Genomic DNA, 57,671 nt, shown 5'->3' with positions numbered 1-57,671 from the left:
ATTTAGAACAAAGTCTTGAGATAGTTCAATAAATTTGCACCATCTAGTAGGCATGTTGGACATTGACTCTAACTCTTCAAGGATTACAGGAGTTTTGCCTTCAAGGGCAGAATGTGGTCTTAGAAAGTTAAAGTATGCCACAAACATAGTTACAAATGCAACCGACCCGTTAGGACTTCCGAAGCCAGTAGTAGCTCTATAATTGCCTTTAAAGGTTCGGTTAAGACGTTCAATAATTTGCTTCAATGGCCTATATTCTTTTGAAACTTCATCTTTATTGGTTAAGCCTATAACTTGAGTAACATCGAATTTTATACTATGGCTTGCAAAGAAGTGCTGTGCAAGAAGATATATAGGGTTACCATCAGTTATAAGATTAAGATCTTCAGGTATTTCTTTTAACTTACTTAGAACATCATCGATGGCTTTTACAGCCGTTTCGGTATCTCTATGTGGTGATACTCTGTAAGATAGAATAATCTTTTTAACAGCATCAAAAAAGAAGAAAATATAGTTCCACTTACCGTTAACTTTTATGTAGGTTTCATCGCCGCAGAAAGAGTCAGAAAGTTTATAATCGTAGTTATCTATAAATGGCTTAACTACAATTGAAACGGCATTAACATAGTTTAAAATTGCTTGATGAGATATTTTAATATCATGAATATCTTTAAGCAATGCAGCTGTCTTTCTGGAAGATAAACCGTAGTTAACGTAGTAAGTTAGAATGAGTCCTAAGGTGTAAGAAGAAATCATAATGTTTGGAAGAGAAACCTTTGATTTTACCGGACTTTCTTTAGAAAGTGGCTTAAAGTCAAAAGTGAAATCTCTAAATATGTATCTAACTTTGAACTTACCAGGATTCTTCTTAAAATCTTGTTTTTCAGATTTTGTCATTGATTTAAGATTATTTTGGTAAAAAGAGCAATTATCATTCTTACACTTATAAACGTAGAAATCCTTACGCGCCTTGATTCTTTCAAGTGTTTTACTGCAGTGAGGACATCTTAACACTATGGATTTCTGATAGTAATTTTTAGGATTGAATGTGGTATCACAGACTTTGCAAAGATATTGTCCTCGGCCTCCGTTATTATCGTAAAGATAGGTATGTGGAGCACCACACTTAGGACAGATAACATCCTTAGGAGCTAACGCTTTGTTTTTGCGAGGTTTCACAGGAGCAAATTCTTTGCCGTGCTTAAACTCATATTCAGCTATTAGAAGCTTATAGTTAAGTTTTTCGGGAACATCAAAGATTGGTTGATCATCTACTTGAAGCTTTCGGTATTCTTTCTTAACAGGTTCGTCCGAAATGCTTTTAAGCAAGTTTTTGCCAACCAGCAAAGTCATGAGATACTTTATAATTTCAATAAGATAAATTACAGTTTCAAGAAGAAACTTATTAATCATGGTAATAGCTTGCCTCCTTTTTTAGTTCAGTGTTTTTGTTTTGCAAGTATAAAATATCTTAACTTTTTGGGGGTGGCAAGTTATTTATATAAAAAATAAGAAAAATTAAAGGGTTGCTGCCTTAGTTAGATAAAAAACTTTGACAGTACCTTTTACTAGGTAGTGTAAAAAATATATGAAAAATCAATCCAACTACCATTTAATGTTAAATTATGTTTGCTAGTTGCCCTTGACACACCTAAAGATAAATGGTCTTAGGCAGTTAAGGACGGGTGAATGATAATTTTGAACATGACTAATAGACCCGCCTATTGAGATATTTTACCATTTATCTTTGTGGGCGTGTCAAGGGTGCGTTTCACCAACTGCTTTAGATCATTAGGCAGTTATTGTACAGTTATTTAGAACAAAGTCTTGAGATAGTTCAATAAATTTGCACCATCTAGTAGGCATGTTGGACATTGACTCTAACTCTTCAAGGATTACAGGAGTTTTGCCTTCAAGGGCAGAATGTGGTCTTAGAAAGTTAAAGTATGCCACAAACATAGTTACAAATGCAACCGACCCGTTAGGACTTCCGAAGCCAGTAGTAGCTCTATAATTGCCTTTAAAGGTTCGGTTAAGACGTTCAATAATTTGCTTCAATGGCCTATATTCTTTTGAAACTTCATCTTTATTGGTTAAGCCTATAACTTGAGTAACATCGAATTTTATACTATGGCTTGCAAAGAAGTGCTGTGCAAGAAGATATATAGGGTTACCATCAGTTATAAGATTAAGATCTTCAGGTATTTCTTTTAACTTACTTAGAACATCATCGATGGCTTTTACAGCCGTTTCGGTATCTCTATGTGGTGATACTCTGTAAGATAGAATAATCTTTTTAACAGCATCAAAAAAGAAGAAAATATAGTTCCACTTACCGTTAACTTTTATGTAGGTTTCATCGCCGCAGAAAGAGTCAGAAAGTTTATAATCGTAGTTATCTATAAATGGCTTAACTACAATTGAAACGGCATTAACATAGTTTAAAATTGCTTGATGAGATATTTTAATATCATGAATATCTTTAAGCAATGCAGCTGTCTTTCTGGAAGATAAACCGTAGTTAACGTAGTAAGTTAGAATGAGTCCTAAGGTGTAAGAAGAAATCATAATGTTTGGAAGAGAAACCTTTGATTTTACCGGACTTTCTTTAGAAAGTGGCTTAAAGTCAAAAGTGAAATCTCTAAATATGTATCTAACTTTGAACTTACCAGGATTCTTCTTAAAATCTTGTTTTTCAGATTTTGTCATTGATTTAAGATTATTTTGGTAAAAAGAGCAATTATCATTCTTACACTTATAAACGTAGAAATCCTTACGCGCCTTGATTCTTTCAAGTGTTTTACTGCAGTGAGGACATCTTAACACTATGGATTTCTGATAGTAATTTTTAGGATTGAATGTGGTATCACAGACTTTGCAAAGATATTGTCCTCGGCCTCCGTTATTATCGTAAAGATAGGTATGTGGAGCACCACACTTAGGACAGATAACATCCTTAGGAGCTAACGCTTTGTTTTTGCGAGGTTTCACAGGAGCAAATTCTTTGCCGTGCTTAAACTCATATTCAGCTATTAGAAGCTTATAGTTAAGTTTTTCGGGAACATCAAAGATTGGTTGATCATCTACTTGAAGCTTTCGGTATTCTTTCTTAACAGGTTCGTCCGAAATGCTTTTAAGCAAGTTTTTGCCAACCAGCAAAGTCATGAGATACTTTATAATTTCAATAAGATAAATTACAGTTTCAAGAAGAAACTTATTAATCATGGTAATAGCTTGCCTCCTTTTTTAGTTCAGTGTTTTTGTTTTGCAAGTATAAAATATCTTAACTTTTTGGGGGTGGCAAGTTATTTATATAAAAAATAAGAAAAATTAAAGGGTTGCTGCCTTAGTTAGATAAAAAACTTTGACAGTACCTTTTACTATATGGGGGTGTTTTTATGAAAGATATAAAGGCTTGCATTTTCAATATTCAAAAATACAGCATACACGATGGTCCTGGAATCAGAACTGTAGTTTTTTTCAAGGGCTGTCCCTTAAGTTGCCTATGGTGTTCAAATCCAGAATCTCAAGATAGTAAGATACAAATCATATGTGATAAAACTAAGTGCACACAATGTCTTCATTGCATAGACGTTTGTCAAAATAATGCTATTTCCTTAAATGATAATCATATAAAAATTGATTCTAACAACTGTATTTCTTGTTTTGCTTGTAAAAATTTCTGTCCTCATAAAGCTCTTTCAGCAGAAGGTGAATTTTTAACCCTTTCTCATGTTATGAATGAAGTTATGAAAGATGAAATATTTTATGAAGAGTCAAATGGGGGCGTTACTTTATCTGGTGGTGAAGTATTAATGCAGCATGAATTTGCATCACAGCTTTTAAAGGTTTTAAAAGAAAAAAATATACACACAGCAATTGAAACTACGGGCTATACTTCAAATGAAATATTCTCAAGTTTTATAGATAATGTAGATTTATTGTTATTTGATATAAAACACTATGATAGAGAAAAGCATTTTAAAGTAACAAATGTTTATAATGATTTAATTATTAAAAATTTAAAATTTGCTATAGATAACGGTAAAGATGTCATTATTCGTATTCCTGTCATTCCAAACATAAACTCTAGTTTAGAAGATGCTAAAGAATTTTGTAAATTACTTGAGTCCGTTAATGCTAAGAAAGTAAACTTACTTCCATTTCATCAATTTGGGCAGAAAAAATACGAACTCCTGAACAAACCATATACTTTCCAAAATACGCAACAACTTCATGAAGAAGATTTATTAGATTATAAAAATATATTTCTTAAAAACGGATTTGATTGTTACTTTTAAGATATAAAATTAAAAATAATATCAATATTTTTAATAAAAACCTACGTCATTTAGATATAATCCACCTTTGCTAATTCTAAAATACTTTTCTATTGCTACTTTTTAATATGTTTTTTATAGTGATGTCTTTCTCTAAATGTCTATAAACTAAAATAACCCAAGATAATATTAATAAATATTGTCTTGGGTTTTATAGTTACAGTGCAGCGTAACCTTTAAATTTTTTATATTAAACATTCACCGTTTGTTTCTATTACTTTTTTATACCAATAAAATGATTTTTTTCTTTTTCTCTCTAAAGTTCCAGTTCCATCATCTTGTTTATCTACATATACAAATCCATATCTTTTACTCATCTCTCCAGTGGATGCTGAAACTAAATCGATACATCCCCATGATGTATATCCTAATAGTTCAACTCCATCTTCCATGGCTTCTTTCATTTCTATGATATGCTGCCTAAGATAATCAATTCTGTAATCATCATTTATTGAGCCATCCTCTTCTATTGTATCTTTAGCACCTAGTCCATTTTCTACTATAAATAAAGGTTTTTCGTACCTATCATATAGCGTATTCATAGTTATTCTAAGACCTAATGGATCAATGGCCCATCCCCATTCACTAACTTCTAAATGAGGATTTTTTATAGATTTAACAACATTAGCTTCGGTTTGATTTTCCATATCCTTAGATGCACATCTAGAAGCATAATAACTAAAAGATATAAAGTCTACTGTATTTTTTAATATATCCAAATCATTTTCTTCCATTACAATACTAACTTCTTTTTCCGCAAATACCCTCTTTGAGTATGATGGATACTTACCTCTAGCTTGTACGTCTATGAAAAATAAATTTTCTCTATCCTTTGTATGAGCCATCCATACATCTCTTGGATCACATGAATACGGATAAAAATCTCCTCCTGCAAGCATACATCCAACTTTATTTTCTGGATTTTGTTCATGGGCTATTTTAGTTACTAAAGCACTTGCTACTAACATATGATGAGCTGCCTGATACTTAACCTGCTCTTTGTTTTCACCTTCTTTGAAATATATACCTGCTCCCGAAAAAGGACTATGTATCAGTATATTTATTTCATTAAATGTCAGCCAGTATTTAACCAAGCCATCAAATTCTTTAAAGCAGCATCTTGCATACCTTTCAAAAAATGATATCATTTTTCTGCTCTTCCATGATCCATATTTATTAACCAGTTCCATTGGAACATCAAAGTGACATAATGTCACTAATGGTTCCATATTATATTTTTTACATTCTAAAAATAAATCTTTATAAAATTTAATTCCTGCTTCATTAGGTTTACTATCATCTCCATTAGGGAAGATTCTTGTCCATGCGATTGAAGTTCTAAAAACTTTGAATCCCATTTCTGCCATCAAAGCAATATCTTCTTTATAATTATGATAGAAATCAATTGCCTCATGACTTGGATAAAATTCATTATCCTTCAAAGTCAAATCTTCTTCTAACCCTAATTTCACTTTCATTCTGTTTATTCCATGTGGTATAACATCTACAGTACTTAAACCTTTTCCATCTTCTCTATAAGCACCTTCAGCCTGATTTGCTGCAATAGCTCCACCCCATAGAAATTCCTCTGGGAAACTGTATTTACTCATTGTCTGCCCCCATTATTTCAATATTATCTTCTGCTGGAATATCTTCAAATCCAAATATTAGAGTTAATACGAAAGATAATACGACTGCCAGTATCATTATTCCAACTATCCAAATAAGGCTTGATGGATTTTGTGGATCAAAAAACTGAACACTTGTGAATAAACCTGGTGCAGCCATAGATCTACTTGCAAGTCCTGCTATCCCTGCTACGGCACCACATACACCACCTGAAATTAATGATGCTATCAAAGGCCTTTTAAATCTTAATGCTACTCCATACAGTGATGGTTCTGTGATTCCTGCAATGATTGCAGAAGAAGCAGCTGCAATTGCAGTTTGTCTTAACTCTTTATTTTTAGTTTTAAAAGCAACAGCTAAAGCTGCTCCTCCTAATGAAAGATTCGCACCTATTTCTGAAGGCATTACCATTCCTTCCATTCCTGTTTCTGCTATAGTTGTTAATATAGTTGGAGTAAACACTCTATGCATACCAGTCATAACAAGTAGTGGCCATAAAGCTCCCATTATTGCTACTGATACCCATCCTAATTTGCTGTGAACAAAATAAACTAAACCTGATATTGCTGTACCAATCCATATACCTAAAGGTCCTATAAGTCCAATTGCTATTGGAGCTGCAATCAATACTATAATCGCTGGTTTTAAGAAATTTTTAGTTACTTCTGGTGTTATCTTATCTACAAATCTTTCAATATATGATAATATCCAAGTCATACAAAGTGCTGGTATTACCGTATACGTATACTTAACGGATGCAATAGGAATAAACGCTAAAGTTACTTCCTTACCTTCTGATGCGCTTACCATTAGTTTCATAAAATCTGGATGTACCATAAGTCCTGCTATTGCAACAGCTAAATAAGTATTAGTTTTAAATTTCTTAGATGCTGATACTGCTACCATAATTGGAAGGAAATAAAATGCTGCATCTCCCATAGCATTCAGTAAGGTATATGTAGTACTGTCTGCTGGTAGTACTTTTAACATAGATAAAATCATTACTACTAACTTTACCATTGAACCACCAATAATTGCTGGTATTAATGGTGACATTGTACTTACTAATGCATCCAATATATTAGTTCCAACTTTTTTGATAGTTAGCTTTTCTTTTTTTATCCCTTTTGCAACGTCACTTTGTTCTCCAAAGTTTCCTAATTTTAAAACTTCCTTATAAACATAAGATACATTATTTCCAATAATAACTTGATGTTGTCCACCTTGGTTCACATATCCCATTACTCCATTAATTTTTTTAATCTCATCTACATTTACTTTTGAGTCGTCCTTTAAACAAACTCTTAAACGAGTCATACAATGAGTTACACTTTCAATATTTGAGATACCGCCTAAATTTTTCGCAATCGTTTTCGCAATTAATGCATAATCCTTTGCCATTTTATTACCTCACTTATATTTATTATTTTCGAATAGCTATTGAATGTATCTTAATGTTAATTGAAAAAGCGGATTCTGTCACTATGTAAACCATTATAAAAAACAGGTCTGTTTTTTAATAATTTGTTATTGCAAAAAAACAAAATGTTTTTTTGCAATTAAAATCAAAATGTGTTCTTGACATTTCATATATAAAAAAACTGTGATTAACAAACAAAAAGAGTAATTAAAATAAGCTTTATCAACTTGAGTTAAAAACTTCAAATCAATAAAGCCCTATGTAAAATAATACTTTTATTTTTCGCGCATAGCTATTTACTCATCTTGTATAGATTCTTCTCGACGATTTTGTAGTTTCCTTCCAATTCTTTCTATTATACTGATTATTGGAATTTGAGTTGTAATATCATATATTCCTACTTTAACATATGGTACATAATATGGGATATTATAATCAGACATTTTTGCTATAGTGCAATTTTCAGTGTTAGTAATACTAACAATACAGCAATCATCTTTTTTAAATCTATTTATATGACCTATAATATCTTTTGATTCACCAGACACAGAACATACTATCACAACTGAATTTTCATAAAACTTACCTGTAGTAGGGTAATACGGATCATCAATGCATAAACTAAATTGTCCAACACTTGATAGATATCGTGCTCCATATCTTGCTACAATTCCAGACATACTACTTCCTATAAAAATTGTTCTCTTTGCTTTTAATATAGCTTTTACAATTTCCTCTATCTTCTCATCATATTCTTCAGTATTTGTTTTCTTAAAAAAATCAATTATCTCTGTATTATCTTCACTTACTTTTTTAATTTCTTTTTCCTCTATAAATAATTTAAATTTTAGTTTAAACTCTGAATAACCACTACACCCTACTTTTTTGCAGAAATTTAATATGGTTGTAGTTGAAACATGAGATTCAACTGCTAATTCCCTTATTTTCATATATCGGACCTTATCTTTATTATCCATAATATAATTATAAACAGAAATTTCTAAATCATTAAGACTTTTGATTTGACTATAACTGAACATATAATACTTCCTTCCATTGGACTATTGCATACATTATATCAACTGATAACGTTTTTTTCAATCAAGATAGATATAAGTTTAAGTCAATTAAAAGTTGGAAATAATTTTTATCTTAAGTTTTCCTCCAGTAAATTTTTCAGCTTCATTAAAAATTTCTAATGTATTTTCAGCATAATCACCTAATAAGTCTTTACTTTTTTGAAAGTCAACCCATTCAATTGTAACTGGCAATTGAACATCAGCAGTTAGACAATCCCAGAGTGCATCTAAGTTTTCACCGTAATGAGCAGGAAGCTTTAATTCCTGTTTTAAAATTTGGTGTAACATATTTTTATCCGTAAGCTTACTGCCTTGTATTACTACTTTATTCAAGCTATTCACATCCTTAAAAAAACTACTTTCCTTTATATAATAATTTGAATGTTTTATAATGATCTGAGGTAGAGTAAATTAATCCATCATTTGAATAAAGAATCCTATCATCCCCACGATGTCCTCCATTATAGTTAATATCGCATTCATGCCAAATTCTATTAGGCGCATCTGGTAGAGATTTTTCAGCATTCTTAAAAATATCTCCCCCTATGCTTTTACCAGGCGCTACTTTGCTAAGATCGTCTCCTGGCTTCCATCCAAGTTTATTAGCCTGCGCTTTTGTTATAAAATTTTCAGGCAAAGTTCCATTTTTATGTATATAATCTGCAACGCCTTGAAAATCATTAATAATTTTTTTATTCTTTGAATCTCCATCTTGGCTAGAATCTATCTTTTTATCTTCTGATTTTGTAGCTTCCACATGGTTATCCTGCTGCTTATTCTCAGCAGTTTTATTTGTTGCTGCACACCCAAATAAACCTATAAACATAAGTAAAAGTATAAAAACAGCAGAGATTTTATGCATAAATATTTTTTTCATTTTTATAACCATTCCTTTCACGCTTCGCTCAAGACACAAAACGCAATTAAATTTTATTGATTCTCGGCTTTGATCGAATCATTTTATATTCTTTATTCATAGAGATAACAGTTAACTACAAATCATGTAGAGACAAGTAGGCTACACCTATTTATAGCAATAAGCACTTTATCAAACCAAATTATATCAGCCGTAAAATGGAGTAATTCTGAAAATTCTTTTTCCATATGTATCTCCATCCCATAGATTCTCTTGCATAATTCTACTCTTTTTATTATATCTAATACTTCCTGTTTTTTCTATAATTTTACACATGAATAGTAAATCTACTATTCATCTATGCATTCTGTAAATCATAGCATTTATCTATAAATCCCCTAAAATATAATTTTCTACAAAATAAAAGACCCACGAAAATCCAAATTTTAGATTTTCGTGGGTTTCATGGTGGAGGCGAAGCGTGACCTTTAAAATCCACCAATATTTATTAACACTCTCTTATAGTTTATGCTTGCTCCCATAAATCAACTGCTTTTTGAGTATCCAGTTCGATGTTTAATTTTTCTAATTTTTTCTGTAAAGTGTTCATTTGCTTTTTGCAATTAGAAAGATTGACTACAGCTTGTTTATATTCATCCAAATAGTAACCAATATCACTTGAATTAGCAGCAAATAATTTATCAGAAAAGCTTGTACTTTTACTTCTGTCATATCCATATTTAATTAATAATTCATTAATCATTTTTTCTTGTTCTTTAATAACTAAATCTATTTCATTTTTTATAAAAGTAGAATCTAAATTCTCATCATTATATCTAAATTCTTCATTTGATAACTTAATAATATTATTCTCTATAACATTGGTAATGCTAACCATCTGTTTTTTTATCTCTTTTATTTTTTCTAATCCAAGCTCATTAGTTATATTGAATTGTGTTTTCACTGTTTGTTCGATATCATTCTTACAATTTTGTATTAATGTTCTACTTATTATTTTCATAACCGCTTCTTTTAATTTTGTATATATTTCCAAAAATTCTTTGTAATTACTTTTAGAAATGTTTAAGTTTTTCTCCGCTACTTCCAACTTTTTTCCTAATGGCCAAGTATTCGGTATAAGACTTATACATTCCCATTCAGAATTAATAATTTCATATATTGGTGTTGAGAAAAATTTTTCTGTTAATCTTTTTTCTATTGCAGGAGCATCAGTAAACGAATCTTTATTAACATGGTAACAGTATACTCCATTTTTATTTTCTTTATTTAAAAAAATATCAGTCCCCTTAAATCCATTTAATAAATATTCAATATATCGTTCTTCGATTGATATTATTTTAGCTTTGTTATATGGAATAACTTTCTGAACTAATATTTGTTTAATCTTTGCTTCTAGAGTATCTGTTTTTATATGATAAAAATAACTTGCCATTTATATTTACTCCTTTCTATACTTTAATTAATCTAGATACCAAATAAATTTACATTACATATTAAACTCATTCTAGCTATACACCGTCGCCTAAATAATATATAATAAAATCCTTCATTTTCTTTTAATCTCTTAACTTTTAATTTAATCAAAATAATCATCTCCTTATATTTAAATTTTATCATATTTCTTCTAAAATGGCTTTTCTATTTTTTGTTCATAAAATAGATTTTGATAATAATACTATGCTGTCTTCAAAGAATGTTATTAAAAATCCTTAAAGGTACAACTTTCTGAACTTCTATAAAATAATTATATTTTGTTTTTTCTTTATCTACTGTTGTATTTGAGCAACTTATTCTTATGTGAAAAATTCACCAAAGCAACTTTGGTGAACCTATAATATACATTTGCTAAAGCTACTCTTACATAGTAAAAAACATAATTACATATAATTTAACAAAAAGAGAAAAACTCACGACATTTCTGTCATTAGTTGCATGGTATGCTAAATCAACTAATTCCTCATGCGCAAGCCCTTCCATTATAACACTTTTCATTTGTAATCTAATGTTTTCTGGTGTATTGAACTTTTAACATCATGGTATAATATTGGGAGAATGATATTTATCTTTATTATTTATCATATTAGGCAATTTATCAGAAGGGCTACTTGGAAACTGTTGTAACGAATTACTCTCCGAAAAAGGAGTTGGCAAAATCCAACCAGCAGTATGTATTTCATGCATTTCTAGCATATAGATCAAATGCTGATAGTTTTCATTTAATTTACTATATCTAAAATGAGTAAATTTTTTAATAGGGTCATTCTTATCGTTTCTATGTTGGTCTAATCTAATGCGTAAATCTGCAGCTTTTCCTATATAATAAGTCTTTGAATTATCATCCCAAAGCATATAAAGTACAAATTTGCAGTCTCCTCTTTTTATCTTCTTTAACTCTTCTTTGCTACGCCATCTCGTTTCTTCCAAAAACAGCTGTTTTTCTTCTTCTTTAGCATAATCTTTTAATCCATCTTTTTCTTCAACATCTACCGATTTCATGGCAGCATTCTGCTTATCAATAGCATGAAATCCTTGGGAACGAATCATATCTATTAGGCATTTTTTATAGATTTTTGTTTCTGGATTATTTCCATTATTTATCGCTAATTTGTATAAAACTACAATCTTCTTTTCAACACTAAAAGCAAGTACTGCATTTTCTGATTCGTCAATTTTCCATTCTTTACCGTTTCTATACTTTACATATGTGTCTAAAAAAATGCTCTTAAAACTTTGAAGCAACACTTCACTTAGTCTACATCGATATCCTTTCGCATAAACACCAACTTTTTCATTTTCAACCGTAATGATTCTCATTTCCATAGCATTTATTGGCAAAAGTGAAATATACTTTGCAATATCGTCACCCATAAATTCTTTTTCTAGATTATCATATTTATTTTTCACATCATCATGCACATAAAAAAGATAATTACCTTTTTCGTTTCCCATAAACTGGTACGGTATTTCATTTGAATGTAAATCAGAATCATAAAATGAGGCATTGTTTCCTGGATAAAATTCTCCATATTCAAAAAATGATTTTACATTATCCCAAGTTAATTTGAGATGAATTAAGAACATGCCATTAATTTTCTTCTTACTCATAAGAATCCCCCTAGTAACATATTTAAACCTTCACAATATACTTTACATATTTGTATAAATAATTATTGCTTTAGTTTCAATCAAAACTACGCAAATTAGAAATTACATTAATAAAATTCTAATAATCATTCTTTCTTACCCAATCTAACTTTCAGCAAATAGTCTATTAGTTGCTTTCTCCAATAGTTCTTCCTCTACGTCATCAAATTCTTCGCACAAAACATCATAAGGATTAAACGTGTTTACATTATAAAATATATATCCTCCCTCATATAGTCCCCTTCTACAGGTTCTTGAAAATTCTCTTTAAACAACTTTATCATGCAATAAATTTCAGTTTCATTTGAATCATGTAAAATTGCTGTTTGTGGAATATGAATCATAAATAAATCATTTTTTACCTTCCATCCACCTTTCTGTCTAATGATGCAATTAGATATTAACTTCTTTTGTTCTTCACAATATCTTCGTGCTATTCTTTTTTATGTCTAGCTACTATTAGGGAATATACCTTGTTTTTTATCGAAATATGATATTATGATATAATGTACCATACCTTGGTACAGCCTTTGCTTTAGGTGTTATCTCATAATTCTTATTGAGTAGATCAAATCCAGCTTCACTAATGCAAATAATTAATTTGGGATTAATATTTTCGATTTCTCTTTCAAAGTTAATTCTACAATTTTGAAAAATATCCTTCATAAATTCCCTATCATTGTCTAGCATAGTATCCATAATACATTTTATCGCATTACTACAATATATTCCATTTTCATCTTTTCCCTTTATAGCATCTAAAATATCTTCTAAAATATACCTACGAAGTGGGCTATTTTCTCATTCATCTTCAAAACATATCTTGCTTTTGTTTTACCATCTTCTAACTTTGGTGAGTGGCCTAATATGAAAATTAATGGGTTAGTTGTTTTATAATATATTCTAGGTTGTTCCTTACACTTTACCTTTGGATTACTACAGCAACCAGTATATTCATATATAGAAGACTCAAACTCCATATCATTCCTTCTTTCATTTAATATTAATCCTGATTATATTGCCATAAGCTATATATATTATAATCATATCATATATATGTTTTTTCAACAGTAACATTAATGCTTCGTTAAACGCACCTTTAGTGAACATAAAAATGTATCAAGTCTGTTGAACTTGATACATTTTTTAATACCATTCTTAAATAAAAGATAGTCTTACAAATTATAATTATTTATTTTATGTATTTATACTTACTTTCCCTCTTTTTAAACGCTGTAATTCCTCCCTCCATTATATTACATATACCTTCTTTTATCATTTTTTCCTCAATGCATCCAGTTTTTTTTCCATCCTTAAATATGACCTTGCCTACTTGATTTCTGTTTAGCATAATAATGCCTTCTGCATCACCAAGTACAGGAATGTTTGCATTATGAGTTACAATGATTATTTGTCTATGCTTCTTTAATTTCCTTATATTTTCAACAATCAAATCCATAATTAAACTATTATCTAAATCATCTTCTGGTTGATCTATTATAAGAGGTTGATTACCTTGATTTAATATAAATGCAAGTATCGCAGCACTCTTTTGTCCTGGCGATCCCTCATTTATTCCTATTTGTTGCCCATCATTTATAATCTTTATCTCCACTCTATCTTCAGGAATAAAATTAAATAATGTATATAAAATTCCGTCTTTAAATTTTTCAAGCCATATATTCTCAAACCTTGGATCTATATTAATATCATTCCCCAAATAACACTTTATGTCTCCATTATCACTAGTTAACACAAATTTAAACCATTCATGTAATCTATTTATATTTAATATATCATTATTAAATATTTCGTTATATATTATCATAAAATTATCATCAAAAGTACCTATTTTACCTAGGTCTTTCCTTAGGTTATGAAGCCATCTTTTACCATGAGATAGAAAGTGTAAATTAATTTTAATATTAGTTGCATTACCATTTATCTCATTCACTATTTTATATCGAGTATCAAATAACTCTCTCCAAAGCTTTATATACTCAACAATTTTTTCTTCAATTCTTTCAATTAATTCATCTTCTTCTGGTTTTAGTTTTAACAAATTATTTAATTTATTTATCTGTTCTCTGTTCTTCACCTCAATCTGATTGTAATTATTAACATCTATTCCGTTAACTTGCGATATAATTGAATCATATAGAACTTTTTTTTCATCTAACTTAGCTTTTAATTCAGAGTTATATATTCTTTCAGTAATTACATCAATGATATCATTATTTTTGCGTAATGAATTAATTATTTCATTATTTATATTATTAATAGCGTCTACTGTATAATCGAGTATTTGCATTTCGTCATTTATTACTAAACTATTAATATCCTTAAAAACACTAGTATGTAATCTCTCTATTTGTATATTAGTTTCATCAATAAAATCTTTGTATCTAATTAAACTAGCTCTTATAGTATCATATATATTAGATAGACATGATATCTCATCTCGTTTTTCTAAAATCCCAGAGTTTTTAAACTTTTCAAGCTTACTATTTCCAAGTTCTATCTCTGCCTTAATTTTAGGAATATCCCTTAACTGATTTCTAATTGAAATTAATTGTTGAGATAATTGAGTGAGTTCCTGCTTACACTTACCAATCCTTTCATCAATATTAATTTTTTCTGTGATAATATTTTCATCAATAATTCTTAGCAATGGACTATCGTTAGATTTTTCTGGATTTTCATCATCTTCAACTAAACAATAGATTTCTTTTTGACTAAATATTGAAATTGGAAATTCAGGATATTCATCAGTTATACCTTCTTCATTTTCATAATCCCATTTCTTTTTATTTTTTTTACCACTTACACTAATACCATATTTATTAAAGTCTCCAAAATTATAGAATAAGTTTACACATGAGCTATCCTGATATGTATTATTTATTAATTTATATTCTTTTATATTCCTATCATCATATTTCTTCAATGCAAGTCTGATCATTTCAACTATTGTCGATTTACCAGATCCTCTGCCACCAATTATACAATTTAAATTTGGAGAAAATTTAAAATCTAAATTATCTACGTGCTTAAGATTTTTTATTTGTATGCCAGCTATATAATTCTGAGTAACATCATTTGGATTATGTTGAGATTCTTCTTCGCTCCTTAATACACAATATCTTCTTGTATCAGGGTCTAACAGTACCTGCCTAAGAGCTTCAATAGATGGTTCACTAATCTTTATCCATGTATATGCCTTGCCAAAATTCACTATATCATGTTCGGCAGGATTCTTACCCGGATTATCAGATCCAGTAATAGTAGCAACTTTGGGAATAGCTTTATTTCTAACCTTATTATTAAACTCATTGATATCATCTTCGTCTCTGACTTCTATTGCATCTATTCTTATTAGATCGACAAACTTTGCTGTACCATTTTGCCCCAATTCTTTACAAAGACCCTTGTTTTTATTAAAATGTGCCGGTATAACCAAAACCCTTTTATCATATTCCTTAATTAAGTCTGCAAGTATATCTTCCCTTACAGATTTAGTTGTGTCTGTCCACATATTTTTCGTAAGACCACATCTTATTATAAACTGTTCAATATCTTCTGTTTCCATTTTAGGATCAAAAACAACCAAAATATGAGTCAGACTTGTCCCAACACATAGTTCAACGCCTGGAAATATAAATAGATCTCTTTTATTATTTTCTTTAATAATCTCTTCTCTTGCCTTTCTTAATGTTCCTATCCATCCCACAGAATTATGATCTGTTACGACTACAGCATTTAATCCCGAATCAAGTGCTGCATTAATCCAATCTTTTCCTGTAACGCTTTTGTTATAAAAGCAGCGACTTTCAGGTGTATGTGTATGAAAGTCTATTTTCCACCACTTTGCTATTCCCATTGTTCTACCTCCATAATTACGATTTAATTCCAATAATATATTATACTACCATATTATTGATATAAAAATAAAAATCTACAATTTCATGTAGATTCTTATTTCAATGCTTTATTTCTTTACAAAGTAAGCACATAAAACTATGTCACCTATATTAATTAGCTTATTATGTGCACTACACCAATATCCACTATTAATTAGTTTTTTATTTTTACACCTCGAGCATTCTCCAACTTCCATATTTGCATATTCCCCTTTCTTTTATTTATACATTATTACTATGAGTTTGGCTTTGCATTTTATTACTAGAATAAAACTATCAATAATTATTTTTAGATAAAGAGCACTTTAGTAAATGAAATGTTAATTTCTAAATTATTATCAATGTAATCACATAATAGATTCCAACTTTCATTCTATTAACCTACCTCTATATAAAAACTCTGATTATGTCGGTCATATAAATCATGCTTGTCAGTTTCGCTTATAAACTTAATTCATTGACTATTTTTGAGCAAAGAAAAAAGACACATTGAAGACAACTTCAATGTGTTCCTTATACACTATGACTTCTTCTACAAATTCTCCTCTTGTGAACTTTTTGCTTCCGGAAGATTCCTATGAATTACATAGCCGCTGGAATTGCTTAACGAGTTTCTTACATCTGCTTCCGGAACTATTTAATTATTAAAGCTTGTAATACTTAAAATAATAATTAAAAAGTCGTTCATAATAAATAAAGTATTTAATCTTTTTTATTGAAATAAATGATAGTTTTTTATCCTTTATTTCTACATCAGCTATTATAGATAGTTTTAAAAACTTAATTTTTTATTGTAATTTAGTAGCTTCCTTCATTTCTTTATCTATTTTATTAGTTTGTTGTGCTTTGTTGTTTCTATCCCTTTTTGTTCTTTTGACTTCTCAACACTTCCAGATATTATTCCAAATGTTGCAAGCCCTACTCCGGATGCAGCTATACCTACTGGACCAAAAGGTGCTCCTAAGAACATACCAGTAGCCAAGCCTATACCCGCTTTCTGCACCTGAGGCTTATTTTGTTCATAAAAATCATCAAAAGCTTTAATGCAATCTTCCTTAAAATTCATATAATTATCTCCTTTTTATAAATATATTGCGAATAGTATCTCCTATTGTAAATTTTTATATTCAATGAACACTAACCCAAGTTGGTTGAATATAAACTTCCATTGTTTCTAGTATTGCTGATTTAATTATGAATATATTTGATGTCCATAATTTGAATTGGTTTCTTTAATTATATTTCAAATAGCAGTGTCATATATTATATAGGTTAAAAGAATTATACTTTTGTAGTATTTATTTTAATGGGGGAATGTCTATGGATGAGCTTTCTAGCTTAATTAATGATTATAAGCAAAATAAGATGAACGAAGATATAAAATATTTGAAAAAATTTGAACGTATGAACTTTAAAACCTTTGATAGCTTTCTTAAAGTTGCACTATCCTCATTTCCAATTCATAAATGGTTTGTTAAAGTGAATGAGGAAGCTTTGGACGCTATAAGACAAGTTTACAATTATATTAGAATAAATGAAGAGACATTAAAAAAAATGAATAGGTTCAATGATATAATCTTTTTTGTTAATTCAGCTAATATAAAGAATTTCGGTGAACTTTCTATTTATGATACTTCAGTAGCCCTTGGCATATATCTTGGTCATATGCCAACACATGTTTTTTTACATGCAGGACCTAAAATAGCAGTCGAAAAAATTTTTGGTGCTAATTATAAACATAAGGTGCATTTTTTAAAAGATAACAAACGACTTATGTACATTGAAGCTTCAGACCTTCCAACGGAATTCCATGAGCTTGCCCCATATATTATTGAGGATTGCTTATGCTACATTCACAGTAAACTCTAAATATAATTGCTAAATTTAAAAATTAAGACAATCGCAATGATCTATGTACCTTCTCGGGTATTAATTATATCTTAGAATGGTACATGTTACCTTGAAATCCCCATAATTTTTATTCTATTCTCATAAAATTCATATCAACTATTTATTTATATAAATTAAGATACTTAAATAACAATGTCTTATTCGTTAAAGATTAATTTAGCGCAAATTGTTTAGAACTAACTATTTACTACTTCTACACTAATTTTATTTATAATGACCAATAAAATACAGACCAGGTTTGGAATCATCCTAACACGGTCTGTACTCTAACATAATTTGGTAATGTATTTTTTTAATTTATGCGTTAATATTTTTTGCAGATAAAACACGAAAATGGTTTAGGTTTTATGCATAATAAGCATTTTAAATGATCATCAGGTTGCCTGATTGTATAATTTAGATTTCTTTTCACCTATTTTCCTCCTTGTCCTTTTATATTAACATTTATAATAATTAAGCAAATAAACATAATTTTGCTATATTTATAGTTATATTAAAAACAACGCTCATTTCCATTCACCTCCTATTGTCCATTAGTTTTACACTATAGTATTTTGATGAATAAGCTTATCAAATTCATCTTTGATTACGGAACAGATATTATCCCATGCCTGCTTTACATTTTCAGAATTTAAAATTTGATAAGATCTGTTATTTTACTAATACCTCTCTACCGAAAATCTCACTTTGTAATATTATGAGAGGTTTTTTCTCATTTTGGTTTCTCATTACCAATTATTAACATTTACTTCATGTAATAAACATTTAAAATAAAATTTTTTTAATATTTATATACTAACTTTTATTTAATAGCTATTACTTTATTATTACATCAGTTATACCTACCAATTTAATTTATAACATCTACGCCTCACTTATTTTTAAGTAAACTAAAAACAACATTGAAGATAATTTCTCTTACAAACTTTGTACATTCTCATTAATTTAGCTAGTCAATAAAAGTCACTGAATAATTTTCTAGCTTCTCATACTATGTCAACTTACCTTTATATAAAAACTCTGACTATATCTTTCATATAAATCATATCTACTAATTTCACTTATAACCTTAACTCCTTGACTATTTTTGAGCAAAGAAAAAGACACATTGAAGATAACTTCAATGTGTTCTTTATATACTATAACTTCTTTTACAAAATCCCTTATGAATTTTTTGCATTCTGGAACATTCCTACTTATTACATAACCGCTAAAATTACTTAACAAGCTTCTTACATCTGCTTCTGTCACTATTTGATTAATATCCTTAGACTCAATTTCTGATAACTTAACTTCTAATTCAATCTTTCTATTTTTAAGCTCATCCATTTTAGATTTGAATTCTTCTTGAAAAAATCCATTTGTTATAGCAGTTACTATATTATTAATTTGACCTTCAACTTCTTCCATTTGCTTTAATAATACAGCTTTCTTTTCTGAATCAACATTATTTTGTTTTTGAAGGTTCTTATTAATTCCTTCTGCTATATACGTAATTGCCTTATCATTAAATATTTTTCTTTCAAGTTCAGATAGCACATATTCTTCAATGTATTCTTTTCTTATTTCCTTATTATCACACTCATTCGTTCTTGTTTTCTTCCTAACTGAACACCTATATGACACATATAATGGTTTATTCTTAGGTTTTCTACGGTTGCCTTGATATGGCTTACCACAACATCCACATTTAATTAATCCTGTAAGCAGATAATTTTCTTTAGCTTTATTAGCACCTGGTTTTTGTTTTCTCATTTTTAGAATCTCTTGAACTTTTTCAAAATCTTCTTTAGACACTATAGTAGGCATACCACCTTCAATCCTAATCACTTCCTCAGGATTTTTATATGCATGTCCATTTCTTTTACCAAAAGCATCTTTTTTAGCAGTTTTATTGTAAATATATGCACCTGTATATTTTTCATTAGTTAATATACTATGAATACTATTGGGTCTAAACACAGTTCCTAACTTAGTTTTAAAGCCTCTTGCATTCAATTCATCAATCATTTCACTTCTTGAATGTCCTGCAATGCACATCTCATATATTAACTTAACACTTTCAGCCTCTCTTTCATTTATAATGTATTTCTTATCTTTATTAACATCATATCCTAATGGAGGAGTTCCTCCATTATGTAAAGCCTTATATCCATTCTCTGTAAGACCCTTCATGGTTTCTCTTGCTAAGTTCTTAGAGTAATATTCCGCCATTCCTTCAATAACACTTTCAAGTATTACACTTTCTGGGCTATCATCTAATTGTTCTGTAACACTAATAAGTCTGATTCCACATTGCTTTAGCTTTCTTTTATACATTGCACTATCGTATTTATTCCTCGAAAATCTGTCCAACTTATGAACTATTACACAATCAAAGTTTCCCTTTTCTGCATCTTTAATCATCCTAAGAAATTCTGGTCGTTTGTCACTTGTTCCTGATTTAGCTTTATCAGTATATTCCTCTATTATTTCATAACCGCTTCTTTGTGCAAAATCTTTGGCTGCTCTTAACTGCGCATCTATTGACTCCTCACGTTGATTATTACTTGAAAACCTTCCATAAAAAACTGCTTTAGCCATAACATCACCTCTTGAATTCATCTAAGTTATTATATATTAAGAATTATCATTTGTTTGAATGTCGAAGTTTTTATGCTCCGACATCAATTTCTCCTTTAAACACTGCATTTGTTAATATACTTTGAAGTTAGTATTTCAATTAAAGCCTTGTACTTATCAGAAGATGTAACTACATTACCTTCACCTTTTATTTTTTGAATACTATCTCTAGTGTAATTTCTATCATATAACTTTTTTCTAGATATTGATGTTTTAACATATCCACTCATCTAAAGTTACCTCCTATGAATTTTCATAACATTTATTATATTGTCCTAATACATCATCTGCTGGACATTTTTTCTTTAATCTTTGCCCTGTATATCCTAGATATCTTAACTCTAAATATGATGATATTTTCAATTCCCCATTAATATACAAATTGCTCAACCTATCATAAAGATTTAAAAATTCGTTTTGAAAACTATTTCTCTTATAAATTATTAATTCATAAAATTTTCTACCATCAGCACCAAGTGGAACAATATTAGTAATAATAGCTTTGAGTAGTGTATAATTAATCTTATCTATATTATTTTCTACCCATTCATAAAAAGGATGTGCTGCTATACCTACCCCTCCCCTAGCTTCTATATAATCCACAAGCTCATTAGATTTATTTGCTTTATTAAATTTAGTTAATAAATATTGTTTTAACATCTTAGGCCTCCTTATATAGTAATTTCAACTGTAAAGCCATTAATTTATATATTCTAATAAATAATATATAATTAACCTCTTTGCTTTTACAATTTTAACCAAATAGAATTTCGTCATAATATCTATCCATCATATAAAGGGAATCTTTATTTTGAATTTTGTCATCTATATATTTTAATAGTTCCTCCCAATAAGTATCATTATTTCTGCTACAATCCAATACTTCATTTCCATTCTTAACTTGATCTAATTCATTTAATTGTAAAACCTTTTTCATTTTTTCAGCATCCTTTCTATTGTTTTAAATAAAAGAAGTTATCAATATGATAACTTATAAAATTAATTTTTAAATTTTAACTGTCCTTAATGTCCTTATTTTATGAGCAACAATTAAAAGTTCTATTAACTTATTTAATTAAATACCAAAGGCAAAGAAGTTTACCAACAATAATTTAATACAGAAAACAAATTTGCCTTTAAATAAAATATTAAATACAAGTTACCCTAGAGATATTATAGCTACTAACTTACCATTGTTTTCAGCAAACTCTAGCTTTCTAAATGTAATAGAAGTAGTTTTTCCACTAAAATCCAAGTTAAATCTATTAGTTATTTCTTCAACTAAATCATAGGAGTATATTATTCCCTTTTTTCCTTCTTTCTCTCTACGAACAGCATGTTGTGCAACATCAGCGGTTGCTGAAAATTCCTGTGAAATTAAGATTTTTTCATTCTTATAATAGCTAAATTCTAGCTTGTCCGGAAAATTTAAATGTTCCATTACTTTACCAGCAACCGTAACGCGCTTACCATTTTTTTTAGAGTTTATAACTGTTAAATATCCTGGAGCACCAGATACTCCTCTTGAGCTACTTTTTGTTTTTGAAAATTCAATATCTGAAAAGTCGAATTGTACCAAATTCACTTTAGAACTAATGTCATTATGTTCAATATTTATAGTTTCCTTTCCTAAATCCTCTTCAGCATTGTTATTTTTTAATTTATTATTTTCCGCATAATTGTTCATGTACATTTCCTCCTAAAATTTATATTTTTATTTTTTATTTACACTATACTAAGTTTTTTAATACAGGCATCAAAATATCTGTCCTGATTGCCCTAGCTTTTAAAAGTGGTCAGTATACAATATTCTGAATGATTGGAAACTCATAACCACCAAGTGTAGCTGATTTAACTTTTACAGTTAACCCTTTACCAATGATATCCTTTGGATTAATTTTTTTATTTCTCGGTATATATCCAAGAGTTGCTTTTACTAAGTCATAGTATTTATCGCCAAATTTTAATGTATTGCTACAATCAAAGCTGAGTTCTTTAAATATGCCTTCGCTCACTTTTATTTTTACAACAAAAGATAATTTGATCCAAATTCCTCTTTTTCCAATTTGTTTTGTTGATTCATAGCTTGTTATTGTACAGTCTTCATAAGTCATACCTTCCTTAAATGGTGCCATTGAATCATACGCATCCAATACAACACAATCATCAGAACTTTCAAAAAGCTCACTAAATTCTTCATTATTCTTATAATTATTTATTATTTTATCGCTATGCATATAGCTATTATTTTTTGATTTCTTCATTTTTTCACCTCCCCTTATAAAATAGTAGGCTAAATCTTTATATAATTGCCCATATATATTTGTTGAATAATTTGTTCCAAGTGAAATTTGTACCATTAATCAAATATTTTTATTTATCATTTTCTATCTAATTTCTGTTTGATTTAGAGCTTGCATTACCCACAAGCCCTAAATTATTTTTTATATTTCTAAAAATTCTTTGTGTATGTGTAACAATCTCATTCGCACTTTTTCACCTTTCTTTGTTGATGGTACAGTTACTTTTCGAAGGTTTTGGTTATTTCCAGACTTAGATGATTCAATTTGAATCATCCTTGCATCTGCAAGGTTTTTCCATAGTATCTTTTCTGTAACAGGAAGCATCTTTTTATTCTTAGAAAGTAAACTATTTACACAAGTGTATGCTACTAAAGGATAAAGGTAATAAAACTTATCATCATAAAATCCTATATGATTATTTCCCCCACCAATTATAAGTGAATCATTATCAGGTGAATTTTTATCAAGTAGGTAAACTTTATTTGAGTTGATTAATTCATTCAACGTATCCATGAAAATTTTTTCTGGTTTTTGCTCTACAATTACCTCACTTTGATTTATAATTGCTTTTTTAAATAAGTTGTGAGCTATTTGTTTTAGCTTTTTATATCTTTTCTCCGAAATTGCTTTATTTTTTCTTGCAAAAGTAAGAAAAAGTGAAAAAGCTACTTCTAAATAAGCAGCTGTATCAGTTAACCTTCCATGTACATTTTCACCAAAAAAATCAGATCGTCGCTTGTAAAAATTACTTTTTACAAATTCCGGGAGCTTGGTTGAATTCTTTTGTAACCATCCAATGTAAGAAAGCATCGACTGATTAAGTAGTTCTCTATTATTCTGTAAAAATGTTAAATTTTCCAGGTTAACATCACCATCCAACAATTCAATAGCAAGGAATCGCGCATTGGCAGACTGTCCAGTTGGAAGATCTTCACCTGTAACCAGTGCCATACCACGAGGTACATATGTTTCTTGAAATTCTGTAGTTGAAGTTAAACGACCTCTAGCTACTCGATCTCCATAAATACGAATAGCACGTTCTGCAGTTTTAGCCATTAAATTCACTTCACTATCAGCTCCATTTGGATGAAAATCATCAATTAGAAGTAATGAATCTTTTACCACGTAAGCTTTTTTCTCAATGAAGTTTGCTGTATCCTTAAATGAAGCTGGTGGTGAGTTAAAGTAACCAAAGTGAGATAACATAGCTAATGACAATGCTGTTTTTCTACTTCCTGTACGTCCGTATAACCAAATAATAAAGTTTGGAGATAAATCAGCCTGTTGAAAAAAATAAACAAGTGGTGAAATATAAACAAGTGCTAATAATGGAATACTAATTTTCAAAGGTGTAGTTTTCAATATTTTTAAACTTGAACTTATCGCTTCTTTAATATTCATAGCCCTTGGTGGAAAAGAATAGCACTTTAAAGATGAATCAAGTTTGACATCGACGTTGTCCACACCTACTGCACCATTTCCATGCAAATATGCAAGTGAATCATCTTGTAACTTAGCCCATCCAATGTGCTTGTATAGCATTTGTATTTCAATATTTTTACTAACACGCTGAATAATTTCTCTAACTTTGTCTTTTACCCCATAACCAGAATAAATTACTGGAGCTACCCCCCAAGCCTTAATAAGCCAGTCTAAACGCTCAAATTCATTTATTTTCACTTCCTTTGGTTCCAATACTCTTCCACCTTCAAGTACTCCTTCGACTATAATGGAGCTATCTGTAACCATACCATCTGTCGCAACTACATTTTTAACTATTCTTAATATAAAATTTGCGATTACTTTTTTAGTACCTTCAGATGTTAAAATGCACATTCTTCCATTTTCATCTAGATATACCCCATCAATATCCTGTAATGCTTGAATGTAATCTTTATACACATCTAGTTCGGGTGGAACAATTTTTGTTACAGTATTTAGAAAGATACTTGGACTATAGTGTAAATCTCCATCATCTCCTTTTTTCGCACTGCCAAAACATAGAGAAATTTGCTTCTCAGAACAGCCAAAGCTTGTACATTTAGCTGGACCATATTTTTTATCTGCCGAATTTCTTTCATTTATAAGCTTCTCTATACGTTCTTCGCTTCGCTTATCATGTTTCTTTGATTTCTCCGAAAAAGCAAATGCAAGTTGATCATTTCCACAAGCTATAAAGAAATTTTCAAATTCAAACCATTCATCCTCTGAAAGACCACCACCTTCTTGAAGCTCTAACGCCTTTTTGCAGTGCAGGCATTTTGAAGTAAATTTGCCTAATTGGTAATTAATTATACTCTCACTAAGTAATTTTGAATCTTCAAAATTGTTTAGTTTACTTTGATTAACACCAGAACTTTCAGTCATTATTTTCACCATCCAATCAGGTGCATTTGCAATTTCTAGATCTTTATAGCTTTTTTTCTCCACCCACTCATATGTACCGCCATTTGGATGCAATGAACCTGGAAGAATAGTCTGCTGTCCTATACCTAAAAATGCTAACTCTGAGTGTTCTCCTTCTAATGTAAAAGTACGCTTTTTTGCATTAAGATTTTTAGGAAAACGATACAAATATCTCATCCCATTTCCTGGTGTTATATAAGTCCAGGTATCTGGTAAATCTCCCTGTGATTTTTCATGTAATAACTCAACTGCCGAGGGACCATCAATATCAATTCCAACAATACCGCAATCACCTCCTAGCACTAATCCAATCCCCGGGAACTTGGACTTTATAAACCAGTCTTTAACTTCTTCTGGATCCGTTTTGCTAACCTTGTTCCAACCTTTCTTTTTAGGTATTTTACTGTCACACTCGATTATGGGAAGGTCCATTTTAATATATTGTAATGCAATGTTTTTCAAATTTTCTAACTTCTTAATGTTCATAACTTCTTATCCTTTCATTTTTTAATTCTTTGAATTTCTAATTTTTTAACTCCTGAAGTATAACAGATAATTTTAAAACTTTATTTCACAAAAACACCTCCTTAAAAACTATATACAAAAAAATTATTTTTCGTTTTTTATAAGGTAGTTCAGGCAATAAATAAAATTTTATGCCTTCATAGAACTGTTAGAGTATGTTTTCCATGTGAATTTTGTACCATGTTATGCTACAATAAATAAAATATATATTTGTAAGGCGGTATGAAATGATAAGCTATGAGAAAAAGTATGAAATATTTGATATGTGGTGTAAAAATACCTCAAAAAGAGAAATATCAAGATTACTGGGTGTTCATAGAGATACAATAACTAAGTGCATTAAAGAATTTGAGGATAACTTTCAACAGTTTAAAGAATCGAATCCCAATGAAAATTATAACATTTATGATTCAAAAGACTTTATCATAAACCGCTCGAAATATGATACTCGAAATAGGCAGAAATTTAAATTAACTGAAGATTTGATAGAACTTATTAAAATAAAATATAGTAAAAATAATTATAGAAGTTTAGAGGAAGCCTTTACTAACATAAGAGATGATAACTGGTATGAGATTACACAAGGTAAGGATGGTAAATTTATAGCAGTAAGTGCAACCCCAGTTGGATTTTCAACTTTTTGTGAAGCTGTTAGAATTGCATTAAAAAAATGACAGAGTAGTTATTCTAATTAATTTAAGTACGTTATAAATTTATTTTCAGGACTATAAGGACAATTCCCTTATAGTCATTTTATTGTATTGAATTATTTTTAGGTCACCTTGAAAATCCACTTATTTCTCACTTTTCTATCCCCTGCATCAATTCTATTTTTAATTATTTTTTGGTCTCCCAAAATTAACATTATATTAAATAATTTTTTAGGAGGATGCAAAAATGCAAAATACTACAAATCAAATAACTAAAGTTAAAAGGATTTTTCTAAATAATCTCCAAATATTAAATGAGGAAAAGATTAAGAAACTTATATCAGAATTTAATGACTGTAAGGATCTAATCAAAAATCTAAGAAAAGAAGATACTTCTTCTATGAGTAAATCGGAATTTTATCACTATCAGAAAAAATTAGACTTACAAGTAAAGAAAAGATTAATATTACTTAGTAAACTATCAAGTTTTGGCTACCATGCAGATAAAAGAGGTCGCCCCAAGAAGAATGATAGTGAAAAATATAAGTTCAAACATACTAGAATGAGCTGTTATTTCACCAAAAATAATATTCAAGCTTTAAAGACTTTAAAAGAAGAAGGTATCATTGAAAATATATCAGCCTTCCTTAATGAACTGCTAGATACTTATTTTTCTTTAGTCACTAAGGATGGTGGTTACAATGAAAAAGAAAACTAATGCTGAAATAGGTATGGAAAAAACAAGAAATGCCATTGCTGTTCACAATAGACTTGCTAATGCTATTTTAGAGGAGAAGAAAAAAATGGAACGTGAGGGAATGGAAGTTCCCCTTTTTTCCATTTCTGTTAAAGGGGATACTAGACATCCATGGACACCTGAGAAGTACTTTAATAAGAATTTCAAGTCTTATATTCAACAAATTAAAAAGACATATGGCCTTTCTGTTGCTGAAATGGGTATTATTAGTATTCTATCCTATCATATAACATATGAGAACAACCTTATCACAAATGAAGACGGTACTCCAATGATAAAAAAAGATCTAGAAACAGTTCTTGGAATTAGACAAAATGCAGTAGATAAATATATGGCTTCCTTAGTTAAAAAAGGAGTATTTGCTTCTGTTAAGGTTAAAAGAAGTGTGAATTATTATCTTGACCCAAGAATTGCTTACCAAGGAAATAGAATTGATTCAACTCTTCTTTCTATGTTCCACATCAGAGCCAGCTAGTAAAAATGATTTAATTTTAAATACATCCCAAAAATCTAGATATATCTATATGAAATATACCCCAATTTTTGGGGTATATCTTTTTCTCAGATTCATTGATTTTCAAGGAAAATCAGCATTTTGGCTATCCAGTTCTTTTTATAAATATTAAGAAATCAAATGAATTTTTAATACTAATTAGACTATATTATTACTAATTTCAATTACTTTTTGATGCATTTATCATATCTTTTATTAAATTGAATAAAAAAAATAAGCAGCCATCATTATTTAACAGCTGCTATTTAGAATTCAGTACACTTAATAATTCTTAATTAATATTCTATCAAATATAACTCTTTTTTGTATCTTCCAATAACTCATTTATCTGATGTGATTCATGTATACCTGTTTTACACCAAATTGCAAAATGTTCACAGTTATTAAATATCAAATTATATCCTTTGCTCCCCATTTTACTCCTTGCTCTTTCTACAGTTTTTTCTTGGCTATATAATCTATATGAGATTTCCTTCATAACGTCAGTATGGTTAGATGGCATATGCAAGAAAATTTCAGATCTCTCTATCTTTCGAGGTTTTCCATATACTTTAGGAAAATTTAGTACAAAATAATCTTTATCACCTCTAAGAAAACCTCTTAAATTAGTTTCATGAATTACTTGATCTCCAAAATCACTATTTTTCGATGCAAAATGTATTATACAACTATCATTAACATATACACCATAATGATCATACCCAAGATCTCTATGCACACCTATTATATCTCCATATTCAGCTTCAGTTTTATATTCCTCGTCATGTTCATAATTTTCTTTACTATAAACCATAGGAACTTCTGATTGAAATACTCTTTTCACTCTTTCTTCACTACTTTTATATTTATAATCCCCAGTTCCAAAAGTAGCATCTATTCGTTCACCAAAATCTACAAACTTATCCAAACCCTCATTAATTTTTCTATCTGTCTTTTGAACTTCTCTATCCACAGCATCAATTACACCTGAAATGATATCAGCAAATATACTCAACTCTATCCCTCCTATATATTTATAATTATAGCCAATTATTTTACTTTTTTTCATATAATTCCAACATTCGTTGTTTTTTTGCGTATTAACTTCCGTTTTTTCTTACATCAATTAAAAGAAGCAGCCATCATTATATTAACAGCTGCCATTCTTACAATGTCTATCCTAATATTCTTCATTTTTATGTTCCTTTTTCTATCTTCCTAGTAAAATAACAATCATGTATCGTTTTTCTATTAATATAATATATATTTCAAAAACAGTTATTTTCTTATTATACAGCATTAAGCTATTATGCTTTGTCTTTAACTAAGTACTATATTTCTGCTTTCCTAAAAATACCGACTCTGTTCTAGACTTTATCAGTATAAGTATTAGTAATATTCTTCTGCTAAAATCATTGTAGAATATTCTCCATCATCAATTACATATATTTTTGCATCATTTTCTAATATAATCTCTTGACCATCTATTTCATATATAGCTTTATATTCTGGTATTTCCTGCTCATGGGTAATTTCTATTCTGCTCTTATTAATTTGTGATATATTAAATATCTGTAGATAGTCCACCTCCATTTGTTTCTTTAATTCATCAATTAAAGAAACAAATTATAATCTGTAATCTAATATCTACGTTTTCATTTACTCCTTTTGTAACATAACGATTTTCTTTATTAAACATAAAATTTCATTCCTCTCTTTTATTGTTTTTTACATAATAAAAAGGCTACCTCTCCTTTTAGAAAAGTAACCTTATTAACAATCTATTACTGCATATATATACTCTTGATTATCGTCATCCTCAAACATTGGTTGTGCATCCATATCAAGAAGTTCTTCAACCTCAACGCCTTCTACCAATTCATTAATGGCATCGCTTTTACTTGTTCCATCCCTCCACATTTCAATAAGCATTTCTTTTGTAAATAACTTATCAATATAAAATTCATCTTCTAACATATATTCTAATTTTTCTTTGGCAAAATCTCTTAAGTCAGCACCTTTCTTATATATAATAGTGTTATCATTTACTAAAGCACATCCATATTCATTTACTTCATCAAGTACTTTAATTAGTTTGCTTACCATTATATCTAATCTAGTATGATTTTTTATCCACAATAACATTTTAATTACATTATTATCCACATAATTATCACCTATATCTGTTGCTAAGTTCAATGCCATATCAAAATTCTGCAATAATTCTTGCTTGAATTCTTCATCATCAATTCTAGATATAAGTACCTCAACCTTTTTAATATTCTTTTCTTCTATATTTCCATATTTATTGATTATATTATTTATTTCATTGGTAATAAACATTTGTATTATTTCTGAAAAATTACTATTAGCTATAATCATTTTTATGTCACTCCATTTCTTATTTAAACTCATTATGTTTTTTAAATTATACCTTTTTCCTTTAGACTACAATATGAATCATTTCCTATGATTATATGGTCTATCAATTCAATACCAAGCATCCTTCCACTCTCTCTTATTCTTTCTGTTATACTTATGTCCTCTCTTGATGGCGCTGGATCACCTGATGGATGATTATGAAATAATATTATTGAAGCTGAATTTCCTAGAGTTGCAGGTTTGAACACTTCTCTTGGATGAACTATGGAACTATTTAGGCTACCTACTGAAACTACATTTATTGCAGTTGGCTGATTCTTTGTATCAAGGCAACATACTAAAAGTTGCTCCCTATCTGCATCATCTAGAAACTTTTTCCCTAGTTCTACGCCATCCTTAGGTGAGCCTATTTTTCTTATATCATATAAAACACTTGCTGCTCTCACCATTTTTATTGAAACAATCCTTATTCTTTTCGATGGAGTTTTATCTTTCACATTCATTACCAACCACATCTTCATATTCTTTAAAAGTTATTTTGCCTTTATTAATAATTAATAAGTATTTCAAATATTTCATCATGCTATTCCTCCTAAAAATAATAAAAACTTAATCACCTTCATATGGCAATTAAGCTTTTACTTTTTATTTAATTTCTCTCTAAGCAAATTTACAAATTCCTCTGAAAGCACTTTTCCTTCAATAGCTTTTCCAATCAACTCCAATAATTGCTTCTCCGTTAAATCCAAACTTCTTGGAATAAATTGGCGCTCCATCTTAAAAGTATTCTTATATAAGGCAAAACGAATTTCCTCTCTCTCCTTTTGCTTTACTCTAATTTTCTCAATACTGCTATAATATTCATCATCAATAATAGACACAGCTTTGTATATTTCACAATATTTAGTTTCTTTCACTATTTTCCTTTCTTCAATTATTTCTTTACTCTGCTTTGCCATATTAACTACAACACCTTTCTTAATAATAATTCATGTAACTCTTTGTTTGAATAAACCATTATTGCATAATCTGAGGATAATAGAAAAAGTGATGAATAGTATTTAGTACCATCATCACTCTTGATTTCATCAGTATATTCGGCAAGTAATCCATTCAACTTATCAACTTTTAATTCTTTTACGTCAGTCTCTGATTCTAATAATAAAACAAATCCCCCAAGATCAGCCTCCACCTCTCTACCAGTTCCATATTCCTCATCAATAGTAATAATTGCTTCTTTCATGCTTTCTACCACTTGCTCAGATATTTGTGATTTTATCACTTGTAACTGTTCTAATTTCCATAGTTTTTTCATTTATAATTCCTCCTTAAAATAGAAAAAGGAATGCTCAAAGTATATTGCTTTAGTATTCCTTTTATTTATTACATAGTTATAATATATATTTAATTTTATATTTTGATTCACTTTAGGAATTCTATATGTTTTGCTAATTGATTAGCCTTTTTAAAACAATTCAGAAAATATCATTTCAAGATCTTCATCATCTGTTGGCATAATTTCAACAACATCTTTATCAATAGCATTAAGCATTATTTTTTCTTTTTCTTTAAGTCTCAAGTATATTTCTTCATCCATCGAAAATTCACCATCAATATTTCTAAATGTTGTTTTTAAATAATAATACTGCGTATATTGATTTGGCAATAAACCTAATCGATGAATTCTATCTTTTGACTGTAACAAATGTACAAGATTATAACTATATTCAAAATATACTGCATCATGACAAACTGAATGTAAAGAAACAGATTCGGCAAGAGTATGAGGATTAGTTATCAAAACTTTTGTAAATCCATTCTTGAAATCTTCAAGGATTTGTTGTCTATCTTCAAGATCAACTTCTCCATCTACTATTTTAGTAGATATATTATTTTTATTTAATATTTTTGATATAGAGTGCATAGAATTTTTAAAAATGCACCAGATAATTACAGTTTTATCTTCTGCTATTAATTTCTTTACAAGATTTATACATGCAGATATTTTTTCAGAACATGGCATATTTTCAATTAAATTTCTAACTTCATTGGAATAATCTACAAAATCAATATCTTCAATATCTTCGCAATTGTCATTAAGCAAATATTTAAAATCTTTCAAATCAAGTTTACTCAATAATAATGAACTATCACTTTCAAGTTGCAAAATTCTTATCATTAGTGCAAGCTTATTGGAACGATAATGCATACATAAAATATTAAACAGCTTATTTTCTATTTCTGAAGCCTCAATCAAAATCATTTTATCTTCATTAACTGGCGGTACGGATAATTGCTCCTTCGTAGTGCGACAAAAAAAGGGCGCTATTGTTTTATTTATTTTATCAATATCCTCATTGCGAGGATTACGCAACATCCTTGTATCAAAGTTAAAAAAGTTTTTATATTCATGCGGATAAAGTATATTCAACAAATTATATATATCAAGATACGTATTAGGAATTGGTGTTCCAGTCATGGCAATACAATAACTAGCATTCTTTGCTATCTGAAGTGAACTTTTGGCCCATTTCCCATCATGGCGCTTAACCTTATGTACCTCATCATATACAAGTAAAGTCTCTTCATTAACAATAATTTTTACTTCATTTAAATAGCTTTGAACCGCCTCATAATTAAATAGAAATAAATTATATTTATCACTTTTATAGTTCAAACTTTCTTTACACTGTTTAACATTTTTGAATTTTTTATCATGAATATGAAACACTTTAAGTTTTTCTTTTTCTCCAAAACAAATTTTAAATTCATCAATCCAAGATCCAAAAGCGTTTTTAGGACATATAACTACTATTCTCTTAACATTTTGGCATTCTTTTAAAAATGCATATACACCAAGAACTGATGATGTTTTACCAGAACCAGGAACTGAAAAATTTGCTGATTTTTTCATCATACACATATAAAAAGAATCCCACATTTGTTTTTCTCTTAGTGTTCTCACCATATTATCATTAACAATTTTGCTATATTGTTTAAATTTATCAAAGTATTTAACATTTTGATGTTTTATTTCAATACCTGCACGAGAGCGTTCTTCGATGTGTAATTCAAGATTTTTTATATTTGATAATATCTCATTAGCAATTTCAATTTTTGCCTCTAATTTTCCACAATTTAATTGTAATATACTTATTATCTGTTTTTGTTCTATATAAACTAAATCTTCTTTAAAGTATATGTTATCTTCATCGTAACTCCTTGCATAACGCTTTAATTTCATCTTATACCATGAAGAAAATAATATACTTTCAATTTCTGATTTTGCAGTAAGAATTAAACCCGCCCCTTCTGTATTTAATTTCCAAACCTTCATATTTTCAAATCATCCTTAATTATATTTAAAGCATCCTCAAGCAATTTTATTTGACGTTCAAAACGTTGTAATTCACTATCATTCATTTTTTTCAGAAGATTAGTATCAATGCTTTCTAAATTATCTGTAGCATTTTCAGCAAGTCTAATTAATTCTAATTTTGCATTACTTTTTTTTGTTTTTAAATCAGCTTTTTTCAAAGATCTATCTAATTCTTCAGCTATATCTTTAGATTTCTTTCTTATATCAATTATAGTTGACATAGATGATATTTTTTGATGAGGTAATGCGTCTGCAACCTTTTCTACTAATACAGCTTGTTCTGCAATAAATTCATCACAATATTGTGATGAAACAATTCTACTCATCTGCCTAACTTTATTTCTTTTATCTTCTTCTGTTCCTACTGCAATAGTAGCAAATACAATATATTTTAATTGTTCCCTATCATCATCATTCATGCATTTTTTCAACATTTTTTGAAGTTCCTCAATAGCAGCATATACTTCCAACTGTCTTGCTAAATGAAATTGTTCTTTTGCATTAATAAACTCAAGAAATTCCTCCACTAAATTTGCTATTTCAATTTTACAATTAATACTTTTAGTAGTTTCGTTAACACTATGTGCGTATTCTTCAGCTGATAAAAGCTTATTTTTTATTACATCGTAATATATTCCTGTTATTTTATCAATCGAACTATAATCTTCTTTGCTTTCCTCTCCAAATTGCAATTGAAGCTCAAGCATTTTAATTTCTTTAGCATTATGTCGAATACTTCTATCTAAAATAGTAGCATTAAAATATGAAAAATCCGGATTTTCCTTTGCAAGCCTCCGCAAACAAGTAAAACGCCTATTTCCATCAATAATTCTACCATCTGACAAAACAACCCCAGGGTTTTCCTGACTACGCAATTTAATATTATTTTGAGTTCTTGTAATTGCCTTTTCATTAGTTTCAACAATAAATTCTTCTATAATATCGTTAAACTCTCCTCGTTCCAACTTATCTGTTGGCATAAATCCATTTTCTTCTCTATATTGACTCATCCGTGCTGCTATACGATCATTTTGATCATTATAATATAATAAATCTAATGGAATTCGATATACAGCCATAACTTCTGTTTTTCCACTCAAATGTACCCTTTTAGTCTCTGATATTTTTTCAATTCTACTATTAACCGATTCATCACTTAATAAATTCATTTTTATATTTCCTCCAAATAAATTTCATAATCTATATATACCTTCTCTATTATTTTATTATAATAAAGGCTTGTACTTTTAATTAGTTCTATTAATTTATCACGCTTTATATAACAGCCATACTTATCCATTAATAGATTGATAATATCCTCCAATTCCATACTACTACTTTCTATAACTAAATCTTCTATAAACTTTGAAAATGTTATCTCTTTATTTCCAAGAATAAATACTTTTGTTAATCCAAATTTACCATAACTAAATCTTTTTTTATCTTCAGTAATTAATGAAGCATAAAACCAATTATCAAACCCTAAATCAAAAAGTTTATTATCAAATCCGTCATTCAAAATTGATTTAATCGAAAAATATTCATTAGTAGGTACAAAATTATATACAGCATCTATAAACTCAACTATATCTTTCTTTTCAATATTGGCTGTTTTAAGCCTATTAAATGATATATAACTTCCAGGAGCATACTCTATAATGTCATAGTTTTCTCTTTTTCTATAAAGTTCAGCATTGAAAGTTCCATTATATATAATCGAAGTTTCTAAATTATCAAGTTTAAATATATCAACAGATAGCAACCTTCTAAAATATTCCACTGCACTTTTATATCTAGTACTAATTACATAATCTTTGTATATATTAAATCCAAGTTGCTTTATTGTATAAGCATTTATATCATTATTATTTGAATGTACATTTTTAAAAATTGCTTTAAGTTTATTTATAGTATAATAATCTTCATTTAAAATTAATTTAAGTTTTTTATACGCTTCGTCTTCAAGTGGTTTAACTCTTATTTCATACAATCCATCATGCAAATATTTATCAATAGGTTCTAAATAATTTGCTTTAACAGATGGTACTTTAACTCCATACTCCTCTTCATATTTTTCAGCAAAATCATCTATTGATATTTTTCTATCTGATGCACATTGTAATAATAAATCATATACCTGTTTACTTGTATCAGCCTTACCAAATACTATATGTGGCATCCTTGAAAATGAAACATCGATATTACCTATATCTACAACCTTTTTTAGCAAATTATGCAGTTCATATTCATCTCTTATATCATAGTCTTTCATAACATCTAAATGTTCTTTAAAAAATTTTAAAGTTGAAATTTCTACATCTTTATATTGATAAAAATCTATAGCTTTTAGTAGCTCATTAAAATCATATTTTTCAAATTCATAATATCTAAAAGATGAATGATTATTCCATAAAATATTTTTCCATTTTGCAAATTTATTTTCATAAGTTCCTGCTACAATTTGTAATTTATCTTCCAACTTCAATCCATTGATTTCTAAAAAAATGTTATACAATTCAACAAAATCTGTAAATTTAGTTTTGTCTCTACAATATGTCTTCGCAACAAAATTTGCAATTTCTGTACGTTCTTTTAATATATAATTTCCATCTATATTTAATTCATTTCTATGTACAATTTTTTCTCCTGCACGATGAAATTCAAAAGGATATGATTCATCATTTTCAAGTTTTTCTATTTGCTTATATTTTGATTTTTCTCTTTTATACTTAGTTTCTAAATAAATATAACATAATTCATTTTGATTAAAACCATAACAAAATAGTTCTTTATCAAATTTATAATCAAGAAATACCTGCTTATAACGATCTTCATAAATATGGTCAATTCCTTGAAAAACTTTGTTTTGAATTTGCCGAACTCTTTCGCGACTTATTTCTAATATTTTACCTATTTCTTCAAAGGTATCCCCTTTACTCCTGGATTCTAAAACATACCTATCTCTTCCTTCAGGCATATTTTCAATATATTCTTTAATACTAGGATAAAAAAACTCTATACCATTTTCTGTAGATATTAATTCATTTTCTTCTAAAAGCTTACTGATTATCTTATTGATATTTTTTTCATCAAAAACTTCACCATATATCGAATTTAATATTTTTCGTGAGCAACCATATTCAAAAGATTTTACCTTTTCCATTATTGAACGTATAAGAATGTTGTTAAACAACTTGAAATTATCATCAAAAACCATTTTATTTAACATATCATTCATATTTCCTTTATTATCTAATTCTAATGTTTTAGAAATAATCAACTGAAATTCCTTTGCTAATGAATTTTGTTCATTAAATCTAACATCAAAAATAGCATTAGCTTTTTTCATACATAAATTTAATATTGTTTTGTCTTGATTACTCATCTTTTCATGGATCTTTGAGTATATGTCACCTTTTTCAAATTCATCCTCATCAACTATTTTAAATTCAATATTATTTACTTCAGAAATTATATCTTGTGCAGTTTTTTTTCCCATATTTTTTATTTTGCATAACTCTTCAGTATCCATTCCAATAATTTGAGATATATAATTAAAACCAGCCTTTTTTAAGCAATTGTAACCACGTACAAATGGTTTTAATCTTTCTATTGATATATCAAAACAAAGAATACCTTGGGAATTGTAAAATATTTCATTTTGCAATTTTTCTGTCTTCTTAGACTTTTCTAGTAAATTTGCTTCGTATGAATCTCCAGGAATAATCCTTCCTTCATTCAATTTCTGTTTAACTTTCTCTATTTCATTTATTGTTACTTTGCCTATGTTAGGTAAAGTAACAATAGTTGTTGGATCAAGTTCATAAAGTTCCTTTACTGTATGAATTCCTATTCTTTGTAATGTATTAAAAGTACGATTTGACATTGAAAGTATATTAATTGGTTTATTGTCTATATAACATTCCATATATTAACCCTCATTGTGTGTTTATTATCACCCTCAATTGTATATTATTTATAATTATACCATTTATTTTTATTTAATACATTATATATTTTACTAATCATGACCCCATTAAAAATCAGGTGATATTCAGAAACACAAAAAATAAACTCGCAAAAATCCAAACTTTGGATTCTTGTGAGTTTCATATCTCATAACTTAAATATTGATACAATCTAGTAGATAAGATTAACGCTAAATTGTTTGAATATTGCTAAAAATTAAATGATTTTTGCTAAAAAGTGTCCCTTTATGAGCAACTTTATTTATATATGCTGCACTATCAAATTTTAGTGTAATGTTGAATATGGATACACTTTTTACAACAATCATTTAAAGTTTATATTATATCAATAATATAAATTATCTTTTATTGATGATATGATCGACGTAACGAGTATAACATAGATTTTTTATTGTTTAATTTCAGTAAAGCTTTTTTATCTTGTGGTGCAACAATTTCAAGTAGCTTATTCTAATTACTTAGAGTATCCTTTAACTTTGCATATGCTAAATCTCTTAAAATGTTTGCTTACAATAATGATACTCTCTTATAGGATCATAGATATAAACCCTTTCTCTAAATTCATACAAACTAAAATAAACCCACGAAAATCCAATATTTAGATTTTCGTGGGTTTCATGGTGGAGGCGAACCGTACACAATATCGCTCACAACAAATATATCAAGCCATAGGCATAATATTCATTAATATATAAAAAATGTGGCAAACAGTTATATTAAAAATTGCCACGTCTTTTATTTTTAATTTTCTAAATTATTTATAGCATATTGTGCTTCTTCTTCAGTAAATTTTTCTCCTGCATCTGACACCAATTGGTGATTTATAGAACTCTTAGACATATTCATTTCACTTTGATATATTTTAGCTTTTGCTAATGCATTCTTTTTCCAATCTGCTTTTACATTGTCTATAGCATATTGTGCCTCTTCTTCAGTAAATTTTTCCCCAGCATCTGATGTTAATTGATGATATAAGCCTTTTTTAGAAAAATTCATTGTATTAGCGTAATTATCCGCTTTTTTTAATGCATTCTTTTTCCAATCTGCTTTTACATTGTCTATAGCATATTGTGCAGCTTCTTCAGTAAATTTTTCCCCAGCATCTGATGTTAATTGGTGATACAAGGCTTTTTTAGAAAAATTCATTGTGTTAGCGTAACTATCTGCTTTTTTTAATGCTGCTTGATATTCCTTAGGTATATTCTCATCTGTAGTATCTTTCCCATTTTCTTGTTTAAGTCCATCTTTGTTTGCATTAGTAGTTGATGTGTTAGTAGTTTTTTGAGATTCATCTGTTGTATTCTTATCTTTGTTTCCTCCTGATGCCAAAGCACCTATTATAACTACCAGAACAATTAATATAAACCACCATCTTTTAAAAATAGGCTTTTTATTTTTTGCTCCGCAACTTGGACATATCTTTGCATTTTTTGCTATTTCCTTGCCACATGTTTTACAGTTTATAATTTTCGCCATCATTATTCCCCCCTAAATATTTTTATATATTAATTGTATATAACATGGAGATTTTGTCAAACAAATTTAATATAGTTAAAAATAGTAATTTCTATATACATATTAGTGAACCAATCTCTTATACTCATTTTTAAGGTTTTCTTGAGAAAGTTGAGCATACCTTTGAGTAGTCTCTGGACTTGTATGACCTAATATTTTTTGTACCCCTTGAATTGTCATTCCTGAATTTAAAAGATAAGTTGCTTGAGTTCTTCTAAATTTATGACAATGTACACGCTCTGCTATACCTGTTCTTTTTTTAATCCTTAATAAAATAAGTTGCAATGCTCTAACCTTAATATGTTGATATGGAGCTTTATCTGAAATAAATAAATATCCATTTGATCTGTTTTGAATATAGGCTTGTATATGTAATTTTGCTTTAGTAGAAAAATAAACAATTCTTTCCTTGCTTCCTTTACCAGTAACAATTATACTTTGTTCTTGCCAATTAATGTCTTCTATTTTCACCTCGTCTATTTCTCCTATTCTGCAAGCTGTACTATCCAGCAACTCGAATAAACATTTTTCTTTTTCCGTTACACAAGCTTCTCTTAGTTTTTCTAAGTTATCTGCTTTATACCCTTGTAAAATTATTTTAGGCACTTTTGTTTGCTTTAATTGAAAGGCTGGATTTTTAAGAATATATTCTTCTGCCTGTAGCCATCCAAAGAAACCTTTAAGCATTGTTATATATCCATTTGTGGTACCAGCTGCTTTATCTTTACTATATGCAGCTAAAAACATTCTTAAATCCATAGTTCCTATAGTAGAGCATGGTTTATTAAAAAACATATCTAATTTTTCTAAAAACAATACATAATTATATAATGTCTTATTACTTAATCCTTCTAATTTTTTGCAAGCAATATATAGCTTTGCTTTTCCTTTTATATCACTTGTGGTTAATTCTGTACATTTACTTGTTATTTCATAATCATATAGTATTTCATCCAATTCCTTCTTCAATTCTAGCTGCTTTGATAGATTTATTTCTAACTCTGTGAAAAGCAATGTTATTCTCCCGAGAATTTTTATTGCTAACTCTTCATTTAACACTTAATCACTCCTTGTATTTAAGGAAGCAATAAGCTATACTAATACTTGCAGATATTGGTGGTAACTTTTGTTGCTGCCTTATTTTTTTATAAAAAAGTGTATAGTTAATAAAATACATGGATATAATACTATATGTAAGAAGGGATTATCCCCTTTTACATATAGTAAAACCAGGCATTTATATTATCTCGACAATAATAGATTTCCCTGGTTTTATTTTTTTATGCACTATTCCCCTTTTATTTCATAGAACCAACTTCCAAGAATTTTTTTAAGCTCATTACATTTATCTAATCTTAGATATTCTGTTTCTATCCAAATACCTTTTTCATTGCCTCTTACATAACATTTAATATCATTAAAATAACTCAATACATAATTAATATCTACTCCATCATATCCTGTATAAGCTACAGGCAAATAATTGGTTACGACATAATATTTTCTATTATTTTCACTACTAGAAACTTCCTTAGGTATATTAGAATCTATTGCGTTGCAAAACACATATGCTAATTGCTCCCATGAGTATTTATTATATATATCAATGTCTTCCTGAGAATCGCAAAAACAGATTTCTGAAATAATATTTGGTGCTAATATATGATTCATTTCAAAAAGCTTTTGAAATTTAACACCTCTATTATAAAAACCTAACTCAGTAAAATTATCTACAAGTCTTTGCGCTACTGGATATGCTTTACTAGATTCACTAGAAACTAATACTTCTGTCCCTTTTGCCTGACCATTAAAAGAATTCATATGCAGACTAGCAAAAAAGTCTACATTACTGTTATTAGCTTTATTGGCTCCCTCACTTAACTCTCCATCCTCTGTATTAGCATTTGAATTGCAATCTATAACAGTATGGCCGTACTTTTCAAATACCGACTTAACTACTGCATAATACTTTTTCATTTGCTCATGTTCATCAACAATTCCTATTGCTCCTGTACAATTTTCACTATGTCCTGCTCTTAGTCCAATTTTCATTAAAATCAATTCCCTTCTTCAATAAAATATAATAAGGTGTTCTTGGCGAGCACCTTTAATTAATTACTTTCTGTTTTTGTTGTGCCTACTAAAGTTTGAACTTTATTTAATTGCTCTTTAAGAGATTTATTCTCTGATTGTAATAAGGTATTAGTATGTTGCAATTGCTTTATTGCATCTTCTTTAGTTAATATAGCTTGCTTTCCAACGTTAACTTGTCCTGCTATAGCTTGTCTTAAATCATTGAGATTTTCTTGAGATAGTCCTGGTATTCTTTTAAGTAATAATTTATCGAACTCATTTGATTTAGATCCTAAAACTTGATTTGCATTTTCTGTAATTCTATATTTTTCTTCTATAATACCCCATACTTCTTTTGCTGTTTTTAATTCTTCTTCATGTCCTGTTGCTTTGATTTTTTGCTCAATTTCTTCTTTCTTTTTGGCTAATACTTCTATTGTTGCACCTCCAACAGCTTTAATAAGTGCTACTAAAATTGCTACTACCGCAGTAGCCGCCACTGGTGCAACTTGACTAATCAATACTTCTTTCATTTTACATTTCTCCTTTTTCTATATTATCTAATCTGTGATGAGCTGATTTTGTTGATTCCTCAACCCTAGCAACTCTTTCATTTATTTGACTTAATTTTCCTTCTTGAGCTTCCATTTTAACTTGAATATTATTTACGCCCTGAGATATAAAATCAAGTTTGGCTGCCATTATGGCACCTTCTTTAGTTTCTGCTCGTATTGAGTTACCTTTATTTAATTGAAAAGTCGCATAGCTTATAGTAACTCCTAATAGCGTGCATATTAATGCAATGCTTATTGTTTCCATTATTAACCTTCTTTCTGTAAATTTAAGCAACAAAAAAGAACTCCTAAGAGCCCTTAATATTGCTTTATTTTTATTTAATTTTCTACGCCCCTTTTTCCTATGATGCAGTACTTTCTTTAGCTACGTCTTCCATAACTCCCATATCTACAAGAACTAATTTTACTTGCTCTTGTAAATTCAAAAGATTGGGAACATCTTTATATTCGTAAGTACCTCCTACCATTAATGTTACCCATACTTTTACACATCCACTGTTTTTATTAAATTGCATTTTAAACACTCTCCTTAAAATTAAATTTATTATACTAAGCATTGCTATTTCCCATTGCTACTATACTTGTTAATTCTGCATTTGCTTGTGCTAAATTATTTACCTGTTCTTGTAATTTTTCTATATCTGATTTTGGTATATCTTCCAAAACAGGTTCTTTTGTTTCTGTATTTATAGATTTTATTATTTTACCTTCTGGAATTTCTAATTCTAGGTAATGCAATTCTCCTGTTGGCTTTATATATCCCCCTGTTATTGGAGAACTTAAAATAGTTCCTGTAATATCATAAATTATTAATGTATTCATATTTTCACACCTTCTTTATATATTTAATAACTTTAACAACAAATAAATTTGCCACTACCACCAGTGGAGGTAAAACCAGTATCACTAATAGATATAAAATTATTACTAGATCCAGACCCATTACCTGTATATTTATAAAATCCCATGTTTAACGAAGGATTATATTCAGAATATACTTGCAAAAAATTTCCATCTATCACGACAAATTTAGGTCTAAATCCAAGTTCAACAGCGACATTTTTTGTACAGACACCAGTAGTATACGTACTTCGTATTGCAGTCCCAGATAATCCAAATATACTTTTACCTGCAATTATATTAGCAGGATTAAAATTCCCATCATCTACATATGAAGCAACTGAACCATCATAATACCCTGCTTGTGGTCTTACATATATTCTACCTGTGCTAGTACCTGCTATACTATTTGCAGAGCTGTCTGCTCCGCTATGATTTGGCATATTACCTGCAACTTTATTTCCGTTTATATAAGCTGTTTGTCCATTTAATATTTGTCCTGCTGATGCATTCGCATCTTGTGTATCTACAACGGAAGATTTACCTGCAACGCCATCTATAGTAATACCAGCTCTTATATTTCCACTAACTAATAAAGATAAATCAAGCCCTCCAACTATACCAGTATCATTATCATTACTAAATGTTTTATTTTTACGTACATCAGACGCTAGTGCAGTACCTTCTGCACTAGCTTTGATAAAAAAACAATCGCCAGTTGAGTTATACCATACAGTATACGCCTTTCCTGCTATTAAGTTTGGTGATACTGTCGTTCCTGGTTTATATAATTTTTTACCATTTATAGTGGTTGCTGCTCCGCCATTGTTTGCACTTGCTATGAAAGTTATTGGATATCCAGTTAATAACTTTCCTTTAATTGTAAGTGTTATGGCTGTGGCAGATCCACTCGCTGTCTGATACACCATATCTGACAAGTGCGTATCTATTACATCTAAAGCGCTTTGTAATCCATCTACATTAGCTATAATGTGATTATGACTATCATCTGCTACAGTAGTTGTTATCGATATATTTCCTGATCCATCGAAGTTGGCTGAACCAGTAACATCTCCAGCTAATGCTATATTTCTCGGTGTCTGTAGCTTAGTTGCTGTTCCTGCATTTCCACTTACACTTGTTTTGTTCGCTATCGCTGTAGTTACAAAAGCAGTATTAGCAATTTTGGTACTATTATCTCCTGGAGTTTGAGTTGGTGCTGTTGGTGCTCCTGTTAACCCTGGAGAATCTAGTGGAGCTTTAAGAGGTAATGCTGAGTTAATTTCTTTTAGCTTTGTATCTATAATATCAGCATTACCATTAAAATCATCTATATTTACAACATCGGTTCCTTCTGGCTTTTTCAATCCATAATTTGTTGTTGTTAACATTTAATCAACCCTTTCTATTCATAAACTTTTAACTCATCCCATGTCTTCAATTTTGCATTGTTACATGTTAATTTATTTTCTTTTAATACATTCCAAACAGTATAAGTGTATTTAATCGTGTATCCTAGATGTGCAGGTTTAATATTTTCCAGCATATCTTTAAATAACTGCATGTTTTTTGGTATCCCCTTAACTCCAACAAATTGAACTACAAAAGCATAGTTGGGATTATCTTGTATTATGTTTACTTCTCCCCCAGAAAAAGTTTCAGCTACATTTTTAATCATCTGTTTAGTTGTTGTGCCTTGCCCTCTTTTCTTAGCCTTAAGTACTTCTCGCCTTTGTTCATACCCTAATAATAAATTAGTTTCAATTCCATATTCCTTTTCCCAGTAGCTAAGACCCCATGTTGCAGTATCTATCCAAAGCTGATTCTTTATATCTCTAATTTTATAATTTAATCTTCCAAGCTCCAGCGAATTAGAATTTTCTAATTCCTTCATAACTTTAGATGTAATATAGTAGTCGGGCATATATTTCATGAGATCAGGTGATATTAGTTTTATCTCATCTATGTTATCTTCTTCATTAATTCCATATTGGGTTGTACCATAGTTCATGCTATACCCCCTTTAAATCATTCCATGTACATTTTTTCTTAACATAAGTAGTGTTAATTGATTTTCCATCGGAATCTTGGTTTGCTCTAGTAGAAATAATATCTATTGTTGCTATTGTAGCTTCTATATATCCTGCTGGAAGCGACGTTACAGTTAAAGATTGCCATGTTACAGATGTAGAATTCATGTAATCGCCTTTACCAAAGCCAACTATATCTATAGAATCATACCCTTCTGATTTTTGAATATATAAATCCCATGTGCTAGTTGCAGATTTATATATATATGCATTAATGTTTCCAATTTTATTTATATATGCTAAAGTTGGATCTGATGTGTTTTGGCTATTAAATTTTATGATTATAGTCCCAAATCTTTCTCTTTGATGAATATCAAAAATTATTGGTTGATTCTGATAACTTGAATTTACTTTTATTTGAGCTAAATACATAAAGCCCTCAGTTCCAGCTCCTCCATTTATATTAATAATTGAAATACCTTGGTTAAACAATGTTCTTCCTGTTACAGTTCCACCTGATACTGGCAATTTAGTGTTATCATAAATTGTTATATCACCACTACCGTCAAAATTAACACCATTTATTTTTCTTGCAGTATATAATTTTTCTGTCCTATCTACAACTCCATTATTATTAGTATCATAAACAGATTTAAGCATATCACCATAGCCTGCCCGTGATATCTCACTCTTAGTGGCAAATTTAGTATCAGCTTCGGTTTCAGTATAATATCTATCGTCATGGCTATGTCCGTCAGCACTAAATATTTTCCATCCAGCCCATACGTTTTGATAACAAGATCTATAAGCCCAACCATCTCCACCACTTCTAAATATTAAGATATGAAAACTATCACTATCATTACTTTGAATTAAAAATCCTGATGTAGTGTTATTCCAAGGTGAATTAGCCGTATTATTAGCCTTTATTGGTGTTATTGCCCCCTGCGCAATTACTGACGGGATTAATGTATTATAATCTGATACTAAAACAGCATTACCTAACATGCTCGCTATTCCGCCATCAGCTGGCAAGCTAGTAGGGAAGTCTATTATATTTGCTTTTGTGTGAGTATGAGAGCTATTTGCTTTACCATTCAAAGCACCTTGAACTGCTGTTGAAATAGGTTTACTTAAATCACTTGTATTATCAACATTAGATAATCCAACATCAGCTTTAGTTGTACCATGTGGATTAGTACCACTAGGATGTATATAAACTGTTTTTTCAGCACCATCTACTTTTATATTTCCATTGATTGAGCTTGCTTCAACTTTATTAGCATTGTTACTAATACCATCAATTTTAGATTTATAGCTATTATCAAAATCATTTGTAGATAAACTTTTCCCAGTAATTTTATCAACCTTATTACTTACAGTATTCCATAAGGTTCTTTCATTACTGGTAATGTGTTTGATGGTATCACTAATATGTGCATATGAACTATTCCAACTATCAATTAATGATTGTGTAATTATATCAAGAATACTTTTGTTAGAATGAGTATGCTTTTTACTATTCATATCATCATGATCTATCTTGTCTTGCTTAGACATTTTTCCATCAACGCTTGATGAAGCTAAAGGAATGGAGTTAGCACTAATAGGAATCCATGCAGTTCCACTATACCTATAAGTAATATCTGTATCTTTAACATTAACTGTCCATCCATCATCAGGTGTTGGATAAGTTGTTGCTATATCAGCATAAGTCGCTACAGATTCCTTCCAATCCATATTACTAACAACCTGGCTTATTTTATTATCAACTTCATTCCTTGTATATTTATCATCCCAATTAGGCTTGTTAGTATTAATTGTATTTGTTAGTGTATTTTCTGCGGCTTTAGCACGAGTAATTTCAGAATTAAGATTATTGGTTATGGTGTTCTCTGCGTTAGTAGCTCTTGTTACTTCGGAGTTAAGATTAGCTGTCAAAGTACCTTCAGATGATTTAGCTCTATTTACTTCTGAATTAATGTTGTTATTTAAAGAGTTTTCCGCTGCTGTTGCTCTATTAACTTCATTAGTTAAATTATTAGTTAATATATTTTCTGAACCTTTTGCTCTTGATATTTCTGAACTTAGATTATCAGTTAGAACTTTTTCAGCACCTATAGCTCTATTAATTTCATTATTAAGATTTTTTTGAGTTTCAACAACAGAATCTTGAAGATTATTAATATCTCCTGCTTCAACTTGATCCCCTAATGTTTCATAGCTTATATAGATCGGACTTACATTAGAATAAATTTTAATTATTGTTTTCCATGGAGCTAATGATGGAGTTGATGTAAAATATGCTTCAATCTTATTTCCTGTAAGTCTACTTCCTGTATAAACATTCAATGTCTTTAGATTTACATTATCATGTTGTAGCTCTGATTCATAAACTCCATTTAATACTTCAACAACTTCCTCAATTACATATATGTTATTTTCAATTTTATTGAGTTTCTCATAGAATTTAGTTACATTCAAATCACATCACCCCCAAACTCACATTTCCAATTACCGCAATTTCTTCATCATCTAAATTAATATTTGATGTTGCACCATTAATTTTTAAATCAGAATAATCCATAACTCCTTCAGTACTTAATAATATTTTCCCTATCTTTGCTATACTTATATATGAAGCATTGAATGAAATACTTTGCAAATATTCTATTAACAATGTTTTAAAAGTTGTTTGTATTACTCCAAGATTAAATCCATTAGTTATACTCACATTTGCAGTTATATTTATTGCCCTTTCAATCGCCGAAACAACTGTTACTGTTGCTCCAATTGGTGCTTGTCCTTCGCCCATTCCATCAATTGGATCGATATAATTTTTAACACTATCTACTAATGTTCTATCAGCTCCAGTCTTATTAGAATTTATAATAACAACTTTTACAGTTCCGTTCCCATTCCATAAAGGTAATACTCTTGCATCTCCAACACCTGTTACCTCTAATGCCCAATTTCTATAGTGATATTTATTCCCAGACGTTGCAGGAGTCTGGATTTTAGCATAATACCTTTTTCTTAACTCTTCATCTGTCTCCTCATTATATCCATTAGAAATAGATTCTTTATTAATTACTTTTTGAAGTCCTGAAAGTGTCTTTGGAAAATATTTAATAGCCCCAACTGGTATATTACCGACCTCACCGTATTTCACACATTTTACTGAAACATCTATACTCCCACTTTCAGGTATAACCAATGTTTCTGTAAATTCAAAGTTAACATTATCACTAGCTACGAGTTCACCTTTATTTATAGGAGAACCGACCACTCCAGTAATTGTAACTTTCCCAATAGATTGAGTTGTTAATTTACGTGTTAATCCAACATCTTTTACTACTTTATCAAGATCCTTTCCAGTAGATGTTTCTGCAAATCTCCTATCTAATACGCCTTCAATTTCCGTATATGCGCCCTCAAGTTCAATTGCAACTGGCATCTCCGCATCATACATAAATTCACCCTCAGACTTATTGTACGAATCATTTATATTGGTTAATAGTCTAGCTTGTATAACATCTCTGCTATCGCTCATTTTCTATCTCACCACACTTTCTGTGCTTGTGCCATAAATACTAATAACATCAAAAGTGCAATTAAGTAACCTTTTATACTTTTTAAACACAAAATTATTTACAGCTTTTATATCAGAATTTCTTAATAATGCTTCTGTAATTATAATTTGAATTTGCGCTTCCTTATAAGCTAAAGGATAATCGCTTGTTATTAAATCCAAGAGCGAATCAACACCATATTTTTCAGTATTGTTTGTATTATATATTTTGTATTTGTTTTTATCTGTTCTAATAGTTTTTTGAATCCATTGCTTTAAAGCCTCGTGCTTACTTATTGTTTCTACTCTTCCATCTTTAACATAAAAATCTCCTGTTTCAAAATTGAAACATGGAGATTTACCTTTACTACTTATTGAATTTGTATCATCTAATTTGTCTATTGTGTTAACTACTTCTTGATTCGGAAACAAAACTATATCACCTCTTTTACACTTTCTTTACTGCAACATAAGCATGACCATTTAAAATAGGAATACATAAAACACTATCCCCATTATTTAGTTCTCTTGTTATAATAAAATTTTTAGATTCATTGCCTTCAATTTCTATAGTTCCAGTTATTTTTCTTAGATCCTCACATACATAGAGAGGAGTATGATCATCATTTTCTATAAATATAGCTGCTCCTCCAAATAAGGATACCTTCATAGGATTTAATGAAATTATTTTGCCTATTTTAGCTTCATCTGGATCTTTATTATCTCTTTCCCTAAACAATTTCATAATTCCAACATCATATCTATCCATTTTTCACCTACCAAACAATTGTAATACTTGCCTTATGCAATCCATTTTGTAATTTATGATTTGCATTTTTTATTTTATAGTACCCATTCAATCTACTTCCTGCTTGCAAATAAATCATTCTATTAGGCTTTATTAAATCTCCATCTTTAAGTGCTATCATATCATTTAAAGTAGCTGAATATTCTATTTTATTGCTATTTACTAAAGCATTATTGGCAATATTTTGAGCTTGTGCAATATTTTTATCCTCTACATTGAAATTATCACTTAAAACTCCATAGAATCCTTGTTGACTTGTATCTTCTGCTGTAGCTTCTACTTTTGCATTATCATCATTTCCGCTTGTTACAGTTATCCTATTTTTCATTTTCTCCATTGACATATCTATATCTATTTGCTTAGGTAAAATTATTTTAGGATTAATTTTCATTTCTGAAAGCTTTCTAATATATAAAATATTACCTTCTATTTCTTTAAAATATGTTGCTCCCTGGTCATTTTTAGCTTGTTCTAAAATGTCGTCTATTATTTTATCCATAGTAGTATTCGAATAAGTTTTGCTTATAGGAGTTGGCATGTCTACTATTATACAGATTAAATACGCTTCATTAGCTAAGGATCTTATAGCATCATCTGCCCTCATATTATAAAATTGTTTGACCGAGATTTTATTATTCTTAAGATAATAACTATAGTCCTGACATGTATAACTCCATATCCATCTTTTTTTAATTGGATGAAATGCAATTCCTCTAAAAATTTCTAAGGAGTCATTAAATAGCTGCACAACTGTTCCAGTAGGAATTTCTTTTATACTATCAAAAGTTAATTGACTCCCCAAGTTATCTGTATCTCCACCCCACGAAACAGTATTGCCATCATTAAAAATATCTTGATTATTAACAATAAGCTTATACACATTATCACCTAACTTTCAATTAAAGCTCCATCATCATCAAATGTATATTTAACTCCATCTATTGTCGCAGATCCACTAAAATACATTGCTCCATCAGAACCAAAATAATACCATTTATTTTTATATTGAATCCATTCATTTCTAGCCATAGCGCAACTATCTTTAAAATAATACCAATAAAGACCATCTTGAATCCAACTATTTTGTTGTGCATAGCCATCTGTTCTAAAATTATACCATTCATTGTTTATAAGCTGCCAATTCCCCATATAATAACTTCCATTTGCATCATATACGTACCACCATCCAGTATTATCTTGTTGCCATCCTACTGTGCTAGTTTGCGTAATAATAGTATTATAATCTCGCCATTGCTTAAGATCTAAGCTATATTCATAATCACCATTTTTCATTATTGAATGCTCAAATTTTTCAACGCTAAAAGAATCATTTACATAATATCCATCAGGAGTACTTATTACTACTCGAATAGGTTCAGCATTAGTTTTAGCATTTTCAATTAAATCGATTATTTCCTTTGCATTAACTTTACTTTTAGAGAAATAATACTTACTTGCATCTCTTGGAAGCCAATCACTCCAGGAACTTTTAAGTAATCCTTTTTTCTCAATAAAGTTATATGGTATATCCCAATAAGTTTCAAACTCCTCATTCTTGCTATCACTAGAAAAGGAAGGTAACTTAGGTGGAATCGTTGGAAATTGTAATACTTTTGTTCTATTATAATCACTAACATAAATATTATAATTACTCATTTATTACCTTCCTTTCTATGAATTAACCATTTGATAATAAAGTTTATTGTAAATATGCTGACCTAATATATCTGCATATTCCTCATTTCCTATTAAATTACCTTGAACAATCAATTGTACAATAAATGGTTGACTACTATTATTCAATATCTTATCTGTTTGACCTGCCGGAATAACTTTCGATCCACTTGGCAGTATTGCCATTTCTCCATTTCCAAACTCATTCATTCTAGTAGGGCCACCAGGCCAATAATGTGTTCCTGTTGCATTCATAGGCGTTCTTGTATACACTGGATCTCCGCTTCCATTTGTTATGGATGTAACTGTTTCTGTTGCTGTTACATTAACTTTAGAGCCATCTAATCCAAGAAACTTCTTAAGTTTTCCCCATGCATTTTCTGCCCATTCACAAATATCTTTAAAGTGTTTTACAACTTCATATATTGCAAATCCTAAACCAGCTATTGCAAGGGTTACAACTCCAATTGGATTTGCATCCATTGCCACATTTAACAGCCATTGTGCTGCTTCCCAGGCACTTGTAGCATTTTGTATCCCCCAAATCATAAGTTCTATTGTTCCCCATGCACTAGTTGCAAATGTTGTAATTCCAATCCAAGTATTAACTCCAACGATAGCCAACTGCCATGCAGCGATTGCTCCAACTATACTATATACAACTGGTTCAATTGTTGGCCAATTGTCATTTACAAAATTAACTACTCCTGTAGCTCCATCAATTATTCCAGAAATAGCATCACTTACAGAATCCCAATTATCAGGTGTTATAGCTGAAAATGATGGTACAACACTATTATAAATGGTGCTTACCAAATTAGATGCAGAACCTATTAAATCACCAAGCGAAGGCACGATCTTGTCTATAATTGAACCTCCAACGCTTAAAAAAGTATTAGTTACTCCACCTATATCTTCTTTTATTTCAGGAATATTACTTCTAAACCAATTTGCAAAATCATTTAAACGAGGTAGTACAGCATCCGAGATTGGAATTAATACGCTTGTTTGAATATTTCGTTTAATTCCCTCAAATGCACTACCTACATCGCTATATTTTATTTTGTTTATTTGCGCCAAAGCATCATATGTGTTGCTTATTTCTCCATCAACATTTCCTAAACTTTCAATTACGTTTATACCTAAATCTTCAAATTGCGTTCCAAACAGTTCGACGCCTATTTGGCTTTGTTTTAAAGGGTCTTTCATATTTGATAAAGCTGCAATAACATCCTCAAAAGTATCTTTTGCGCTATCTCCGCCTTGAGCAAATTTAGCTGCTAAATCATCAGCATTAAATCCAAGCTGAGTGAATCCATCTTCTGTTGTTTTACTTCCATCAACAGCTCTTATAGAAAATTCTTTAATTGCATCTCCAACTTTGTCTAAATTAAAAGCACCTTCTTGTGATCCTGCTGAGAATACATTAAACATATCTTCAGCATTTAATCCAAGTTTTTTGAATTGCACACTATATTCATTGATAGAATCTAACATTTCTCCACTAAAATCTAATCCACCTTGTTTCCCTTGTGCAATTAAATTAAATGCTTCATCACCATCTACTCCAAATTGTTTCATTAAAGTCGATGCTGATCTAACAGATTCATTTACCTCATATCCAAAAGTATCTTTTAATGCTATTGCATTTTCAGTTAGTCCTTTTAAATCATCACCAGTATATCCAGTTTGCTCTCCTACTGCTTTTAATGCTTCGCCTATCTCTTCGAAATTCTCTCCAAAATTATCATTGTATATATCTAGCATGACATTTTTCATTCTATCCATGCCAGTTTCAGCAAGTCCACTAGATGTCATAACTCCATTTAGAGATTTTTGAAGCTCATTTCCGAAAGTAACAGTTTCAACTATACCATCTTTCATGCTCTCCCATATATCCATACCAGCACCAAAGCCGATTCCCCTAAGCATAGAGTCTTTAACAATACTAAAAGCTTCACTAACTGTTTTTTTCATTTTAACAGCCTGATCTTCTGTATCCTTCATACCAGACTTAAATCCTTGAGTATTTTTAGCAACATTCTGAATAGTGTCACTAAAATTATCTTTCAAATTTAATATGGTATTAATTACTTTAGATGCCAAATTATCACCTCCACATTAATTTTTGGGTGGTTTAGCATTCGTTAATTCATTTTTATAAATAACATATTCCATTAAAAGCTCTTTTTGAGTTTTAGGTAAACTCCATAAATATTCGAGGGAATGACCACATTCAAAGAAATAACCTAACCAAAATAATGGTCCTATCTCTCCTTTGCCATTCCCCCTTATTAGTTTTTTAATTTTTCTTTAGTCTTTTTACCATCTCCAAAAGTTTCCTTTATCTTTTTAGCTATTCCAGCTAAATTTTCAACTCCAAAAGCCTTTACTGGTGCATCTAAAGGATCTTTTATTCCCCAAGCTTTATGCAATTCTGGATTTTGTAAAAATGGACAAGAAAAATAAATGAATTCTTTAGACGCATTGATCAATAATTTATAATCTGTACCGATTATCTCTTCATTTTTATTCATCTTAATTGCATTTGCCTGAGCATCTAAATACTCTAAAAGATTATCTTCTGTAGGTCTTATAAAGCTTATAGGTCCATATCCTTCTATCTCTATATCCGCTTCTTTCCTTATTCCTTCACTTTTCTCTAATCCCTTTTTAATAAAATCCTCTAATGACATTTTGTTCATAATATTCCTCCAAAATTTTATTTTAAAATTGAAAAGATGCTTAATTATAAGCATCTTAATATTAAATAGTTTCAATAGCATCGAAGTCTCCAAAGTTAAACGGAAACTCTTCTTCAATTATTTTTTTAGATTCAAACCCAGCAAGTAGGAATTCAGTTATTACTACTCCCTCTATACTTGCTTTTTCACTTTTTCCTGTTGCTTTATCAGTTAAACTTGATATTAATTTTATATCTGGCATAACTCCACTTTTATATGCATCAGCACAAATCTTCCATATTGTACTATCAACTTTTTTTACTGTAAGCGTACCTTCTCCTGACCACCCATTATATCTGCTATATGTTGCATTATCTCCACAAAACTCAACCGTTTCAAAATTACCTTTTACTTTAGCTTCAATCTTACTTAAATTGGCTAAAAGCTGTCCATTAAACCACAGATTACCACTGCTGCCTGTCAAAACCTTATTCGCTAATGCTTGATTTCCCATGTTTATTTCCTCCTCTCTAAGCTAAATTAATTGCAAAGTCTAAATCGACCATGCTTTGTAATATTTTCACATTAGCATTAATAAATAAACTTCTCTTAAATGTATTTTTTCTAACTTGGATATCGGTCCAATCTTTAGCCTCATTTGTGCCTGCTGCTATCCATGCTGCTCTTTGTTCTTCAACATTTATATCACTTTTATTTTCGTATTCTTCATCTAATACGTCTGTTCCATTAGCTGATAATTTTTTAAAATATCCATTAACTGCTGAAATAAATAAAATTTGATTATCATATTTATTCTTATATCCACCACCAAGATAATCCTCTTTAAATGTAGTTGAAATATCATCTTGCATAAGATCCATTGCTTCAACCACTTCTATTTCTTTCATATCTTCTGTAGCTGATTTCCCATTTGTAGTAGTTAAACTGTTAATTCCACGTGCAATTCTAACATCTGCACCATCATTAATTAAAATAAACTTCCCTGCACCTAGAGCCTCATTTCTATCATCAACCTCTGAAACCTTACTAAGATTTGTACATTTAAAGTAATTACAGCCTTGAGTAATATTACATTTTGCTAAAATTCCAATAAGACTTGGACAATATTTTTCTCCTGTTTGTTCACCCCTGCTATCACTAAAAGTTATCTTTGTATTAACAAAATTAACTATATGCTTTTCATCTGGTGAAGTTACATTGTATACTACCGCTTTATAAGTTTTTTTATTAGCTACTTGCGATTTTATCCAACTTGATAAAGTTGTAAAATCTTCTGTTTCACCATCTGCCATTGTTATCCATCCTGTTTTTACATTCTCGATAACAATTTTTAGTGCATCAGAAATAGTTGCTGTATTCCCAATTTTCACTACACAAGCCTTATATGGGGCAAATGTAAATATGTCTTTTAAATATTGTAAGTTACCTTCTGTGTATAATTCCTTATCAGTATCTATCTCAGTTATATCGGAATATTCTTTATAATTAAACATTGCGTTTGTATCATCTTTAACTATTAATATTGCATAACCTCTTTCACTTCTCTCAGGAAGCGAAGCCGCTTTTTGACTGAATGATACATCAATATTTGGCATTGTAACTGTCATATCATCACTCCTATTCTTCTAAATTTAAGTTAAAGTTTAATTCTTCTATTGGTTCTAAGTTAGAATCATCATATATTTCCTCAAGAGAATATAAATCAAAACTGCATTGAAGTACTGTATCAACTACCTCACATTCAACTTCTCCATCTTCAACAAGTGGCATATAAAAAGTATCAGTAACTTTTACATCTTCTAAAAATGTATTTTCCAATATATCTTGCATTTCTATGTTGTCATTTCTATATCTATCCTTATTTTCAGCATAAAAATAAACCCTAACTGTTAGGGTCCTTTCTTTCAAATTACTATTAGACTTTCCAGTTCTAGAATTGTCAAAGATTAGTCTTATAGATGGCCTTGGTATTCCATCTGTAAAATCTATTGCTGTAGGTTTAACTCCTTCAAATTTAGTACCTTTTAGTGCATTAATAATAGTATTATTAATTGCTGTTCTTATTTCATTCAACGTTACCATATAAACTTAACCTTTCAACTTATTTACTAATAAAGTCTTTACTATTTCTTCTACAAATTCTTCATTATCTTTAAAATATTGTTCTTCAAATTCTTTCTGAGTATCTTCGAAAATATGTTTTCCATCTACCCAACCAACTTCTTTCCCATCTTTAGTTACTTGCCTATGACCTTTCTCTATTAAATGTGCATGTGGAGCTGTAGAATAAGTTCTTATAGATAGGTTACCATTATAATAATAAACCTTTCCTCGTTTAATAGATTTAAAGTATTTACCTGTTTCCTTCTTTACCTTTTGTCTTGCCTTTTTAGATGTGTTTTTTCTTAACTTAGTACCTTCTTTTCTAATAAATTTCTTAGATTCTTTAGGCATTGTATCATTAGCAACCTCTAACATTTGCTTTTGAAATGAATCTAACTCTTTAAAATTAAAGCTATCATCCATCTTCTTGTACCCCCAAGTCCTTTGGGTCTTGTATAACTAACGTACACATAATCTCTATAGCATCTTTATATTTGTAATTTGGTTGAAAGAAATTAATATCATACCTTAATCCTTTATACATAAAATACATATCATTAGATAAATTAGGTATAGATTTATCTCTAACAGTAATTTTATGAGTTATTTTTGCATAAATAGTATCGCCTTGGCCAGTTGCCAAACTTCCACCTGTAGGAATTATTTCACTCCAAACAGATTTTATCTTATCAAAATGATAATCTTCTTCATGAAATTCATTTTCGAATTTAACTTTTCCATAAACATCTATTCTATTATTTAATCTATCAGCTAGCTTATCCATCTAATCCCCCTAAGTTTTCTTGAAGTTTTATACTCAAATAAACACTATCATTATTATCATCTCTACTATCATATAAAGTTTTAATAGCCTTTAATAATAATAACTTATGTGATGGGTTTTCATCACTATATTCTGCAAATCCATCTGTAATATACTTCTTTCCAACTTCAATGAATAGTTTAATTAATTCATCATCATCATCAAAATCTACTCTTAAAAAACTCTTTATTGTTGATAAATCCATATTACCTCCCACTGAAGGAAGGGCATTAAGCCCTAAAATTAAGCTGATGCTCCAACTGCTAATTCTCCATATATATAACACTTATCAGAGCTATCACATTGTACTACATCGATAAATTCAATAAGTCTCGCAATAGTAGTATTACTCATAAATCCTGCTTCACTTGACGTTGCAAATGCTATTTGACCATTTAAATCTACAAAACATACTGCACAACTTAAATTTCCATAAATAATAGGAGCTTTACCATTCGTTGTTGACAACATTGTATTAGAATAAACTACTACTGGGTAACCTTTAAACAAATTTTGAGTTGGATTTGCTGGATTTGGCTGTAATATTGGTCTTCCAAAAGAATCTAAAGCAGCATCAAGAACGTCAAATCCATCTTGATTAGTAACTATAACAGTTCCAAATAATACTCCTGGATCTAAATCTTTATTTATTGATGATTTTAACGCCTTCCAGTCAGCAATAGTTTTTACTGTCTTATTAGATTTTAATGCTGCTAAACCCATAGTATTTTCTGTCACAACAGCTTTTCTTGCAAATACATCTACTACATAATTAATTAGAGCGTTGTCTGTTAGAGATAATAGTGTATTTGATAATTTTATGAATGCCGCCTTTTCTTGTAATGAGAATTTCACATTTTTAAATTTGATTTCATCCTCATCTTCTCCATCTGTACCATCAGCAAAATCTACTAATCCTGATACAGTCTCAAAGTTTTCAACCGGGAAAGATCCTGTCAATGCTCCAACAGGCATGTACCCCAATACATCTCTTAAAGATTTATATTGTCTTATCTTCTTTTGAATTAAAGTTCTTATATCCTGAGGTAATATATAACCTTCTCCATTTGTACCTTCTGGAGTGGTTGTAGTTGGTAATATCAATGCATTTTCAGCTTCTGTTAGCTT

Annotated in this window: 59 protein-coding genes (2 of these 59 only partly in view); 5 read left to right on the top strand and 54 right to left on the bottom strand. The window is 29.5% G+C overall.

The window, feature by feature from the left end; all coding sequences use genetic code 11:
• Both PZA12_RS04145 and PZA12_RS04140 read right to left on the bottom strand, forming a co-directional pair.
• A protein-coding gene (locus tag PZA12_RS04145; RefSeq protein WP_168983577.1) for a DDE-type integrase/transposase/recombinase crosses the window boundary here: on the bottom strand, window positions 1-1,413 show its 5' portion. Its footprint begins 21 nt before the window's first position; the window shows 1,413 of its 1,434 coding nt (coding positions 1-1,413); the start codon lies at window positions 1,411-1,413; its stop codon lies beyond the left edge, outside the window.
• A gap of 378 nt (window positions 1,414-1,791) precedes the next feature.
• Window positions 1,792-3,225 (bottom strand): DDE-type integrase/transposase/recombinase, encoded by a 1,434-nt coding sequence (locus PZA12_RS04140; protein WP_168983577.1) that lies wholly within the window; start codon window positions 3,223-3,225, stop codon window positions 1,792-1,794.
• A 173-nt stretch (window positions 3,226-3,398) separates the two neighbouring features.
• Between PZA12_RS04140 and PZA12_RS04135 the strand changes: the two genes are divergently transcribed.
• Entirely contained in the window at window positions 3,399-4,301 is a 903-nt protein-coding gene (locus PZA12_RS04135) for a glycyl-radical enzyme activating protein (RefSeq protein ID WP_103698231.1), read from the top strand.
• Window positions 4,302-4,525: 224 nt separating this feature from the next.
• On the opposite strand, the gene ascB is transcribed toward PZA12_RS04135, so the two are convergent.
• From ascB to PZA12_RS04075, 12 genes are all read right to left on the bottom strand, one after another.
• Complete coding sequence (ascB, locus tag PZA12_RS04130) at window positions 4,526-5,950, bottom strand: 6-phospho-beta-glucosidase (protein ID WP_103698232.1); 1,425 nt, start codon at window positions 5,948-5,950, stop codon at window positions 4,526-4,528.
• Window positions 5,943-7,370: a PTS cellobiose/arbutin/salicin transporter subunit IIBC gene (gene ascF / locus PZA12_RS04125; RefSeq protein ID WP_103698233.1), complete on the bottom strand. Its 1,428-nt coding sequence runs from the start codon at window positions 7,368-7,370 to the stop codon at window positions 5,943-5,945. Before ascF ends, ascB begins: the two co-directional genes overlap by 8 nt.
• Window positions 7,371-7,685: 315 nt before the next feature.
• Complete coding sequence (locus PZA12_RS04120; RefSeq protein ID WP_023975752.1) at window positions 7,686-8,429, bottom strand: MurR/RpiR family transcriptional regulator; 744 nt, start codon at window positions 8,427-8,429, stop codon at window positions 7,686-7,688.
• Window positions 8,430-8,516: 87 nt separating this feature from the next.
• Window positions 8,517-8,801, bottom strand: a complete 285-nt coding sequence (locus tag PZA12_RS04115; RefSeq protein WP_017209407.1) for a barstar family protein — start codon at window positions 8,799-8,801, stop codon at window positions 8,517-8,519.
• Window positions 8,802-8,823: 22 nt separating this feature from the next.
• Complete coding sequence (locus PZA12_RS04110) at window positions 8,824-9,345, bottom strand: ribonuclease domain-containing protein (RefSeq protein WP_011968041.1); 522 nt, start codon at window positions 9,343-9,345, stop codon at window positions 8,824-8,826.
• Between the two features lie 505 nt (window positions 9,346-9,850).
• Window positions 9,851-10,777, bottom strand: coding sequence for a hypothetical protein (locus PZA12_RS04105; protein ID WP_103698234.1), 927 nt, complete (start codon window positions 10,775-10,777; stop codon window positions 9,851-9,853).
• 599 nt (window positions 10,778-11,376) lie between these two features.
• Window positions 11,377-12,450: a GIY-YIG nuclease family protein gene (locus PZA12_RS04100; RefSeq protein WP_103698235.1), complete on the bottom strand. Its 1,074-nt coding sequence runs from the start codon at window positions 12,448-12,450 to the stop codon at window positions 11,377-11,379.
• A gap of 519 nt (window positions 12,451-12,969) precedes the next feature.
• The gene (locus tag PZA12_RS04095) at window positions 12,970-13,218 is read right to left on the bottom strand and encodes a hypothetical protein (RefSeq protein WP_338481388.1); all 249 of its coding nucleotides are present in this window, start codon (window positions 13,216-13,218) and stop codon (window positions 12,970-12,972) included.
• A gap of 41 nt (window positions 13,219-13,259) precedes the next feature.
• Complete coding sequence (locus PZA12_RS04090; protein WP_103698237.1) at window positions 13,260-13,469, bottom strand: hypothetical protein; 210 nt, start codon at window positions 13,467-13,469, stop codon at window positions 13,260-13,262.
• A 212-nt stretch (window positions 13,470-13,681) separates the two neighbouring features.
• Window positions 13,682-16,369, bottom strand: coding sequence for a TrlF family AAA-like ATPase (locus PZA12_RS04085; RefSeq protein WP_103698238.1), 2,688 nt, complete (start codon window positions 16,367-16,369; stop codon window positions 13,682-13,684).
• Between the two features lie 108 nt (window positions 16,370-16,477).
• On the bottom strand, window positions 16,478-16,606 hold the full coding sequence (locus tag PZA12_RS04080; protein WP_278286282.1) for a hypothetical protein: 129 nt from the start codon (window positions 16,604-16,606) through the stop codon (window positions 16,478-16,480).
• A gap of 626 nt (window positions 16,607-17,232) precedes the next feature.
• Window positions 17,233-17,475, bottom strand: coding sequence for a hypothetical protein (locus PZA12_RS04075; RefSeq protein ID WP_103698239.1), 243 nt, complete (start codon window positions 17,473-17,475; stop codon window positions 17,233-17,235).
• 254 nt (window positions 17,476-17,729) lie between these two features.
• Between PZA12_RS04075 and PZA12_RS04070 the strand changes: the two genes are divergently transcribed.
• A complete protein-coding gene (locus tag PZA12_RS04070; protein WP_103698240.1) occupies window positions 17,730-18,278 on the top strand; it encodes a hypothetical protein in 549 nt (182 codons plus the stop codon).
• Between the two features lie 1,038 nt (window positions 18,279-19,316).
• On the opposite strand, the gene PZA12_RS04065 is transcribed toward PZA12_RS04070, so the two are convergent.
• The 7 genes from PZA12_RS04065 to PZA12_RS04035 form a co-directional block, all read right to left on the bottom strand.
• Window positions 19,317-20,903 (bottom strand): recombinase family protein, encoded by a 1,587-nt coding sequence (locus PZA12_RS04065; protein ID WP_103698241.1) that lies wholly within the window; start codon window positions 20,901-20,903, stop codon window positions 19,317-19,319.
• A gap of 95 nt (window positions 20,904-20,998) precedes the next feature.
• Window positions 20,999-21,172, bottom strand: a complete 174-nt coding sequence (locus tag PZA12_RS04060) for a hypothetical protein (RefSeq protein WP_181005990.1) — start codon at window positions 21,170-21,172, stop codon at window positions 20,999-21,001.
• A gap of 13 nt (window positions 21,173-21,185) precedes the next feature.
• Window positions 21,186-21,602, bottom strand: a complete 417-nt coding sequence (locus tag PZA12_RS04055) for a hypothetical protein (protein ID WP_103698242.1) — start codon at window positions 21,600-21,602, stop codon at window positions 21,186-21,188.
• Between the two features lie 94 nt (window positions 21,603-21,696).
• Window positions 21,697-21,879 (bottom strand): hypothetical protein, encoded by a 183-nt coding sequence (locus tag PZA12_RS04050; protein WP_103698243.1) that lies wholly within the window; start codon window positions 21,877-21,879, stop codon window positions 21,697-21,699.
• Window positions 21,880-22,101: 222 nt separating this feature from the next.
• A complete protein-coding gene (locus PZA12_RS04045) occupies window positions 22,102-22,629 on the bottom strand; it encodes a hypothetical protein (RefSeq protein WP_103698244.1) in 528 nt (175 codons plus the stop codon).
• Window positions 22,630-22,738: 109 nt separating this feature from the next.
• Window positions 22,739-23,206, bottom strand: coding sequence for a hypothetical protein (locus tag PZA12_RS04040; protein ID WP_103698245.1), 468 nt, complete (start codon window positions 23,204-23,206; stop codon window positions 22,739-22,741).
• A 180-nt stretch (window positions 23,207-23,386) separates the two neighbouring features.
• On the bottom strand, window positions 23,387-26,137 hold the full coding sequence (locus tag PZA12_RS04035) for a bifunctional DNA primase/polymerase (RefSeq protein ID WP_103698246.1): 2,751 nt from the start codon (window positions 26,135-26,137) through the stop codon (window positions 23,387-23,389).
• A gap of 266 nt (window positions 26,138-26,403) precedes the next feature.
• On the opposite strand from PZA12_RS04035, the gene PZA12_RS04030 reads away from it, so the two are divergent.
• From PZA12_RS04030 to PZA12_RS04020, 3 genes are all read left to right on the top strand, one after another.
• Window positions 26,404-26,850: a hypothetical protein gene (locus PZA12_RS04030; protein WP_103698247.1), complete on the top strand. Its 447-nt coding sequence runs from the start codon at window positions 26,404-26,406 to the stop codon at window positions 26,848-26,850.
• Between the two features lie 223 nt (window positions 26,851-27,073).
• A complete protein-coding gene (locus tag PZA12_RS04025; RefSeq protein ID WP_103698248.1) occupies window positions 27,074-27,544 on the top strand; it encodes a hypothetical protein in 471 nt (156 codons plus the stop codon).
• On the top strand, window positions 27,528-28,058 hold the full coding sequence (locus PZA12_RS04020) for a hypothetical protein (protein WP_103698249.1): 531 nt from the start codon (window positions 27,528-27,530) through the stop codon (window positions 28,056-28,058). The genes PZA12_RS04025 and PZA12_RS04020 overlap by 17 nt, the downstream gene beginning before the upstream one ends.
• A 325-nt stretch (window positions 28,059-28,383) precedes the next feature.
• Here the strand turns inward: PZA12_RS04020 and PZA12_RS04015 are convergent, their stop codons facing one another.
• The 33 genes from PZA12_RS04015 to PZA12_RS03855 form a co-directional block, all read right to left on the bottom strand.
• On the bottom strand, window positions 28,384-29,091 hold the full coding sequence (locus PZA12_RS04015; RefSeq protein WP_181005991.1) for a lecithin retinol acyltransferase family protein: 708 nt from the start codon (window positions 29,089-29,091) through the stop codon (window positions 28,384-28,386).
• 374 nt (window positions 29,092-29,465) lie between these two features.
• Window positions 29,466-29,663 (bottom strand): DUF960 family protein, encoded by a 198-nt coding sequence (locus PZA12_RS04010; protein WP_242984833.1) that lies wholly within the window; start codon window positions 29,661-29,663, stop codon window positions 29,466-29,468.
• A 186-nt stretch (window positions 29,664-29,849) separates the two neighbouring features.
• Window positions 29,850-30,458 (bottom strand): hypothetical protein, encoded by a 609-nt coding sequence (locus PZA12_RS04005; RefSeq protein ID WP_103698251.1) that lies wholly within the window; start codon window positions 30,456-30,458, stop codon window positions 29,850-29,852.
• Between the two features lie 41 nt (window positions 30,459-30,499).
• A complete protein-coding gene (locus PZA12_RS04000) occupies window positions 30,500-30,961 on the bottom strand; it encodes a JAB domain-containing protein (RefSeq protein WP_242984834.1) in 462 nt (153 codons plus the stop codon).
• Window positions 30,962-31,096: 135 nt separating this feature from the next.
• A complete protein-coding gene (locus PZA12_RS03995) occupies window positions 31,097-31,417 on the bottom strand; it encodes a hypothetical protein (protein WP_103698253.1) in 321 nt (106 codons plus the stop codon).
• 5 nt (window positions 31,418-31,422) lie between these two features.
• A complete protein-coding gene (locus PZA12_RS03990) occupies window positions 31,423-31,773 on the bottom strand; it encodes a hypothetical protein (protein ID WP_103698254.1) in 351 nt (116 codons plus the stop codon).
• A 150-nt stretch (window positions 31,774-31,923) separates the two neighbouring features.
• Window positions 31,924-33,795 (bottom strand): DEAD/DEAH box helicase, encoded by a 1,872-nt coding sequence (locus PZA12_RS03985; RefSeq protein WP_103698255.1) that lies wholly within the window; start codon window positions 33,793-33,795, stop codon window positions 31,924-31,926.
• Window positions 33,792-35,006: a hypothetical protein gene (locus tag PZA12_RS03980; RefSeq protein WP_103698256.1), complete on the bottom strand. Its 1,215-nt coding sequence runs from the start codon at window positions 35,004-35,006 to the stop codon at window positions 33,792-33,794. Before PZA12_RS03980 ends, PZA12_RS03985 begins: the two co-directional genes overlap by 4 nt.
• A gap of 2 nt (window positions 35,007-35,008) precedes the next feature.
• A complete protein-coding gene (locus PZA12_RS03975; protein ID WP_103698257.1) occupies window positions 35,009-37,765 on the bottom strand; it encodes a DNA-directed RNA polymerase subunit alpha C-terminal domain-containing protein in 2,757 nt (918 codons plus the stop codon).
• Between the two features lie 802 nt (window positions 37,766-38,567).
• Window positions 38,568-39,302, bottom strand: coding sequence for an Ltp family lipoprotein (locus PZA12_RS03970; RefSeq protein WP_077829009.1), 735 nt, complete (start codon window positions 39,300-39,302; stop codon window positions 38,568-38,570).
• Window positions 39,303-39,404: 102 nt separating this feature from the next.
• Window positions 39,405-40,400, bottom strand: coding sequence for a tyrosine-type recombinase/integrase (locus PZA12_RS03965; RefSeq protein WP_242952599.1), 996 nt, complete (start codon window positions 40,398-40,400; stop codon window positions 39,405-39,407).
• Between the two features lie 228 nt (window positions 40,401-40,628).
• Complete coding sequence (locus tag PZA12_RS03960; protein WP_103698258.1) at window positions 40,629-41,393, bottom strand: N-acetylmuramoyl-L-alanine amidase; 765 nt, start codon at window positions 41,391-41,393, stop codon at window positions 40,629-40,631.
• A 59-nt stretch (window positions 41,394-41,452) separates the two neighbouring features.
• Entirely contained in the window at window positions 41,453-41,947 is a 495-nt protein-coding gene (locus tag PZA12_RS03955) for a cobalt ABC transporter permease (protein WP_173696059.1), read from the bottom strand.
• 1 nt (window position 41,948) lies between these two features.
• Window positions 41,949-42,233 carry a hypothetical protein gene (locus PZA12_RS03950; protein ID WP_077829044.1) on the bottom strand — a complete coding sequence of 95 codons (285 nt, stop codon included), beginning with the start codon at window positions 42,231-42,233 and terminating at the stop codon, window positions 41,949-41,951.
• A gap of 97 nt (window positions 42,234-42,330) precedes the next feature.
• Window positions 42,331-42,504: a hypothetical protein gene (locus tag PZA12_RS03945; protein ID WP_242984835.1), complete on the bottom strand. Its 174-nt coding sequence runs from the start codon at window positions 42,502-42,504 to the stop codon at window positions 42,331-42,333.
• Between the two features lie 34 nt (window positions 42,505-42,538).
• The gene (locus PZA12_RS03940) at window positions 42,539-42,811 is read right to left on the bottom strand and encodes a hypothetical protein (RefSeq protein WP_103698260.1); all 273 of its coding nucleotides are present in this window, start codon (window positions 42,809-42,811) and stop codon (window positions 42,539-42,541) included.
• A 32-nt stretch (window positions 42,812-42,843) separates the two neighbouring features.
• Entirely contained in the window at window positions 42,844-44,220 is a 1,377-nt protein-coding gene (locus PZA12_RS03935; protein ID WP_242984836.1) for a hypothetical protein, read from the bottom strand.
• 14 nt (window positions 44,221-44,234) lie between these two features.
• Window positions 44,235-44,840: a YmfQ family protein gene (locus PZA12_RS03930; RefSeq protein ID WP_077829005.1), complete on the bottom strand. Its 606-nt coding sequence runs from the start codon at window positions 44,838-44,840 to the stop codon at window positions 44,235-44,237.
• Window position 44,841: 1 nt separating this feature from the next.
• Window positions 44,842-47,343 (bottom strand): hypothetical protein, encoded by a 2,502-nt coding sequence (locus PZA12_RS03925; protein ID WP_103698261.1) that lies wholly within the window; start codon window positions 47,341-47,343, stop codon window positions 44,842-44,844.
• Window position 47,344: 1 nt separating this feature from the next.
• Window positions 47,345-48,412 (bottom strand): baseplate J/gp47 family protein, encoded by a 1,068-nt coding sequence (locus PZA12_RS03920; RefSeq protein ID WP_103698262.1) that lies wholly within the window; start codon window positions 48,410-48,412, stop codon window positions 47,345-47,347.
• Window positions 48,413-48,415: 3 nt separating this feature from the next.
• Window positions 48,416-48,862 carry a DUF2634 domain-containing protein gene (locus PZA12_RS03915; RefSeq protein ID WP_103698263.1) on the bottom strand — a complete coding sequence of 149 codons (447 nt, stop codon included), beginning with the start codon at window positions 48,860-48,862 and terminating at the stop codon, window positions 48,416-48,418.
• A 16-nt stretch (window positions 48,863-48,878) separates the two neighbouring features.
• Window positions 48,879-49,199, bottom strand: coding sequence for a DUF2577 family protein (locus tag PZA12_RS03910; RefSeq protein WP_103698264.1), 321 nt, complete (start codon window positions 49,197-49,199; stop codon window positions 48,879-48,881).
• Between the two features lie 7 nt (window positions 49,200-49,206).
• Window positions 49,207-50,118: an XkdQ/YqbQ family protein gene (locus PZA12_RS03905; protein ID WP_103698265.1), complete on the bottom strand. Its 912-nt coding sequence runs from the start codon at window positions 50,116-50,118 to the stop codon at window positions 49,207-49,209.
• Window positions 50,119-50,126: 8 nt separating this feature from the next.
• The gene (locus tag PZA12_RS03900; protein ID WP_103698266.1) at window positions 50,127-50,894 is read right to left on the bottom strand and encodes a cell wall-binding protein; all 768 of its coding nucleotides are present in this window, start codon (window positions 50,892-50,894) and stop codon (window positions 50,127-50,129) included.
• 15 nt (window positions 50,895-50,909) lie between these two features.
• Complete coding sequence (locus PZA12_RS03895; protein WP_103698267.1) at window positions 50,910-53,018, bottom strand: phage tail tape measure protein; 2,109 nt, start codon at window positions 53,016-53,018, stop codon at window positions 50,910-50,912.
• A 188-nt stretch (window positions 53,019-53,206) separates the two neighbouring features.
• Window positions 53,207-53,617 carry a hypothetical protein gene (locus PZA12_RS03890; protein ID WP_077828998.1) on the bottom strand — a complete coding sequence of 137 codons (411 nt, stop codon included), beginning with the start codon at window positions 53,615-53,617 and terminating at the stop codon, window positions 53,207-53,209.
• Between the two features lie 61 nt (window positions 53,618-53,678).
• Window positions 53,679-54,110, bottom strand: a complete 432-nt coding sequence (locus PZA12_RS03885; RefSeq protein ID WP_026885384.1) for a phage tail tube protein — start codon at window positions 54,108-54,110, stop codon at window positions 53,679-53,681.
• A 16-nt stretch (window positions 54,111-54,126) separates the two neighbouring features.
• The gene (locus tag PZA12_RS03880; RefSeq protein WP_103698268.1) at window positions 54,127-55,224 is read right to left on the bottom strand and encodes a phage tail sheath C-terminal domain-containing protein; all 1,098 of its coding nucleotides are present in this window, start codon (window positions 55,222-55,224) and stop codon (window positions 54,127-54,129) included.
• Window positions 55,225-55,234: 10 nt separating this feature from the next.
• Entirely contained in the window at window positions 55,235-55,699 is a 465-nt protein-coding gene (locus PZA12_RS03875) for a phage tail terminator family protein (RefSeq protein WP_077828996.1), read from the bottom strand.
• Between the two features lie 6 nt (window positions 55,700-55,705).
• Entirely contained in the window at window positions 55,706-56,143 is a 438-nt protein-coding gene (locus PZA12_RS03870; protein ID WP_103698269.1) for an HK97 gp10 family phage protein, read from the bottom strand.
• Window positions 56,136-56,504 carry a phage head completion protein gene (locus PZA12_RS03865; protein ID WP_103698270.1) on the bottom strand — a complete coding sequence of 123 codons (369 nt, stop codon included), beginning with the start codon at window positions 56,502-56,504 and terminating at the stop codon, window positions 56,136-56,138. Before PZA12_RS03865 ends, PZA12_RS03870 begins: the two co-directional genes overlap by 8 nt.
• Window positions 56,497-56,748: a head-tail connector protein gene (locus tag PZA12_RS03860; protein ID WP_077828993.1), complete on the bottom strand. Its 252-nt coding sequence runs from the start codon at window positions 56,746-56,748 to the stop codon at window positions 56,497-56,499. The genes PZA12_RS03865 and PZA12_RS03860 overlap by 8 nt, the downstream gene beginning before the upstream one ends.
• A gap of 38 nt (window positions 56,749-56,786) precedes the next feature.
• Window positions 56,787-57,671, bottom strand: the 3' portion of a protein-coding gene (locus tag PZA12_RS03855) for a phage major capsid protein (RefSeq protein WP_077828992.1). The gene runs 291 nt beyond the window's last position; the window shows 885 of its 1,176 coding nt (coding positions 292-1,176); the start codon falls outside the window, past its right edge; its stop codon occupies window positions 56,787-56,789.

The organism is Clostridium beijerinckii, from assembly GCF_036699995.1.
Classification (GTDB): domain Bacteria; phylum Bacillota; class Clostridia; order Clostridiales; family Clostridiaceae; genus Clostridium; species Clostridium helianthi.
Note: the sequence above shows the minus strand (reverse complement) of the source record. Positions and strands in the feature narration are given on the sequence as shown.

Coding starts and splice junctions, on each gene's coding strand:
- PZA12_RS03990 (WP_103698254.1), bottom strand. CDS start 31,773: ATGAAAAAACTATGGAAATTAGAACAGTTACAAGTGATAAAATCACAA.
- PZA12_RS03920 (WP_103698262.1), bottom strand. CDS start 48,412: ATGAGCGATAGCAGAGATGTTATACAAGCTAGACTATTAACCAATATA.
- PZA12_RS03975 (WP_103698257.1), bottom strand. CDS start 37,765: ATGGAATGTTATATAGACAATAAACCAATTAATATACTTTCAATGTCA.
- PZA12_RS04100 (WP_103698235.1), bottom strand. CDS start 12,450: ATGAGTAAGAAGAAAATTAATGGCATGTTCTTAATTCATCTCAAATTA.
- PZA12_RS04030 (WP_103698247.1), top strand. CDS start 26,404: ATGATAAGCTATGAGAAAAAGTATGAAATATTTGATATGTGGTGTAAA.
- PZA12_RS04120 (WP_023975752.1), bottom strand. CDS start 8,429: ATGTTCAGTTATAGTCAAATCAAAAGTCTTAATGATTTAGAAATTTCT.
- PZA12_RS04035 (WP_103698246.1), bottom strand. CDS start 26,137: ATGAACATTAAGAAGTTAGAAAATTTGAAAAACATTGCATTACAATAT.
- PZA12_RS04080 (WP_278286282.1), bottom strand. CDS start 16,606: ATGGAAGTTGGAGAATGCTCGAGGTGTAAAAATAAAAAACTAATTAAT.
- PZA12_RS03875 (WP_077828996.1), bottom strand. CDS start 55,699: ATGGTAACGTTGAATGAAATAAGAACAGCAATTAATAATACTATTATT.
- PZA12_RS04050 (WP_103698243.1), bottom strand. CDS start 21,879: ATGAAAAAGGTTTTACAATTAAATGAATTAGATCAAGTTAAGAATGGA.
- PZA12_RS03865 (WP_103698270.1), bottom strand. CDS start 56,504: ATGGATAAGCTAGCTGATAGATTAAATAATAGAATAGATGTTTATGGA.
- PZA12_RS03985 (WP_103698255.1), bottom strand. CDS start 33,795: ATGAAGGTTTGGAAATTAAATACAGAAGGGGCGGGTTTAATTCTTACT.
- PZA12_RS03945 (WP_242984835.1), bottom strand. CDS start 42,504: ATGCAATTTAATAAAAACAGTGGATGTGTAAAAGTATGGGTAACATTA.
- PZA12_RS03955 (WP_173696059.1), bottom strand. CDS start 41,947: ATGAAAGAAGTATTGATTAGTCAAGTTGCACCAGTGGCGGCTACTGCG.
- PZA12_RS03860 (WP_077828993.1), bottom strand. CDS start 56,748: ATGGATTTATCAACAATAAAGAGTTTTTTAAGAGTAGATTTTGATGAT.
- PZA12_RS03980 (WP_103698256.1), bottom strand. CDS start 35,006: ATGAATTTATTAAGTGATGAATCGGTTAATAGTAGAATTGAAAAAATA.
- PZA12_RS04040 (WP_103698245.1), bottom strand. CDS start 23,206: ATGAAGAAATCAAAAAATAATAGCTATATGCATAGCGATAAAATAATA.
- PZA12_RS04055 (WP_103698242.1), bottom strand. CDS start 21,602: ATGTTAAAACAATATTTATTAACTAAATTTAATAAAGCAAATAAATCT.
- PZA12_RS04000 (WP_242984834.1), bottom strand. CDS start 30,961: ATGAATGTGAAAGATAAAACTCCATCGAAAAGAATAAGGATTGTTTCA.
- PZA12_RS03885 (WP_026885384.1), bottom strand. CDS start 54,110: ATGGGAAATCAAGCATTAGCGAATAAGGTTTTGACAGGCAGCAGTGGT.
- PZA12_RS04090 (WP_103698237.1), bottom strand. CDS start 13,469: ATGGAGTTTGAGTCTTCTATATATGAATATACTGGTTGCTGTAGTAAT.
- PZA12_RS04075 (WP_103698239.1), bottom strand. CDS start 17,475: ATGAATTTTAAGGAAGATTGCATTAAAGCTTTTGATGATTTTTATGAA.
- ascF (WP_103698233.1), bottom strand. CDS start 7,370: ATGGCAAAGGATTATGCATTAATTGCGAAAACGATTGCGAAAAATTTA.
- PZA12_RS03995 (WP_103698253.1), bottom strand. CDS start 31,417: ATGGCAAAGCAGAGTAAAGAAATAATTGAAGAAAGGAAAATAGTGAAA.
- PZA12_RS03950 (WP_077829044.1), bottom strand. CDS start 42,233: ATGGAAACAATAAGCATTGCATTAATATGCACGCTATTAGGAGTTACT.
- PZA12_RS04110 (WP_011968041.1), bottom strand. CDS start 9,345: ATGAAAAAAATATTTATGCATAAAATCTCTGCTGTTTTTATACTTTTA.
- ascB (WP_103698232.1), bottom strand. CDS start 5,950: ATGAGTAAATACAGTTTCCCAGAGGAATTTCTATGGGGTGGAGCTATT.
- PZA12_RS04085 (WP_103698238.1), bottom strand. CDS start 16,369: ATGGGAATAGCAAAGTGGTGGAAAATAGACTTTCATACACATACACCT.
- PZA12_RS04065 (WP_103698241.1), bottom strand. CDS start 20,903: ATGGCTAAAGCAGTTTTTTATGGAAGGTTTTCAAGTAATAATCAACGT.
- PZA12_RS03880 (WP_103698268.1), bottom strand. CDS start 55,224: ATGACAGTTACAATGCCAAATATTGATGTATCATTCAGTCAAAAAGCG.
- PZA12_RS04135 (WP_103698231.1), top strand. CDS start 3,399: ATGAAAGATATAAAGGCTTGCATTTTCAATATTCAAAAATACAGCATA.
- PZA12_RS03890 (WP_077828998.1), bottom strand. CDS start 53,617: ATGAACAAAATGTCATTAGAGGATTTTATTAAAAAGGGATTAGAGAAA.
- PZA12_RS04060 (WP_181005990.1), bottom strand. CDS start 21,172: ATGAGTGGATATGTTAAAACATCAATATCTAGAAAAAAGTTATATGAT.
- PZA12_RS03910 (WP_103698264.1), bottom strand. CDS start 49,199: ATGGATAGATATGATGTTGGAATTATGAAATTGTTTAGGGAAAGAGAT.
- PZA12_RS04140 (WP_168983577.1), bottom strand. CDS start 3,225: ATGATTAATAAGTTTCTTCTTGAAACTGTAATTTATCTTATTGAAATT.
- PZA12_RS03870 (WP_103698269.1), bottom strand. CDS start 56,143: ATGGATGATAGCTTTAATTTTAAAGAGTTAGATTCATTTCAAAAGCAA.
- PZA12_RS04005 (WP_103698251.1), bottom strand. CDS start 30,458: ATGATTATAGCTAATAGTAATTTTTCAGAAATAATACAAATGTTTATT.
- PZA12_RS03900 (WP_103698266.1), bottom strand. CDS start 50,894: ATGAGTAATTATAATATTTATGTTAGTGATTATAATAGAACAAAAGTA.
- PZA12_RS04105 (WP_103698234.1), bottom strand. CDS start 10,777: ATGGCAAGTTATTTTTATCATATAAAAACAGATACTCTAGAAGCAAAG.
- PZA12_RS03930 (WP_077829005.1), bottom strand. CDS start 44,840: ATGAACTATGGTACAACCCAATATGGAATTAATGAAGAAGATAACATA.
- PZA12_RS04070 (WP_103698240.1), top strand. CDS start 17,730: ATGGATGAGCTTTCTAGCTTAATTAATGATTATAAGCAAAATAAGATG.
- PZA12_RS03970 (WP_077829009.1), bottom strand. CDS start 39,302: ATGGCGAAAATTATAAACTGTAAAACATGTGGCAAGGAAATAGCAAAA.
- PZA12_RS03940 (WP_103698260.1), bottom strand. CDS start 42,811: ATGAATACATTAATAATTTATGATATTACAGGAACTATTTTAAGTTCT.
- PZA12_RS04045 (WP_103698244.1), bottom strand. CDS start 22,629: ATGAACAATTATGCGGAAAATAATAAATTAAAAAATAACAATGCTGAA.
- PZA12_RS04025 (WP_103698248.1), top strand. CDS start 27,074: ATGCAAAATACTACAAATCAAATAACTAAAGTTAAAAGGATTTTTCTA.
- PZA12_RS03960 (WP_103698258.1), bottom strand. CDS start 41,393: ATGAAAATTGGACTAAGAGCAGGACATAGTGAAAATTGTACAGGAGCA.
- PZA12_RS04020 (WP_103698249.1), top strand. CDS start 27,528: ATGAAAAAGAAAACTAATGCTGAAATAGGTATGGAAAAAACAAGAAAT.
- PZA12_RS03935 (WP_242984836.1), bottom strand. CDS start 44,220: ATGTTAACAACAACAAATTATGGATTGAAAAAGCCAGAAGGAACCGAT.